The 57,671-nt window shown below is 61.9% G+C and carries 38 protein-coding genes and 1 pseudogene (2 of these 39 running past the window's edge); 31 read left to right on the forward strand and 8 right to left on the reverse strand.

The window, feature by feature from the left end; genetic code table 11:
• The 13 genes from HS101_12125 to HS101_12185 form a co-directional block, all read left to right on the forward strand.
• A protein-coding gene (locus HS101_12125) for a PQQ-binding-like beta-propeller repeat protein (GenBank protein ID MBE7507010.1) crosses the window boundary here: on the forward strand, positions 1-1,449 show its 3' portion. It extends 3,342 nt beyond the left edge of the window; the window shows 1,449 of its 4,791 coding nt (coding positions 3,343-4,791); its start codon lies beyond the left edge, outside the window; the stop codon is at positions 1,447-1,449.
• Positions 1,449-2,519, forward strand: a complete 1,071-nt coding sequence (locus HS101_12130; protein ID MBE7507011.1) for a terpene cyclase/mutase family protein — start codon at positions 1,449-1,451, stop codon at positions 2,517-2,519. The genes HS101_12125 and HS101_12130 overlap by 1 nt, the downstream gene beginning before the upstream one ends.
• Before the next feature lie 69 nt (positions 2,520-2,588).
• The gene (locus tag HS101_12135) at positions 2,589-3,656 is read left to right on the forward strand and encodes a MoxR family ATPase (protein MBE7507012.1); all 1,068 of its coding nucleotides are present in this window, start codon (positions 2,589-2,591) and stop codon (positions 3,654-3,656) included.
• The gene (locus HS101_12140) at positions 3,649-4,584 is read left to right on the forward strand and encodes a DUF58 domain-containing protein (GenBank protein ID MBE7507013.1); all 936 of its coding nucleotides are present in this window, start codon (positions 3,649-3,651) and stop codon (positions 4,582-4,584) included. Before HS101_12135 ends, HS101_12140 begins: the two co-directional genes overlap by 8 nt.
• Positions 4,585-4,656: 72 nt before the next feature.
• On the forward strand, positions 4,657-6,948 hold the full coding sequence (locus HS101_12145; protein MBE7507014.1) for a BatA domain-containing protein: 2,292 nt from the start codon (positions 4,657-4,659) through the stop codon (positions 6,946-6,948).
• Between the two features lie 4 nt (positions 6,949-6,952).
• A complete protein-coding gene (locus HS101_12150) occupies positions 6,953-9,421 on the forward strand; it encodes a VWA domain-containing protein (protein ID MBE7507015.1) in 2,469 nt (822 codons plus the stop codon).
• Positions 9,422-11,617 carry a hypothetical protein gene (locus HS101_12155; GenBank protein MBE7507016.1) on the forward strand — a complete coding sequence of 732 codons (2,196 nt, stop codon included), beginning with the start codon at positions 9,422-9,424 and terminating at the stop codon, positions 11,615-11,617. It abuts the gene before it with no gap.
• Positions 11,614-13,581, forward strand: a complete 1,968-nt coding sequence (locus tag HS101_12160; GenBank protein ID MBE7507017.1) for a hypothetical protein — start codon at positions 11,614-11,616, stop codon at positions 13,579-13,581. The genes HS101_12155 and HS101_12160 overlap by 4 nt, the downstream gene beginning before the upstream one ends.
• Positions 13,582-13,663: 82 nt before the next feature.
• Positions 13,664-14,836, forward strand: a complete 1,173-nt coding sequence (locus HS101_12165) for a hypothetical protein (protein MBE7507018.1) — start codon at positions 13,664-13,666, stop codon at positions 14,834-14,836.
• Complete coding sequence (locus HS101_12170; GenBank protein ID MBE7507019.1) at positions 14,833-16,071, forward strand: NPCBM/NEW2 domain-containing protein; 1,239 nt, start codon at positions 14,833-14,835, stop codon at positions 16,069-16,071. Before HS101_12165 ends, HS101_12170 begins: the two co-directional genes overlap by 4 nt.
• 13 nt (positions 16,072-16,084) lie before the next feature.
• The gene (locus HS101_12175; protein ID MBE7507020.1) at positions 16,085-17,701 is read left to right on the forward strand and encodes a trypsin-like peptidase domain-containing protein; all 1,617 of its coding nucleotides are present in this window, start codon (positions 16,085-16,087) and stop codon (positions 17,699-17,701) included.
• Positions 17,701-18,735 (forward strand): trypsin-like peptidase domain-containing protein, encoded by a 1,035-nt coding sequence (locus HS101_12180; protein ID MBE7507021.1) that lies wholly within the window; start codon positions 17,701-17,703, stop codon positions 18,733-18,735. Before HS101_12175 ends, HS101_12180 begins: the two co-directional genes overlap by 1 nt.
• Entirely contained in the window at positions 18,732-19,916 is a 1,185-nt protein-coding gene (locus HS101_12185) for a serine protease (protein ID MBE7507022.1), read from the forward strand. The genes HS101_12180 and HS101_12185 overlap by 4 nt, the downstream gene beginning before the upstream one ends.
• 10 nt (positions 19,917-19,926) lie before the next feature.
• Here the strand turns inward: HS101_12185 and HS101_12190 are convergent, their stop codons facing one another.
• Positions 19,927-22,092 (reverse strand): tetratricopeptide repeat protein, encoded by a 2,166-nt coding sequence (locus HS101_12190; protein MBE7507023.1) that lies wholly within the window; start codon positions 22,090-22,092, stop codon positions 19,927-19,929.
• A 157-nt stretch (positions 22,093-22,249) separates the two neighbouring features.
• Here HS101_12190 and HS101_12195 point away from each other — a divergent pair, with 157 nt between their 5' ends.
• Positions 22,250-23,536, forward strand: coding sequence for an IS256 family transposase (locus HS101_12195; GenBank protein MBE7507024.1), 1,287 nt, complete (start codon positions 22,250-22,252; stop codon positions 23,534-23,536).
• A gap of 860 nt (positions 23,537-24,396) precedes the next feature.
• Here the strand turns inward: HS101_12195 and HS101_12200 are convergent.
• A pseudogene (locus HS101_12200) lies at positions 24,397-24,594 on the reverse strand (hypothetical protein).
• Positions 24,595-24,804: 210 nt separating this feature from the next.
• On the opposite strand from HS101_12200, the gene HS101_12205 reads away from it, so the two are divergent.
• Positions 24,805-26,091 carry an IS256 family transposase gene (locus HS101_12205; protein ID MBE7507025.1) on the forward strand — a complete coding sequence of 429 codons (1,287 nt, stop codon included), beginning with the start codon at positions 24,805-24,807 and terminating at the stop codon, positions 26,089-26,091.
• 603 nt (positions 26,092-26,694) lie between these two features.
• Here the strand turns inward: HS101_12205 and pruA are convergent.
• Both pruA and HS101_12215 read right to left on the reverse strand, forming a co-directional pair.
• Positions 26,695-28,245 carry an L-glutamate gamma-semialdehyde dehydrogenase gene (gene pruA, locus HS101_12210; protein MBE7507026.1) on the reverse strand — a complete coding sequence of 517 codons (1,551 nt, stop codon included), beginning with the start codon at positions 28,243-28,245 and terminating at the stop codon, positions 26,695-26,697.
• Positions 28,246-28,335: 90 nt separating this feature from the next.
• Positions 28,336-29,253, reverse strand: coding sequence for a hypothetical protein (locus HS101_12215; GenBank protein MBE7507027.1), 918 nt, complete (start codon positions 29,251-29,253; stop codon positions 28,336-28,338).
• A gap of 675 nt (positions 29,254-29,928) precedes the next feature.
• Between HS101_12215 and HS101_12220 the strand changes: the two genes are divergently transcribed.
• Entirely contained in the window at positions 29,929-30,885 is a 957-nt protein-coding gene (locus HS101_12220) for a ribose-phosphate diphosphokinase (protein ID MBE7507028.1), read from the forward strand.
• Positions 30,886-30,935: 50 nt separating this feature from the next.
• On the opposite strand, the gene HS101_12225 is transcribed toward HS101_12220, so the two are convergent.
• Positions 30,936-31,640 carry a tetratricopeptide repeat protein gene (locus tag HS101_12225; GenBank protein ID MBE7507029.1) on the reverse strand — a complete coding sequence of 235 codons (705 nt, stop codon included), beginning with the start codon at positions 31,638-31,640 and terminating at the stop codon, positions 30,936-30,938.
• Between the two features lie 296 nt (positions 31,641-31,936).
• On the opposite strand from HS101_12225, the gene larB reads away from it, so the two are divergent.
• The 8 genes from larB to HS101_12265 all read left to right on the forward strand — a co-directional run bounded on the left by larB (position 31,937) and on the right by HS101_12265 (position 45,019).
• Positions 31,937-32,704: a nickel pincer cofactor biosynthesis protein LarB gene (larB, locus tag HS101_12230; protein ID MBE7507030.1), complete on the forward strand. Its 768-nt coding sequence runs from the start codon at positions 31,937-31,939 to the stop codon at positions 32,702-32,704.
• A 92-nt stretch (positions 32,705-32,796) separates the two neighbouring features.
• Complete coding sequence (locus HS101_12235; GenBank protein MBE7507031.1) at positions 32,797-33,750, forward strand: NAD(P)H-hydrate dehydratase; 954 nt, start codon at positions 32,797-32,799, stop codon at positions 33,748-33,750.
• 151 nt (positions 33,751-33,901) lie between these two features.
• Positions 33,902-34,303 carry a BlaI/MecI/CopY family transcriptional regulator gene (locus tag HS101_12240; protein MBE7507032.1) on the forward strand — a complete coding sequence of 134 codons (402 nt, stop codon included), beginning with the start codon at positions 33,902-33,904 and terminating at the stop codon, positions 34,301-34,303.
• A 739-nt stretch (positions 34,304-35,042) separates the two neighbouring features.
• Positions 35,043-37,439: a M48 family metalloprotease gene (locus HS101_12245; protein ID MBE7507033.1), complete on the forward strand. Its 2,397-nt coding sequence runs from the start codon at positions 35,043-35,045 to the stop codon at positions 37,437-37,439.
• A gap of 206 nt (positions 37,440-37,645) precedes the next feature.
• Positions 37,646-40,795 carry a tetratricopeptide repeat protein gene (locus HS101_12250; protein ID MBE7507034.1) on the forward strand — a complete coding sequence of 1,050 codons (3,150 nt, stop codon included), beginning with the start codon at positions 37,646-37,648 and terminating at the stop codon, positions 40,793-40,795.
• Between the two features lie 14 nt (positions 40,796-40,809).
• On the forward strand, positions 40,810-41,604 hold the full coding sequence (locus HS101_12255) for a MotA/TolQ/ExbB proton channel family protein (protein ID MBE7507035.1): 795 nt from the start codon (positions 40,810-40,812) through the stop codon (positions 41,602-41,604).
• Between the two features lie 7 nt (positions 41,605-41,611).
• On the forward strand, positions 41,612-42,031 hold the full coding sequence (locus tag HS101_12260; GenBank protein ID MBE7507036.1) for a biopolymer transporter ExbD: 420 nt from the start codon (positions 41,612-41,614) through the stop codon (positions 42,029-42,031).
• An 18-nt stretch (positions 42,032-42,049) separates the two neighbouring features.
• A complete protein-coding gene (locus HS101_12265) occupies positions 42,050-45,019 on the forward strand; it encodes a PD40 domain-containing protein (protein MBE7507037.1) in 2,970 nt (989 codons plus the stop codon).
• Here HS101_12265 and HS101_12270 read toward each other — a convergent pair.
• The gene (locus HS101_12270; protein ID MBE7507038.1) at positions 44,962-45,861 is read right to left on the reverse strand and encodes a VanZ family protein; all 900 of its coding nucleotides are present in this window, start codon (positions 45,859-45,861) and stop codon (positions 44,962-44,964) included. The two genes, HS101_12265 and HS101_12270, sit on opposite strands and share 58 nt — an antisense overlap.
• Positions 45,862-46,172: 311 nt before the next feature.
• Here HS101_12270 and HS101_12275 point away from each other — a divergent pair, with 311 nt between their 5' ends.
• The 3 genes from HS101_12275 (at position 46,173) to HS101_12285 (ending at position 51,645) form a co-directional block, all read left to right on the forward strand.
• The gene (locus HS101_12275) at positions 46,173-47,552 is read left to right on the forward strand and encodes a PDZ domain-containing protein (protein MBE7507039.1); all 1,380 of its coding nucleotides are present in this window, start codon (positions 46,173-46,175) and stop codon (positions 47,550-47,552) included.
• Between the two features lie 318 nt (positions 47,553-47,870).
• Positions 47,871-49,652 carry a hypothetical protein gene (locus HS101_12280; protein ID MBE7507040.1) on the forward strand — a complete coding sequence of 594 codons (1,782 nt, stop codon included), beginning with the start codon at positions 47,871-47,873 and terminating at the stop codon, positions 49,650-49,652.
• Positions 49,653-49,797: 145 nt separating this feature from the next.
• A complete protein-coding gene (locus tag HS101_12285; GenBank protein MBE7507041.1) occupies positions 49,798-51,645 on the forward strand; it encodes a hypothetical protein in 1,848 nt (615 codons plus the stop codon).
• A 26-nt stretch (positions 51,646-51,671) separates the two neighbouring features.
• Here the strand turns inward: HS101_12285 and HS101_12290 are convergent, their stop codons facing one another.
• Together HS101_12290 and trpD are read right to left on the reverse strand one after the other, a co-directional pair.
• A complete protein-coding gene (locus tag HS101_12290) occupies positions 51,672-51,983 on the reverse strand; it encodes a hypothetical protein (GenBank protein ID MBE7507042.1) in 312 nt (103 codons plus the stop codon).
• A complete protein-coding gene (trpD, locus tag HS101_12295; protein ID MBE7507043.1) occupies positions 51,980-53,005 on the reverse strand; it encodes an anthranilate phosphoribosyltransferase in 1,026 nt (341 codons plus the stop codon). The genes HS101_12290 and trpD overlap by 4 nt, the downstream gene beginning before the upstream one ends.
• 177 nt (positions 53,006-53,182) lie before the next feature.
• On the opposite strand from trpD, the gene HS101_12300 reads away from it, so the two are divergent.
• The 4 genes from HS101_12300 to HS101_12315 form a co-directional block, all read left to right on the forward strand.
• Positions 53,183-54,118, forward strand: a complete 936-nt coding sequence (locus tag HS101_12300; protein MBE7507044.1) for a nucleoside hydrolase — start codon at positions 53,183-53,185, stop codon at positions 54,116-54,118.
• 23 nt (positions 54,119-54,141) lie between these two features.
• Positions 54,142-54,381, forward strand: a complete 240-nt coding sequence (locus HS101_12305; GenBank protein MBE7507045.1) for a heavy-metal-associated domain-containing protein — start codon at positions 54,142-54,144, stop codon at positions 54,379-54,381.
• A 15-nt stretch (positions 54,382-54,396) separates the two neighbouring features.
• Positions 54,397-56,664, forward strand: a complete 2,268-nt coding sequence (locus HS101_12310) for a cation-translocating P-type ATPase (protein MBE7507046.1) — start codon at positions 54,397-54,399, stop codon at positions 56,662-56,664.
• Between the two features lie 64 nt (positions 56,665-56,728).
• Positions 56,729-57,671 carry the 5' portion of a bifunctional riboflavin kinase/FAD synthetase gene (locus HS101_12315; GenBank protein MBE7507047.1) on the forward strand. 2 nt of this gene lie beyond the right edge of the window, so 943 of the gene's 945 nt are visible here — the first part of the coding sequence; the start codon lies at positions 56,729-56,731; the stop codon is cut by the window's right edge — 1 of its three bases falls inside, at position 57,671.

Consider the following 57,671-nt stretch of genomic DNA (forward strand, 5'->3'; position numbering starts at 1 on the left):
ATGAGCATTGGACTTCGCGATACGGTTTCGTTTCTCGATTTCACCGCGCCGCCCGACGTGTTCGCGGAGGTGATGCCAATCGTCAAGCTCAGCCAGGTTCTGGGTATTCGGACAAGCGGTGATTCACCGGACATGACCGTCTGGAGCAACGACCTCGGGCCGATCGTGGAAGATCAGGGAGCGGTGTTGAGGGATTGGATGATGCTCAACACGCGACCGGCGGCCGTCGCGGGGCGTGTCGGTGTGCTGGCGGCTGGAGCGAGGATATGCGCCATCGGCTTGATGACGGGCCGGATGATGTGGCCCAGCATTTATATTGAGGGCGACGGTGGTGATCTGCCCCAGCCTCCGATGGTTCATGTTGCGGGAATGGTCATCGTCGCGACGCATGCGAATACGCTCGTGGGTATCCCGGCGCGGCAGGGCGCGCATCCGGCATGGCGTCGGCAGTTTCCCGGGAATCCGCTGGGCCGCCTGGATACGGTGGGCAATCGGCTGGTGGTGACGGACGCCTCGGCAGAAAGCATGGTCGTCCTTCATCCGACAAGCGGACGTGTCCAGCGAAAATTCAGCCTGCTCGTACCGTCGACGAAGCGCGTCAAGGAGATTCAGGTCCAGGAAGCGCTGCGAGACATCCTGAAGAACGCGGCGGGGGTGACGGGCGTCGATGAGGGCGCGCTGGATACGGAGGCGAGTTTTAACCACGTGGGCATCACGGGCGGCGTCGTTTGCCGCTCGGGAGAGTCTCGCGTGGTCGGGCGCGACGTTCTCACCGGTCGGACGCTGTGGGAGCTTCCATTCACCGACCTGATTACGGGAATACTGCGTCTCGATGACTCGCATTTTGGAATTTGCCGTGGCCGGCATCGCATTGCGGTTGTCAGCTCGGCGACGGGGAGCATCGTCAAGGATATCCACGTGCCGGGCCTGCAGATTCCCCCGCTCGACGCCGTGCTTGACCCTCCGCCGTCCAGTTTGCCTTCCGGCGGTAACAGATTGCTGATGTATACGCGGACCAGCAACGACCCGGTGCGATACGTATTGACGTCGTATCCGATGAAAGAGGGCGATTTGCCGTGGCAACAGGAACTGGGGCCGCTGGCGACGGTGAGCCACCGCATGATGCGCGCCTCGCCGGATTACATCGCGGCGGTGGCGTATGAGTTCCCGCCAGAACGCGATCGGATGCAGCGGCCGTTCCTGGCGCGCGGCCTGCCGACGCTGGCTTCGGCGAGGCTCTTCATTTTTGATAAGGGCGGCGAGCGGCGGCTGATCGAGAGCCCGTTTGCTTTTCCCATCCTTTCGAAGCCGGATGATCGGTGGTACACCGGTTTGATCGCCGACGTGGCGATCTTCGATAACCGGATCGTTGCGGTCGGACCGGACGGGTACTATGTTCTGGGCGTTGAGGAAGCGCGCACGGCGCTGGATTCGCAGAGGCGTAAGTGATGAAGGATCAATCCAAATTCGGTGCAGGTTGGCTGCGGAGCGCGGCAGTGTGCCTGGTCGTGGTCGTATCCGGCCAGACTGCGCACGGTCAGCTTCCGTCGAAACGCCCGCCGATGATGTCGGAGAAAACGGACGAGGCGATCGAAAACGGGCTCAGGTTTCTGGCCTCGCGGCAAAGCGCCGACGGATCTTTTCGTGAGATGGGCGGCATGGGCAGCTATCCAGTCGCGATGACGGCGCTGGCGGGCCTGAGCCTGATGGCATCGGGCAATACGTCAACGCAGGGTCCCTATTCGCCCCAGGTCAGGAAGGCGACAACATTTATTCTCCGCTCGGCCCAGCGCAACGGGCTCATCTGCCGGGCCGGCGAGGAGGAGTCGCGGTCGATGTATGGGCACGGCTTTTCCATGCTGATGCTCGCAGAGGCGATGGGGATGGAAGAAGACCCCGAGCGCATGTCGCAGATTCGGCAGACGCTTCAGGACGGCGTCAAGATCATCGCCCAGTCGCAGAGTCCATTGGGCGGCTGGCTGTACACGCCGGACATGAACGGCGACGAGGGCTCGGTCACGATTACGCAGGTGCAGGCCCTTCGAGCTTCGCGGAACGCGGGCATCGCCGTGCCTAAGAAGGTCATTGATCATGCGATGAAATATCTTGAGAAGTCGGTGCAGCCGGACGGCGGCATTGCCTATCGCGTGGGGATGACGGGATCGCGTCCTCCGATCACCGCGGCGGCCGTAGCGTGCTGGTTCAACGCTGGAGAGTATGACAACCCATTGGCGCTGAACGCCCTGCGCTTCTGCAAGAAGAACATCGGCATCGGTAATTCGTCGGAGGGCACCTGGGGGCACTGGTACTACGCCCACCTGTACCTCTCGCAGGTGATGTATCTATCCGGCGAGAAGGATTGGGCCGACTATTATCCGAAGATGCGTGATCGATTACTGGCGACGCAGGAGCCGGACGGTTCCTGGCAGGGGGACAGCGTCGGCAAGGTGTATGGCACTGCGATCGCGCTGGTGATCCTGCAACTGCCGCTTAACAATCTGCCCATCATGCAGCGATAGTCGGATACTTGGCGAAATCCGGGGGGATCGCTGTCGCTCCCGCCGAAACATTGAGTAAGGGGATAATGGATGTCAGACATGAACCAGCAACAACCGGACGGCGCGGCAGATCTCGCGGCCGCGGAAAAGCTCCGCGATTGTTACAAGCGAATACGCGCTGAACTCGGCAAAACCATCATCGGGCAGGACGCCGTCGTCGAGGAGCTGCTGATCGCTCTTTTTTCAGGAGGGCATTGCATTCTCGAAGGCGTGCCGGGACTGGCAAAGACGCTGATGATCTCCAGTCTGGCGCGATGCCTGTCGCTGAGCTTCAACCGCATCCAGTTCACGCCGGACCTGATGCCGAGCGATATCACCGGCACGGAAGTCATCGCCGAGGACAAGGCGACCGGACATCGGGCCTTCAAGTTTCTGCCTGGCCCGGTGTTCGCCAACATCATTCTCGCCGATGAGATCAACCGCACACCACCAAAGACACAGGCGGCGATGCTCGAGTCGATGCAGGAGCGTCAAGTGACCGTCGGCGGGGTGCGGCATCTCGTCGAGTCGCCGTTCTTTGTGCTGGCCACGCAGAACCCCATCGAACAGGAAGGAACCTATCCGCTTCCCGAGGCGCAGCAGGATCGGTTCATGTTCAAGATCTACATTGGCTACCCGTCGTATGAGGAGGAATACGAGATTGCCATGCATACGACCGGAGATGAGTCGCCGAAGGTCGAGAAGATTCTCAGTGCCGAAGACATCCTGACTTTGCAGAAACTCGTCCGACGTGTCCCCGCGGCGCCGCCGGTCATCAATCATGCACTCGATCTCGTTCGGCGTACGCGGCCTTCGGACGCCGCCGCGCCGGAGTTCGTTAAGCGACACGTGGCCTGGGGTGCGGGGCCGCGCGCCGTGCAATTCCTGATTCTCGGGGCGAAGGCGCGGGCAGTGCTTCGCGGCAATTATCACGTATCCACGGAGGATCTTCGGGCCCTGGCGCCGGCTGTTTTGCGTCATCGCGTGATTACCAATTTCGCCGCGCAGGCCGAGGGCTACGACTCAGACCGGCTCATCCGCGACCTTCTGGATAAGACCCAGCCTCATGCCGGCGGACTGCTCGCCGATGATCGCGTGAACAAGGCCATCAATGCCTGACCATGCCGCTTCAAGGACAAATTACCTGCGCCCCGAGATTCTCTCGAAGATCGGCGGCCTTGAGCTGCGCGCCCGCAGCGTGGTTGAAGGCATCGTCAGCGGAATGCACCGAAGCCCATACCAGGGTTACTCCGTCGAGTTCGCGCAGCATCGGGAGTATGTGCCCGGAGACGACTTGCGGCACCTCGACTGGCGCGTTTATGGCAAGAGCGATCGGTTCTACGTCAAGCAATACGAAGAGGAGACGAATCTTCGAGCCTACCTGATGCTCGATTGCTCGGCGTCGATGCGCTATCCCGAACACGAACGGTCGTCGGGACGCATGACCAAGTTTGAGTACGCTGCCACGCTTGCGGCATCGCTCGCCTATCTGCTCGTCCACCAACAGGACGCGGTTGGGCTGATGCTTTTCGATAATCAACTCCGGGCGAATCTGCCGGCGATGTCGAATTACGCCCACCTGCACTCGATCCTGGGACGGCTTGAGCTGGCCCGTCTGGATTCGCCGACGGACGCCACCGCGGCGTTCGCGCAGCTCGGTACGCAGCTACATCGGCGCAGCCTGGCGATCCTGATATCCGATCTGCTGGCAGACGGTGATGACGTCATCCGAGGCATCGAGCGCCTGGGGCAGGGCAATCACGAAGTCATTGTGATGCACGTTCTGGATGAGGATGAGCGTACGTTTCCGTTTGTCGATCAGACCCTCTTTGAGGGGCTTGAAGCGCCGGAGGTGCAGCTCACCGCGGACCCGCAGTCGCTGCGCACCGCCTACCTTGAGGCGCTGGAGGCGTTTGTGGAGCGGATTCGCTCAACGTGCGTCAATCAGCGGATCGACTACCTCGGCGTGTCGACCAACGATTCACTCGACGTGGTGATACGAGGATATCTTGCGGCCCGGCTGCGCAGGATCAAATCGAGAGTGTGACGCAGCGAGAGGGATCGCTGCAGGCTTCGAGATCATCGGCGACTGGCCGCCGGCACGGGACGGATTGAATACATGTGGGTTTGGCTTTCCAGCTTTCTTTTGAATCCCGCCATGGCGATCGGCTCGGCTGCCGTTGCCAGTCCGATCCTGATCCATCTGCTTTCGCGCCGACGATTCCGCCGGATTCGCTGGGCGGCGATGAGTTTTCTCCTTGAGGCTCAGAAGAAGAATCGTCGCCGTGTTCGCATCGAGCAGCTCATTCTCCTGGCGCTTCGCTGCCTGGCGCTGCTCCTGCTTGCCTTTGTGATGATGCGGCCGTTTCTCTCGGCGGGGGCGCTGGGGGCCTTGTCGGCTACGGCGCGCAGCGAACGCATCTTTCTGCTCGATGATTCGTTCTCCATGGGCTATGTGAGCCCGACCCCGTCCGCCGCCGGCCAGAGTGTCTTTCGGCGCGCCACGGATTCCGTTGAGACGATTGCCCGGCTCGCGTCCGAGCAGAATCCCGATGACACCCTGACGCTGATCACCACCAGCAAGCCTCGTGAGCCGATTCTGGCGCTGCCGAGTCTGAGCGAGGCCAATCTGCGCCGGCTTACTGATCTGCTCTCCGTCCAATCGCCTACACAAAGCGCCGGCAAACTCTCGGATGCAATTGCGGCACTGGGCGAGATGCTCCGAACCGGACCGCCGCAGGCCAACCGCATTGTCTATGTCATCAGCGATTTCCAGCGCCGCGACTGGCTGAAGGATGGCAAGCCCGTCGGGCCGGAGGCGTCGGGCGTCTTCGCACCGCTGCTCGGGCTCGAGGATCATCAAGGCTCTTTGAGATTCGTCCTGGTGGATGCGGCGATCGATCCTGTCCCGGCGAACATCGCGCTGACGAATATCCGTGGCTTGCAACCCCAGTCCGTCGCGGGCGTGCCAACGCGATTTGAACTGACAATCGCCAATTACTCGGAGCGTGCGCTGCAATCCGTGGAACTGAGCCTGCGCGTCGGCGATCGCACGCTACCTTCGCTCACGATTCCAACGCTCGGCGGAGGGCAAATTGCGCGAGAACCGATTGAGGTCACGTTTCCCGAAGATGGATCGACGTTTGTCGAGGCAAAGCTGGTCGGCGGCGTAGGCGCGAGCGATGGTGTGTCGCTGGACAACGTTCGGACCTGCCCGGTGGAGGTTGTCTCGGCGATCAAGGCGATCGTCGTGGATGGAGAGCCGAGCGGCGATCCTTATCGTGATGAGGTGTATCTGCTAAGAACGGCGCTTCGCCCTGACGGCCGCGCGGCCAGCGGCATCGAGCTCGACGTGCTCGACGAGCAGGAGCTCGAAGCCGCAGACCTGAACAGCTACGCCGTCGTCCTGCTGGCCAACGTGGGCCGCCTGCGCGAGAGCGTCGTTCGCAGCCTGGAAGAATTTGTCCGAGCCGGCGGCGGGCTGGTCATCATGGCCGGAAGTCAGGTGGATCTTAATTCATATAACGAGACGCTCTTCGCGAACGGCCAAGGTTTGCTGCCCATGCGACTGGTCGACATCGCAGAGTCAACGCCATCGGCGCGGCCCGTCACGATTCAGGACTGGGACGTCGCCCATCCGGTGATGCGATCATTTGTCGATGAGTTGGCCGCGGTCCTTCGGCAGGTACATGTGGCGAGTTTCGTTCGCCTTGCCGATCAGCCGGCCGCGACTTCCAGCCCTGCGGAGCCGGCGGCCGGGCGCGCGGGCCCGCGGGTTCTGGTGCGGCTCAACGACCCGGACCAGACGCCGCTGATCGTGGAGCGTGAATTCGGTCGGGGAAAGTGTCTATGGATTGGCACGACCGCCGATCAGGACTGGAATGACTGGGCGGCGAGCTTCAGTTACCTGCCCATGATGCTGGAAATGGTGCAATATGTCTCCCGACCAGCACAGATCGCTCCGCAATCGGTGGTCGGTCGCAGTCTCGTTTGCGAAATCGATCCGGCGGCCATGCGACCCGACGCGATGCTTCGGACGCCGGGCTACCCGGTTGAGCCGGAGGTTGCGCTGGCGGCCGTTGTGAGCGAGAACGGCGCACAGTTTCGATTCGATGACACACGACAATGCGGGCTATATCAGTTTGAGTTGAAAACGACCCGGGGCGACACGCGCCGGCGGCTGGCCGCGGTGAATCCGGACGGCAGCGAGTCCGACCTTTCACGGACAACGCAGCGGGAATTGGCGGCGGTGCTGGGCGATCTGCCGTTCGAGTATGTCGGCGATACGTCGCGTGTCGTTGGCGACTTTGCCGCGGCGCGGACCGAGGTCTGGTGGCCGCTCTTGATTACGGTCATTGTGCTTTTCATGAGCGAGCATGCCCTGGCATGGTGGTTTGGGACGAGAGGATAGTCGATTGAGTCCGGTGGTTTGCCATATTTTGGCCGAGGCGACGCCCAGCGAGCAGGTCGAGCTCAGTCTCGAACTTGCCCGATGGTCGACGGACACGGCATTATTGGTGGGGGGACTGCTCACCATACTGGGTGTGTATGTCATCGCCTGGCTGTACCGGCATGAAGCGCGCGGGCAGGTTGCCCGGCCGCTGCGCTGGACGATGGTGACGTGCCGAGTGGTGTTGTTGCTGCTGCTCGGGCTGATCGGTTTGGAGCCGGTTCTGGTCAAGTATGTCCATCGCAAGGTGGATGCCTATACCGTTGTGCTGGTGGACGCCTCGGCCAGCATGTCGCTCGTCGATTCATATCGCCTTTCCGAGGACGCGGCGCGGGTCCGCAGCTTTCTTGGGTCGGCGAGTGCGTCAAATCTCGATCGAGCTGATCTTGAGGAGTCGCTGCTAACGGGCGACGACGGCCTGCTCGCCAGACTGGCCCAGCGAAACAAGCTCATCGTGATGCAGTTCGCGGATCATGCGAAGGAGATCGGCTCAGTCGCAGATGCGGGGACGTCTCCGGAAGGCGTCGATGATTCGCAGCGCCTTATTCGCCCAAGCGGCTTAACGACCGACATTAGTGAGGGTCTCCGCGCGGCTCTCGATGTCGCAGGCTCGTCGCCAATCGCGGGCGTGGTTGTCTTGTCGGATGGGAACTTCAACCGGGGCGAACCGCCGTCCGTGGCGGCTGAGATCCTTCGTCGTCGCGGCGTACGGCTTCACGCGATCGGCATCGGCGATCCGGCGAGCCCGATCAACGTCGCCGTCACGGAAGTGAGCGGTCCGCGCGCGGCATTCAAGAATGACCCCTTCAGCATCACCGTCCGTCTGGATGCGCGTAACCTGGAACCGCAGCCGCTTGAGGTGACGCTGCTCGAACGCCGCGCCGGCAGCGCGGCGTCCCCGACGATCGTCGATCGCCGCGTCGTTTCGCCGACCGCCGACGGATTGATCGAGCCGCTGGTTTTCGAACGGAAAGTGTCGGAGCCGGGCGCGCTGAGCTATGTCGCTCGCGTCGCAGCGATCGAAAATGAGTCGATCCTGTCCGACAACGAAAAGGAGATACTCCCCGCGGTCTCGGTGTTGGACGACGAGATGCGTGTGCTCCTCGTCGCCGGATCGCCCAACTACGACTATCGGTATCTCACACGGCTTCTGGAACGTGACGCGAGCGTCGACGTCGCGACATGGCTTCAATCTGCTGATGTTCGCGCGGTTCGCGAGGGCGACACGATCATCACTGAATTGCCGTCCGATCCAGAGACGCTCTTTGGTTACGACGCCGTCATTCTGCTCGATCCCGATCCGGATCAACTGGACCCGACGTGGGGTAGTCTGCTGGTGACCTACATCACGGAGCAGGGCGGAGGCGTGCTCTACGAAGCCGGAAATAAGTTTTCGGGTCGCTTCTTCCGATCCGCCAACACGGCGAGCCTCGTTGAGATACTACCGATCGTGCCCGATCCCGACGCGGAGATCATTCTCAACGAACTCGGCCAATACCAGCGCCGGCCCTGGCCGTTGCAATTGACCGATGCGGGGTTGGCGAGCCCCATCCTCCGAATGTCGCAGAACCCGATCGAGAATCGGGAGCTATGGTCGATGCTGGACGGGGCATACTGGCATTTCCCCGTGCGCCGAGAGAAGCCGGTCGCGTCGGCGTTAGTGCGGCACTCGAATCCGCGGATGGCCGGCCCCGACGGCCCGCACGTCCTCATGGCCACGCAGTTCGTCGGCAGCGGGCGAAGCGCCTTTCTCGGCATCAACAGCACATGGCGATGGCGGCGGCACGACGAGAAATACTTCAATCGCTTTTGGATTCAGATGGTGCGATATCTGGCCGAGAGCAAGCAGCTCGGCGGACGCAGCCGGGGCATGATTCTCACGCCGCGTGATCAGTTTGAACTCGGCGAGTCGGTGCCGGTTACCGTTCGGGCGCTGGATACTCGCTACGAGCCGCTGATGGCGCCCGAGTTGGAGCTCGTCGTTTCGCCTACCACGCGCGCGCCGGATAGCATCGATGCGGCAAATTCGCCGATTCGGGTGTCCCTTGTTCCGGTCGTCGGCCGCGAGGGCTATTACGAAGGCCGTTTCACGCCCGTCGCCGCCGGTGCGATGCAGCTTTCGGTCAGGCTGACCGGCGGCACCGGGGAAGTTGCCCGGATTGAGAAAGACATCCTGGTGCAGCAGGCCGAGATCGAGATGCAGCACACCGCGATGAATCGTGCGGCGCTGGAGCAACTCGCCGCGGCGACTTCCGGCCGCTATTTTGGAATCGACAAAGCGCGGGCCGTTGCGGATGTCATTGACGACTCCAGCGAGACCGTCGTCACGCGGGAGCGCCCCCGACCGCTTTGGGACAATGGCTGGGTGCTCACAGCGCTGGTCACGGTTGTCACGATCGAGTGGATTCTTCGCAGAAAGGCGAGGTTGTTGTAAATGCCGACCGGCGCCTTGGCACATGCCGAATTTGACCGGGCGATCCTTTCGTCGCTCGTGGCCGCGGGCCGAACCCTGAAGCGACAAGTCGTGCTTCAGGGCGTTTGCCGCTGCGCGGTCATCGTCGTCCTGCTTGCCGTCGTGCACTTCATTCTGGATTACCTTCTTGTTCTGGGGGTTGGACCTCGCGCGGCGTTGTTGGTCCTGCTGGTGGGTCTCGCGGCGCATCAAGTGTGGAAATGGATCATCCGTCCTGCCGCGCTGCGGGTGAGTCCGCAGCAAGTAGCGGAGCTGCTCGAACGACGTCATCCGGAACTGCGCGACGGCCTCTTAACTTCGGTGTCATTTGCCACATCGACTCCGGGCCGGGCTCGCGCAGATCAGGCATCCTCAGCGATGATCGATGCGACCGTGCGGCAATCGATCGAGCAGATGCAATCGGTCCGGGTGCAGGACCTCTTTCTGCCGAAGCGACATTTGCAATACCTGGGGGCCGGGCTTGCGGCCGTCGTGTTCTGTGCCGGATTCTCGGCGTTGTTTCCCGACATGGCCGCGACCTATGTTGCGCGCGATCTGACGCTTCGGGACGTGCCCTGGCCGTCGGGCGTTGTGCTCGTGCTGGAAGGGTTTGTCAACGACCGACTTCGCTGGCCTATCGGTGACGAGTTAACGCTCGTGGCAACGGCGACGGACGAAGTCCCATCCGGCGTTCGGGCGGAGTTTGAATCTCAAAAGGGCGAGCGCGTCGTTCGCGAGATGGGTCGCCGCGGCGAGGACCGTTTCGTGCTGGACTACGGCCCGCTTCAGGCCTCGCTTCGAGTGCAGTTTTCGATTCGCCGTTTCGGCGCGGACGAGCGTACGCGCTGGTATACGGTGGAAGCCGTTGAGCGGCCGAGCGTGAAGGACATCGCCCTGCGCATCGTGCCGCCGGAATATTCAAAGCTGGAAGACATCGACATGCCGACCGGTCAGACGGCCGCCGATGTCCTCCGTGGATCGTCCGTCATGGTGCGCGCGACGACGAATAAGCCGATTCAGCGAGCGGCCCTGCGAAGCTCCGAGCGTGTCGTGGGCGAGACCATCGTGGAATCGGGGCGAGACATTGTTGCCCGGTTCGATCCGACCGAGAGCGGGGCTTACTTCTTCGACCTGCTTGACGAAGATGGTCTGACCGACAATCGGCCCGTCACGATGACGCTGCGTGTCGTCGCCGATTCACCACCGAAAGTGAAGATGGCCCTTGCGGGCGTCGGCGAGATGGTGGTGCCGGATGCGGTGCTGCCCCTGGAGATTAGCTGCGAGGACAATCTCGGCCTTCGTGCGGCGGAGCTGCAACACGAGATCAGTCATGCCGAGCGGACGACGACGGCTCCGAGCGCGCCGCAAGTTGAGCCGCTTCCGAGGTTCACCGTCGGTCAGATGAAGTACTCGATCAAGGAGTCGTGGCCGCTATTGCCGCTTACGCTGCGGCCGGGTGACCAGCTTACCGTTCAGGCGCGGGCCACCGACGATCAGCCGGTGACCGGCGATCAACCATCCGCGCCGCTCGCGCCGCCGAATCTGGGCCTATCTGGTGCCTATGTCCTGCGAATCGTCACCGCGGAGGACCTGTCAGCCGAGCTGTCGCGACGGGAGAACGAATGGCGGCGGGAATTTGAGCTGGTCATCAAGTCCCAGGAGCAGCTAGAGGCGCGCGTTAAGGAGCTGGTCTCGCTCGATGCCGCCCAGCGGGCTTCGGGGGCAGCGGCAGCAAGATTAAATTCCGAGCGCCGGTCCCAGCGCCAGCAGGCCTCCCGGTTGCGGACTATCGGGCGTCAGTTCGAGCAGATTCTCTCGGAGATGGAAGTCAATCAACTGGCCAATTCGATGGTGCGCCGCCGACTCGACGCTGGGGTGATAGCGCCGATGCGGAAGCTGGCGACGGAAGGCGTTCCGGCGGCGGCGGACCTGCTTGATGCATTTCAGGCCGCGCCGGATGACGAATCGGCCTCACGTGTGCTGGATTCGCAGGCCGGATTGATCCGCGAAATGTACGCCATTCTGGCGAACATGATAAAGTGGGAAGGGTATGAGGAGGCGGTTTCCATCCTGCGCGACATCATCCGCCTACAGAGCGATTTGAACGAGGACACGCAGCGACGGCTCCAGGAAGAGGTGGATCGCTTGTTTGATCAGGAGACGGAGGAAAAGCGATGACCGTTCGTCGGTCCGTCATGGGGTCAATATCGTGGGTCGTGGCGCTGCTGATTCTCGCATGCCCCGCGCCGCTCTCCGGCCAGCAACCGACTTCCGCGCCCGCAACTGGGGACCAAATCGGAATCGTCGAGCAGCAGCGCGTCATTAAGGACCGCGTCGCCCGGCTGGAAGATCGGATGTTTCAACTGAGCCAGGCGCTTCGCAAGAGCGATCCCGAAAAGGGTGCGCAGTTGATGCAGTCGCTCGGCGCCGCCCGTGGGATGCTGCTGCGACAAAGAATGGAAGAAATCGCGAAGAACCTCGAGCAGTCCAAGCTCGCTGATGCGACGGATCAGCAAAAGGAAGTCTCCGCCGATCTTCAAGCTCTCCTGCGGCTGCTCCTCGAAGGGCCGGACAAGCTTGACGAGCGAAAGCAGGAGATCAAGCGTCTCGAAGCGATGCAAGAGCAATTGGAGGCGGTCATCGCTCGCCAGCAGGAGGCGAAACGCAATGCCGACGCGGCGGCCGGCAAGGGCGACGACGCGCTGTTGGAGAAGATCGCACAGATCGGCAAGCTCATCCAGCGTCAACAAGACTTGTCCAGTCGAACGGCCAAGGCGGGCGAAGTGGGTGCGCTGGCCGAGGAGCAGGGCGCGCTGCGACAGGAGGCCGATGAGTTGGCCGAGCAGTTGCAGTCGGGCGAGTCCTCCGGCGTATCGGGCCTGACGCCGGAGTCCGCGCAGGCCGCTGAAGCGATGTCTCAGGCTGCGGGGCAGATGGACGCAGCGCAGGAGCGCATGGCCGAGGAATCGCCTCAACAGGCGGGAGGCCACCAAAAGCAGGCCGAAGAGCAACTCGCTCGCGCGATGGAGTTGCTCCAGAAGAAGGCCAAGGACGACGCGGCGGCCCGCAAGGCGAATGCGCCGCTCGAAAAGCAGTCTGGCGAGCAGAAGGAAATCACCCAGGCGACAAAACAACTTGGGAAGAAGATGCAGGGCGCGGGGGCTGGTCAGCCGGGCGATCCTGAATCGCCGCAGGGTGGACAGCCGGGTGACGGTGAGCAACAAGAGGGCGATGAAGGCGCGAGCAAGGGCCAGAAATCGCAGGGCGGACAATCCGGCGAGAAGAAGGAAGAGCAGGGCGAATCAGGCGAAAGCGGCGACGAAGCGCCGACACCGGGCGGGGAGCAGGTTCAGGAGGCTGTGCCGTTTCAGGAGGAGGCTGAGCAGCAGCTCGACAAGCAGGATCCGTCAAAGGCGGCCAAGTCGCAGGAGAAGGCGCTGGAGAAGCTTGAGCAGGCGAAGGAGGAGTTGAAGAAGACTCTTGAGCAGCTTCGCAAGGAGCAGCAGGAAGAATTGCTGGCTGCCCTTGAGAATCGGCTGCGTTCGATGCTGGCCAAGCAGCTCGAAGTGAACAAGTCCACGATTCGGCTCGACGAATTGGGCGCTGCCAACTGGCGGCGCGCCGACGAGCTTCAGCTTCCGGAGATTTCTCAGAAGCAGGCCTGGGTCGGTGACGAGGCGGATAAGGCGCTCTACATCCTGAAGGAGGAAGGGACGACGGTCATCTTTCCCCAGGTGATTGAGAACTTACGGGATGACGCACGGGAAGTAGCCGAGCGGCTCACGGCTGCGGCGACAGGTTCGGCGGTTCAGTCGGTCCAGGAATCAATCGCCCAGACGCTTCGCGAGCTTATTGAGGCAGTCGAGAAGAAGCAGCAGGAGAACGAGTCCGAGTCGGGCGAGGGGCAGGGCGAGAGTCAGGAACAGGATGAGCCGTTGTTGCCTCCATCCGCCGAGTTGAAGCTCCTTCGGTCGCTCCAGGTCCGCGTTAATGAGGCAACGCTCCAGTTGGAGAAAGACCGGGCCGCGAACCCCGATCAGACCGATGAAATGGAAGCTCGCCGGCAGAAGCTGGTCGATCGGCAGCAGCAGGTGCAGGAGATGGCAAAATCGATGCACGAGGCCCTGCGCAAGGCCCAATAGCCGCTGATTATCGCAGGATATTCAGGCCCGCGTTGCATCCAATGGGAGGCGGGGGTGCTATGATAGTCTTGAGGGAATTCCCATGATGACGCTCGTAATGATGCTGGCGGCGGGGCTCTTTGCTTTTGAAGCAGATGCCGCTCCGACGCCTACGCCTGACCAAACCGAGCCGGCCAAGGTTGCTGAGGTTGAATCGGCCGCGGAGACGGAGATCGAAGACGAATCCGATGCCGGACGATTACACGCCTTCGCCCTCCCCGAAACGCCGCGACCTTCCGTTGATGCGGTGATTCAGGGGTTTCTCGCCGACCTTGCCACGCGGGACGAATTCCCTTCGCAGGCGCGGACGCATCTGGCGGATTCCTTCGCCAAGCTGGAACCGTCCCAGAAAGGCGAGTTTCTGAACTCCGGATTAGCCCTGCTTTCGGATGGTTTTCGGATCGGCCTTGAATCGCTGGAGCGCGACGAGCCGGAGAATGCGGCCGACATCTTCGAGGCGTTGACCATCGACGATAATCCGTATCTTGCAGTTGCTTCCGCATGTCAGGCCGCGACGGCCCTGGTTGATCTGGATCAAATCGATCGTTGCGGCCGGATGCTGGGCGCCGTTATGGAAGCGCACCCGGACATCGAGCAGTATACGCTCGCCCCCGATATCTTCGTGTTCATGCTTGGCTATTGCCAGCTCCACGAGCTCAACTACGAGGCTGCTCCGATCACCCTCAGAACGTTTCTCGCACGATATCCCCAGGCATCGGAGCGATTGCGGACGACGGCAACGCAGATTCTGACCGAGCTTGATCGTCGGGTGCCCGGCAAGCTGGGCGACGTACGCGATCTGATGAACTTTGCCCGGCGGCGCATTCACAACGGCGACACCGGTGAGGTCGTGGCGTCCCGTCAGTCGGCCGCGGTCAAACTTCTCTCAGCGATGATCGACGAGGCGGAGAGCCAGGAGAAGAGCAAGAGCGGTTGCAAGAAATGCGGCGGCGGCAAGTGCAAGGGCGGCCATGGCGCACCGAAGGGCAATACGAATCCCGGCAGCGGCGCCAAGCAGTCCAGTCTACCTGGCGGAGATTCCAGCGTTGGAGAGCTTCGGCGGACGCAGGCCCGGCCCGGCGAAGAGTGGGGGCGGATGCCCGCGCGCGAGCGCGATCAGATTCTTCAGACTCTTCAGCGACAATTCCCCAGTCAGTATCGAGAGCTCCTGGAGCAGTACTACCAGCAGTTGGCGAAGGATGCTCAGCCTCGATGATGATCATCAGTCTTCTCATTCCACTCTTGCTGACAGCCCCGGACAAACCTGTGCCGCGGGCCGCGCAGGCTGCGCCGCCATCTCGATGGTTACTTGAAACGGTCGAGGGCGCGACGCTCGAAGGTGAGATTCTGGCGATCGACAACGCCCGCCGGGTCGTTCTCCGGATCGACGGCGCGGAACGAGCCATCCCGCTTGACGACCTGACGCGCATCGCCCGTACGGCGGATGCCGACTCACCTCAGGGAAATCTCGGCGCGAATTGCACCATCCACCTCTCGGACGGCGGCGTGCTGGAAGCGAAGCTGCTGGAGGGCGCCGCGGGAAAAATCACGGTCGACATCGGCATAAACCGCGCCGTCACGCTGCCGATTTCCGGCCTCGCGGGCATCCGTTTCAACACGGTCTCGCAGGGGACGGCCCTTACGGAGTTCTCCTCTCGACTCAAACAGCCGGAGAAGGGGCGCGATCTGCTCCTTGCGGTTCGTGACGGCGGAACGGTCGTGCTCCCGGGCGTGCTTGAATCGCTTACGTCCGAGTCGTGGAGCTTCCGCATCGGTCGCAAGGTGCAGACCGGAGCGCTCGATCGTGCTTTCGGCGTCATCCTGGGCGGCGTGGCGGTATCGAGCGCTGGCGGCAAGGTGCGCATCCGTCTGGATGGCCGGCGAGAGTTTTCGGCGGACGTCGTCTCGGCCGATCCGGATTCTCTGGAGCTTGATGCAGGCCCGCTCGGGCGATTGTCTGTCCCATGGCGGGCGATTCGCGGCATCGACGTGCGCAGTGAACGAGTCGTTTTTATCTCCGATCTGGAGCCGGTGGATATCGTTCAATACTCGGTCATTGACGCCTCCTGGCCGCCGCAAAAGGATCGAAGCGTCACCGGCTTGCCGCTGATCGTCGATGGCCGATTGTACGAGCGCGGCCTGGGTGTTCACGCCACCACCCGCATGACCTATGCACTTGACGGCGCCTACGCTTCTTTTGTCTCCACCATCGGGATTGACGATGCCGCCGGTCCTCGCGGTCGGGCCGTGTTTCGAGTCATCTGCGATGGTCGCGTTGCTTATGAATCGTCCCCCGTCGGTCCGGGAGCCGCCACGGCCATTCGCGTGCCGACGGACGGCGTGAATCAGTTAATCCTCGAATGTGATCCCGGCCCCGACCTCGACATCTCCGATCATTGCGACTGGGCGGGCGCCAGGTTGATTCGTGCCAAGCGCACGGACATGCGCTGACAACAGGGGTTTCATGTCTTCGGTAATCTCCATCGCGGCGGCCGTGTTCGTCGGCCTGCTTCCCGTGGATCAGGCTGACAGCGCGACCGATCGTGCCCGAGTGATCGCGGCGCAGTCGGCCCGCGTCGAGACGATTCAGCGGCTCGTGCCCAGCGTGGCCTGCCTGTTCAGCAAGGGCGATCAGGCCGGCGGAGGATCGGGTGTTTTGATCGACAAGGACGGCTACGGGCTGACGAACTTTCATGTCGTGGCCGGAATGCTCAAAGATCGTCATGGAGATGTGGGCCTCGCCGGTAAACGGCTCGTGGACATGAAAATTTTGGGGATCGATCCCGGCGGCGACGTCGCCATGTTTCGAATCGACCCGAAGGAAAGATTCAGCGCTGCCCCGCTCGGAGATTCCGACGAACTCGCGGTGGGCGATTACACCCTGGCGATGGGCAATCCCTTCGGCCTCGCCGATGACTACGCCCCGACCGTCACGCACGGCATCATTTCCGGGCTGCATCGCTTTCAGGCGGGCGTTCGCGGCGCGCTGACCTACACCGACTGCATCCAGGTGGATACGTCGATCAACCCGGGCAATTCGGGAGGTCCGCTCTTCGATATGTCGGGCCGGCTGATCGGCATCAACGGGCGCATCGCCGTCGAGGAGCGCAACCGCGTCAACGTCGGCGTCGGCTTTGCCATCTCAATCAACCAGATTAAACGGTTCATGCCCATGCTGCGAGCCGGACTGGTCACGCCGCACGCGACCGCCGGATTCACGGTGCGCGATCAGGCGCTGCGCGTACTGGTTGATAAGATTGAGGACCGCGGCGCGGCCCGAACGGCCGGCCTTCAGCATAGCGATGAGTTGATCCGCTTCGCCGGCCGCGACATTCACAGCGCCAACGATTTTCTCAACGTACTCGGGACGCTGCCGGCGGATTGGCCCGTCGAGGTTGCATTTCGGCGCGAGGGTGAGGTTCGCCGCTTTAACATGCGATTGGCGGCCATGCCGCTTCCCAAGCTGACGCGGGATGCGCCGAATCAGCCAAGGCTCGCGTTTGATCCGTATGGTCCGCATCCCGTGACGACGAAGGCCAATCGCCGCGCGGTGCGCCGGGCTATCGAGCTATTCCAAAAGGCCGCGGGTTCTTCCGGTATATGGCATGACGGCGTCGGCATTGTCGGTAGCGGCACAAGAACGCCGACAGGTGCTCATGAAGAGAAGGGCGAGACTATTTCGTGGCGCGTCAGGGCGAGCAGTGATGATTCAAAGGCTGAGGATGCGATTCCGGACACGGTGGAGGCAACGATCTGGTCCGAACTATTGAGCATGAGCGCGGACAAGCCGGCGAAAGGACTTCGAGTCGTCGCGTCCGACGAGGTTCGCGGTCGCATCTGTGTGGTCATTGAGCGAAAGCTAGAGAAGGGGCAACCGCAGCGGCTGAGCTTCGACGATGAGACAGGCGAGCTTCTCGCGGTCGAGTTCACCCACGCAGGCACGGGGATCGTGTTTCGCTATGAATACGGCTCGGTCCAGAGCGTCGGGACGATGCGCATGCCGCGCGCGCGATGGGTGTATCGCGGCGAGACGCTGTTTGCCGAGGATTCATTCACCGAAATGGCGATCGAGGCGAGATGATGGCTTGTGGCGCAAACATTCTGCGACGCGGCGGGCTGTATGCAGCCTGGTCCTGCATCTGCTGCGCGATGCTGGGCAGCGGTCACGCCGTCGCACAGCAGCGCATCTCCCCAGAGATTCAGCGCGCCGCCGATTGCGTGGTCAAGCTCTATGGGCCTCGTGTCGGGCGCGAGCACGGCTACGGTTCCGGCGTGCTGGTTTCGGCGGATGGCCGCATCCTGACGGCGCTGTCGCTTCTGGTGAACCTTCAGGGCGTCAAAGTCGTGCTGGCCGACGGGCGACACTTCGACGCGACGCTGGAGCGATCCGACGAGCTTCGCCAGTTAGCGTTGCTTCGAATCGATGCGAGGGCGTTGCCGTTCCTGTCGCCGCAGTCCAGCAATGAGCTTCGCCAGGGCGATACGGTCGCGGCGCTGGGCAACTGGTTCAAGATCGCTGACGGCCGCGAGTCGATCTCAGTGTGCAAGGGCATTCTCAGTCTGCGAACGATGATCGATGCCATGCGACTCGCCCAGGAATCGGAGCTGCACGGCGAAGTTCTGGTGATCGACGCCCTCACAGCAAACCCCGGGGCTGCCGGCGGCCCGCTGCTCGACGCGCACGGAAGATTCATCGGTCTCGTCGGAAAAGTCATCGAGTCCGCCGCGACGAACACGCGCATCAACTTCGCGATCCCCGGCGAGGCGCTCGTCGAGTTTCTCCATTCCGACGGCGCTTCAGTTGTTGACCAGCCGCCCCAACCGCCCGTCGCCGAAGGGGAGACTGGTCGTCCCTACCTGGGGATCAAGCTCTCGCGCCTCGGATATCGGCAGGTGTCGGCCTACGTCCAGCGCGTGAGCCCGAACTCTCCCGCGGCCAAGGCGGGCATTCAGCCGGACGATCTGATCCTCGCCATCGACGGCCGGCGTGTGGGGGACGTTGCAACCTTCGACGAGGCCGTCGCTCGGCTGCTTCCCGGCCAGACCGTGCAAGTGGTTGTCAAACGCGGCCCGGACGTCAGAACGTTGTCGCTCCGCGTGGAGGCGATGAAATGAGCCTGCTGGTCGCGCTGCTGTTGCTTCTGCCCTTGAGTCAGACTCCTGACGGGTCGGCTGCGCGAGAGCGTCTGTACGAAGAGGCGACGGCGGCGGTCATTCGCGCTGCCGTGGACGTCGTGTCGCCCTCGATCGTGACCATCGAAACGGTCGGCGGCGCCCAGCCTGTGCGGCGCGGCGCGCGCGGCGCCGTCTCCGAACGATTCAAAATCGCCGACGGTCCGTCGACCGGCATCATCCTCAGCGAAGATGGACTCATCGTCACCAGCAGCTTCAACTTCGTGCGCGAGCCTACAGTGATCACCGTGCGCCTCGCCGACGATCGACGACTGGTGGCGACGCTTCTGGCGCGCGATCACATCCGCCGACTCGCGCTGTTGCGCGTTGAGGCAGGCGATCTGCACGCGGCAACCTGGGCGCCGCGCGATGAGATTGTCCTGGGGCAGTACGCCCTCGCCTGCGGTCACGGGCTGGGCGGCTCGCAGCCGTTTGTCTCCCTGGGGATTGTCAGCGCCCTCGGCCGGCGAAACGGCCTTGCCATTCAGACCGATGCAAAGACCTCGCCGATCAACTACGGCGGAGCGCTGGTCGATATCGACGGCCGCGTGCTGGGGCTCATTGTCCCCATGGCCGGTTCGGGCGGTGGCGCACTGGCGGGAGTGGACTGGTACGACAGCGGCATCGGCTTTGCCATTCCGCGAGATCGCATCGACGAGGTCCTGGATCGACTGCGACGCGGAGAAGACATCGAGCCGGGAAAGATCGGCATCGTGCTCGGCCCACAGGAGTCCGGGCTCCTCGACGACATACTGGACGAACTCCTGCCGCAATCGCGCGGGGCGAGAATCACGGCCGTGGGAGACCCTTCCCCCGCGAAGTCAGCCGGGCTGGAGCCGGAGGACCTGATCGTGGCGCTGGATGCGCGCCCCATCAGTGATCTCGAAGCGCTCCTGCGCGAGTTGAGCGACCGCGCGGCTGGCGAACGCATCACGCTGACGGTCAAACGTCGCTGGCGCAGATTCGAGCGAACGATCACGCTTGCGAAGAGTTCGGACATCGGTCCGGTCAAGGCCGCTATGGATACTCCACTGCCGCAGACCGAAGAGGCCGATCCCGCCGAAAAAGACGATAGCGGCGAGAAACAAGAACTCCCGCCGACGACTCAGCCAGACCCGAACTAACATTCACGCCCTATTGCGACCGCGTGTTCGGCCGCAGGTTCTCCAGTTCCTCCAGTCGATAGCGGGCCCGGTCGTGGTCTGGGGCAATGCGAAGCACTTCGTGATAATGCCGCATCGCGTCTTCGACTCGGTTCTGCGTCGCGAAGACCCCGGCCAGGTTGTAATGCGCGTCGGCGAAATCCGGAGAAAGCCGCAGCGCCGCCTGAAACTGCTGCACCGCCTCATCGAGTCGTCCCAAGGAATCGAGAACAATCCCCAGGTTATTATGCAGAGCGGCATCTTCCAGGCCCTTCGACAGACCTTCGCGCAGAATCGCCTCCGCCTCGGCATGGCGATCCTGCATGGCAAGCAGCACGGCATGATTGTTCCTCGCCGGCAGATGCCCCGCGTCGATCCGCAGCACCTCGCGATACACCTGCTCGGCATCGCGCGTGCGCCCGGCCTTGGAGAGGATCACCGCCGCGTCAAAGAGCGCCGGTACGTCGCCCGGCGACAGACGAACCGCCGCGTCAGCATGCTCCGCGGCTTCGTTCACCTTGCCCACGCGAGAATACAGCCCCGCCAAATTCCGATGCGCCGCCGCATAGTCGGGCAGCAGCCGGAGCGCTTCTTGATACGCCGCGATCGCCTCGTCGGTCCGCCCCAGCGCCGCTAGGGCTACGCCGAGGTTCAGGTGTGTCGCCGCCCGGGTTGGCTCGATCCGAATCGCCTCCCAGTACGCCGCAGTCGCTTCGCCGTGACGGTTCTGAGCCGCCAGCAGATTGCCCAACGCGACATGCGAATCCGCCCGAAGCGGCTCAAGCTGGACCGCGGCGCGAAGATGCATCTCCGCCTCGCCGGGCGACCCCTCACGGGCCAGCGCGATCCCAAGACCCAGGTGAACCAGGTCCGACTTGGGCGCGATCGTGAGCATGTGGGCAAAGAGCGACCGAGTGTCGCGCCAATGACCCAATTGCCGCCGCGTCGCGCTTGTCTCCAGCGCGAGAACAAGCATCATCGGGACGATCAACACCACGGCCGATCGGTGTTTCCCGGCATTGAGTGCATTGATGCCCATCGTCAACCCAAACGCGACGAGCATCACAATCCCCAGCGCGGGAAGATAGACGAACTTGTCCGACGCGATCACTCCGCTGAATCCCACGAACTGCATCGTCGGCAGCAGCCCCACGACAAAGATCGCCAGGCAGCAGGCCGTCGCCCGCGAGCGCCTCAATGAGAGCGCCGCTCCGACCAAGAGCAGTGCCGTCACGATGACCCCCGCAAGCACCATCGGCTGCGATAGGCCCATCGGCTCCGGCACGGGGTAGTGCGGCGACAATTCCATCGGTCGGACGATCTTAAAAAGGTAAAACGCAACGTTATGACAGAACCGCAGCGGGATCTCGATCCACGAGTGCTTACCCGGCAGTTCGACGCCGAAGGTTCGGGCCTGCGACTCATAGGTGACGAAAGCCGAAAGCGCCGCAAAGGCAAAGAGCGGCAGCTTCTCGACGACAGACTGTCGCAATTCGCGCCGCAGCGGCCAATAGTCAACGAGCAGCATGATGACTGGTAGCGGAAGGCTCGTCGGCTTGGAAAGAATCGCCAGCACATAAGCGACAACGACGCCCGCATAGGCCGCTCGGCCCCGCGCCCGGGTGTAACGCACGTAGCACACCAGGCTCGCCAGGGCGAACATCGCCGCCAACAGCGTCTTGCGCTCGCTCACCCACGCGATCGGCTCGACTGTTAGCGGGTGCACCCCGAACGCGACCGCTGCCAGTCCCGCTGCCCACGGGCGTCCAAAAAACTGCAGTAGAAGGGTGAACAGGAGCAGCGAATTGACAACGTGCAGCGCCAGGCTCGTTCGATGAAACGGTCGCAAATTGTCCGCCGACCCGCCCATCGCCGCGTCGAGCATCAGCGAGACCATCGTCAGCGGCTGGTAATAGCCCCGCACGGTCGACGGCTCAAAGACCTCCGCAAAAAACCGCCCGGCCGAGTCAATCCCTGGCGATTTCACCAGTGGGTTGTCGATGAAGTATTCCTGATCGTCAAAGCAGAAAGCCCGCGCTGAAAGGGCCGGCCAATGCGTCCAAAGAATGCAATATGTTGTAAAGAGGGCTACGAAGGCGACGTGGGCGTGAATCCTGTCATTCCACACACGCACTACATTGGTGTAGCCCGAAGCCATAACGCGAACGATACCTTGGGTGCATAGCAGTACAACTTGGACATCAAGGAGAGCTATAACCGAATTTCGTTGATGGTGGCGGGATAAAAAAAGGCGGCGTACTCTCGGGACTTGTTCGAGGTTCCGAGCCGCCCACGATGGGCAGAGGAGTACGCCGATGCAGGAGAGTAACGAGTCGATCGAGACGATTCCAGTCCCCAGCCGAGACGTTTTGACGGAGATTCTGCGGGACGGGGCCCAACGGCTCCTGGGCCAGGCGATCGAGGCGGAGGTCGATGGCTGGATCGAAGGGCACGCCGATCTGCGCGATCCGCAAGGCCGCCGGCAGGTGGTCAAGAACGGCCATCATCCCACCCGGACCCTCGTCACCGGCGTCGGGCCGGTGGAGGTGACGCAGCCGCGGGTGTGGGACCGTCGGATCGTCGGCCGCGGCGAGGCCGGCGAAGCGTTGGATGCAAATGGCCAGGCCGTGGAGCGGTTCTGTTCGTCGATTTTGCCGCCGTACCTGCGGAAGACGAAGGCCATCGAGGAGTTGATCCCCTGGCTGTACCTCAAGGGCATCAGCACCGGAGACTTCAGCGAGGCCCTGCAGGCGCTGGTCGGTCCCCAGGCGGCGGGGCTCAGCGCCACGACGATCACGCGTTTGATGACGAGTTGGCAGGACGAGTACCAGTCATGGAATCGCCGCTCCCTGGAAGGCAAGCACTACGTGTACCTCTGGGCGGATGGGATTCACTTCAACATCCGCCTGGAGGAAGACCGGCAGTGCATTCTGGTGCTGATGGGCGCGAGGGCGGACGGCCGCAAGGAGCTGATCGCGGTGGTCGACGGCCATCGCGAGAGCGAGCAGTCGTGGTATTCGCTGCTGCTGGACTGCCAACAACGGGGCATGACGATCGACCCGAAGCTGGCCACGGCGGACGGAGCGCTGGGCTTCTGGGCGGCGCTGCCGAAGGTCTATTCGACGACCCGGGCGCAGCGCTGCTGGGTGCACAAGACGGCCAACGTGTTGGACAAGATGCCCAAGCGGGTGCAGACCGGCGCGAAGGCCAAGCTGCACGAGATCTGGATGGCGCCGACGCGGGAGAATGCGAACCAGGCGTTCGATCACTTCGTGGCCCACTACGCGGCCAAATACCCCGGCGCGGCCGAGTGCCTGGTGAAGGATCGCGAGGTGCTGCTGACGTTCTACGACTTCCCGGCCGAGCACTGGCGGCACCTGCGGACGACGAATCCGATCGAAAGTACGTTCGCCACGGTGCGGCTGCGTCACCGCCGGACCAAAGGCAACGGCAGTCGGATCGCGTGTCTGGCAATGGTGTTCAAGCTGTGCGAGTCCGCCGCGAACCACTGGCGGCTGCTCAATGGCGCGACGCTGCTTCCCGATGTCATCGCCGGTGTGAAGTTCGTCAATGGAGAAAAGGCCGAGAGAAACGCCGCCTGATTACCGCGTCATCAACGAAATTTGACCATTACTCCATCAAGGATTTGCTAAGAGATTGTTGATCAGGGGACTATGAAATCGACGAATTGTGCGACATCAAGTCCATTTACAACGGTATCGCCGTTGAAGTCTGCCGCGCAACTGCTTACATCATTGAGTACGGCGGCCACAAATCGTGGAAGATCATGCGCAGTGGTTACAACTCCGTCCGCGTCAAAGTCCCCTGTTCCGCAGGGGCCGCTGTATTCCCAAATATCGCTCGCCCGGAGGCCGGTTGTTTGGACATTACCACCGTAGAAAAGGCATACCCCACGATGTCGATCAAATACCATCGCATGTCTCTCTCGGCTGGAGGGACCAGGCACTAACCTTTGACTCCACTCGTTTCCATTCCATTCCCACGAGTCGTTACTCTTATAGGATCCGCTAAATAAAAACGTCGACTTACGAATGCCATTATACGCCATCGCATGACCCGTCCGGGGCGTTGGTCCGCTTGTTGATACAAGCGACCAGTCGGTTCCATTCCATTCCCAAGTTTCGCCATTAGCAGTCGCTCCGACTTGTCCGCCAAAGAGCACAATCAGGCTCCGTTCCGAATCGAAGACCATCGAATGTGCAATGCGAGGTGCTGGACCTTCAGTGCTGCGAAGGCTCCAGGACGTGCCGCTCCACTCCCATGTCTCGTTGCTTGCCGCACCTGAGCCAACATAGCCTCCAAACATTACTGCTACACCCCGTGCTGAATCGAAGGCCAGGGCGGGCAACTCGCGAGCCCAAGGATTGAGTCCGTTTGACTTTAGTGTCCACGTAGTACCATTCCACTCCCAAAGCTCTCGGCTTTGCGAACTCCCTGCGAATCCGCCGAACATGATCACTCTCGAACGAACACTGTCATAGGCCATCGCATGATTGGTTCGCGGCGCGGGTCCTGTGGTTGATTTGAGAGTCCAGCCTTCCCCGTCCCATTCCCAAGTATCTCCAAGATACGGCCCATAGGGTCCTCCGGCGTTGCCTCCGAAAAGAACCGTTCGCTGTCTGGCTGCGTCGTAGGCCATGGCGTGTCGATTCCGAATCGACGGGCCCGAGATAGAGCGGAGGCTCCATGAGCTTCCGTTCCATTCCCAGGTGTCGCCGTTAACGCTTCCAAACATAACGATGGAGCTATAACCGAATTTCGTTGATGGTGGCGGGATAAAAAAAGGCGGCGTACTCTCGGGACTTGTTCGAGGTTCCGAGCCGCCCACGATGGGCAGAGGAGTACGCCGATGCAGGAGAGTAACGAGTCGATCGAGACGATTCCAGTCCCCAGCCGAGACGTTTTGACGGAGATTCTGCGGGACGGGGCCCAACGGCTCCTGGGCCAGGCGATCGAGGCGGAGGTCGATGGCTGGATCGAAGGGCACGCCGATCTGCGCGATCCGCAAGGCCGCCGGCAGGTGGTCAAGAACGGCCATCATCCCACCCGGACCCTCGTCACCGGCGTCGGGCCGGTGGAGGTGACGCAGCCGCGGGTGTGGGACCGTCGGATCGTCGGCCGCGGCGAGGCCGGCGAAGCGTTGGATGCAAATGGCCAGGCCGTGGAGCGGTTCTGTTCGTCGATTTTGCCGCCGTACCTGCGGAAGACGAAGGCCATCGAGGAGTTGATCCCCTGGCTGTACCTCAAGGGCATCAGCACCGGAGACTTCAGCGAGGCCCTGCAGGCGCTGGTCGGTCCCCAGGCGGCGGGGCTCAGCGCCACGACGATCACGCGTTTGATGACGAGTTGGCAGGACGAGTACCAGTCATGGAATCGCCGCTCCCTGGAAGGCAAGCACTACGTGTACCTCTGGGCGGATGGGATTCACTTCAACATCCGCCTGGAGGAAGACCGGCAGTGCATTCTGGTGCTGATGGGCGCGAGGGCGGACGGCCGCAAGGAGCTGATCGCGGTGGTCGACGGCCATCGCGAGAGCGAGCAGTCGTGGTATTCGCTGCTGCTGGACTGCCAACAACGGGGCATGACGATCGACCCGAAGCTGGCCACGGCGGACGGAGCGCTGGGCTTCTGGGCGGCGCTGCCGAAGGTCTATTCGACGACCCGGGCGCAGCGCTGCTGGGTGCACAAGACGGCCAACGTGTTGGACAAGATGCCCAAGCGGGTGCAGACCGGCGCGAAGGCCAAGCTGCACGAGATCTGGATGGCGCCGACGCGGGAGAATGCGAACCAGGCGTTCGATCACTTCGTGGCCCACTACGCGGCCAAATACCCCGGCGCGGCCGAGTGCCTGGTGAAGGATCGCGAGGTGCTGCTGACGTTCTACGACTTCCCGGCCGAGCACTGGCGGCACCTGCGGACGACGAATCCGATCGAAAGTACGTTCGCCACGGTGCGGCTGCGTCACCGCCGGACCAAAGGCAACGGCAGTCGGATCGCGTGTCTGGCAATGGTGTTCAAGCTGTGCGAGTCCGCCGCGAACCACTGGCGGCTGCTCAATGGCGCGACGCTGCTTCCCGATGTCATCGCCGGTGTGAAGTTCGTCAATGGAGAAAAGGCCGAGAGAAACGCCGCCTGATTACCGCGTCATCAACGAAATTTGACCATTACTCATAACGATGACGCCGCGATCACTGTCGTAAGCCATCGAATGACCACTTTGCCCGGTCACGGGAGGCAGTAGCCGCCACTCGGAAGCTTGTGCAAGCGAAGAAAATGTTGATCTGTCGATCGTAAAAAGAATGAAAAGACACATGCCTGATCGAAACAACCTGCTTGCGCAGGTCGCCATTCTCAAGTTAAAGAAATGCCGCATAACATCGCCTATATATGGAATACTGTTGTAACCAACCATTTTGGCTCGCCGAAACCTAGTTGACAGATCAGATGACCCATTCTAGCTGCAGCCGGCGCGGGCATCATCGTGATTGCGCGATGCGTTACGTGCTTCCCGCCGCAATCAATTGGCCCTTACTTAGGTAGGAGTCTTTCGGGTTGGCCCTCAGATACCCTTGCTCAGCATCCGTCCCAATGGGTCGCATACTTATGGTAACTCAACAAACCCCTAATGTTCAAGGCCCCGGCGAATCGTCATCGCTATTCGGCAAGAGATCGAATCTGTTAAGGATTCCTTGAATCTCAGTCTAATTGAGTTCTACTTAACTCGACTTGTTTAGCTCGGCTACAGCCTCTCCGTAATACTCTTCCCCTGCATGAACAACTGCAGATAGTCCCGCCCGCCGGCCTTGCTGTCGGTCCCGCTCATGTTGAAGCCGCCGAACGGCTGGACATCCACCAGGGCTCCGGTGCACTTTCGATTGAGGTACAAGTTGCCCACGTGGAATTCGTGCCGGGCACGTTCCAGTTCCATGCGATCATTGGAGTAGATCGCCCCGGTCAGGCCGTAGTCGGTGCCGTTGGCGATGGCCAGAAGTTCGTCGAAGCCGCGGCCCTTAATGATCGCGAGGACCGGGCCGAAGATTTCCTCCTGTGCGAGCCGGGCACTCGGCTTGATGTCGTCAAAGATCGTCGGCGGAATGAAGAACCCGCCGGTCGGCGCCTTGGCGTCACCGAGCAGCATCTTGCCTTCTTTGTTTCCGATCTCGATGTAACTTTTGATCTTGTCAAACGCGGACTTGTCGATGACCGCGCCCATGTGGAAGTTTTCCGGCTTCGTCGGGTTGCCGATGGTCAGCTTTGACGCTCGATCGACGACCATGCGCACCAGTTCGTCGTGAACCTTTTCATCGACGATCAGCCGGCTGCACGCCGAGCACTTCTGACCCTGGAAACCGAATGCCGCCGCGACGACACCCTCCGCGGCCTCGTCGATGTTGGCCTTGTCAGTGACGACGATGCAGTCCTTGCCGCCCATCTCCAGAATCGTGCGCTTCAGCCAAAGCTGGCCGGGGTGCACTTTCGCGGCGCGCTCGAAGATGCGCGTGCCGACTTCGCGCGATCCGGTGAAGGCGATGAATCTCGTCTTCGGCGAATCGACCAGCGCGTCGCCCATCGCGCCGCCGCTGCCGGGGCAGAAGTTGACCACGCCCGGTGGCAGCATGATCTCTCCGAGCACTTCAAAGAACTTGGCTGCGATCACGGGGGCGGCGCTGGCAGGCTTGAGGACGACGGTGTTGCCGGTGACAAGGGCCGCGGAAGTCATTCCGGCCATGATCGCCAGCGGGAAGTTCCACGGAGGGATCACGACGCCAACGCCCAGCGGCATGTAGCGCAGCTCATTCTCTTCGCCGCAATACGGCGAGACCGGCTGCGCCGGGCCGAGTCGCATCATCTCGCGGCCATAAAACTCCAGGAAATCTATGCACTCGCAGGTGTCGGCGAAAGCCTCGATCCACGACTTGGACTCCTCATAGACCATCCACGCGGAGAATTCATAGACGCGGCGACGAATCGCGGCGGCGGCGCGAAGCAGATATCGGGCGCGCACCTCAGGAGCGACGCGCGACCACGACTTGAACGCCTCCTCGGCTGCCGCCAGCGCGGCGTTGGCCTCGTCGAGGCCGGCCTTGCTGACCAAGCCGATGATCTGATCGTTCTTGGCGGGGTTGATCGACTCGATTTTCGCGCTCGTCTCCACTCTCTTGCCGCCGATGCGCAGCGGATAGCTGCGGCCAAGCTGCGACTCGACGAGCTTCAAAGCGTCGAGCATCGCCTGGCGCGGCTCGGGCCGGCTGAAATCGACGTATTCTTCCGGATAGTACGGCGTAAGCATCTGTCACCTCATAGACTCATGGCAGTCTGGTCCTGCCAACATGGGTAGGATAGCACAGGATTTAGATCGCCACGAGTCGTATCTCTCCGCTTATGGCGCTGCGGGGGCATCCTGACCGGTACGACCGGCTGGTTTTAGGAGTTTTTCGGAGATGATAAAACGTGCCAACTCCTCGGCAATGATGCGCGAACCCTCCGGGCTCGGATGAACCTCGTCGTTGAAGAGCGTTTCGGCCGGCGTCTTCGTCCTGTCGGCCCATTCGACAAATGCCTCGGTGACGTCCAGGTGCGGCACGCCTTTCGAGGCCGCCCATCCGTTCAATCGGGCGATGATCCTCTTGGCGCCCGCATCCGGCGGCATTTTTATTCGAATCGGCAATGAGAGAAGCACCCACGGCACGCCGGCCCGTTTGCAGGCCTTATCAAAGTCACTCAGATCTTCGAAGATTCGGTTCCATGCCGTGACGATGCGCGGGGGAAGAGTCTCCTCAAAAAACGTTTCAAACCCAATATGCTCATTAGGCGGCGCGCCAAAGACATTCTCATTCGTCCATAATCCGTGTTCCCGAATCTGTTTCGCTCGATAGCGATCCCAGTAATGGGCAGCCATTCGTGCCAGACCGCTGATATGATTCAGCGGAGGATATTCCCGGATCCACGGTCGTCCGCGAACCAATCTGCCTTCCGTATTGAGGACGTCGAGCAAGTCATTCAGACAAAAATTGAGCACCACCAGATCGGGCGAGAGCTTCAGACCTTCATTCTCAAGATAGTCCGCCTCTTGCCACGTTGTGTACCCCGTGCAGCCGGCGTTTACCATCCGCACTGAGTAAGTCGGCAAGGCCGTCGCAAGAAGCGGATGGATAAGCCGGACATACGTCTTGTCTTCCGCTAACCCCAGCCCGAGCGTGATCGAATCTCCGACGAATAGAACGCGAAATTCCCCCTGGGGCTTTTTGATTGGAAACTCTTCGCCGCGAAGTCCTAGCGAGTTAATTCGCGTTGGCATTCCGAAATAATCGCCGGTTGCCATCGGCCGATGGCTCCATCCGCGTGTGGGATGAGGTTGAAGGACCGTATCCCGGTCATCCGGTGGGGGGAAGAAAACCCCGGCAATTACATCCAGCGATATCGGCATGAATAAGATGCAGGTGATCAAGAGAATTCGCGGGCCCTTCAATGTGACATTTCGCCGGCGTCGAATAAAGAGAAAACCCGCCAATGCCACCGAGGCTGTAACGGCATGCACGCACATCGCAACGTACAGCGGAATAACCTGCGTAGGAATAAACCCATCCGTCGTTGGTAGAATTCGAAACAATGCGTTTGTGATGAAGGTCACGGCGGCCGCGTAGCACGCGAGTACCAACAGAATAGCCCGGCACAGTCGAGCGTGATCCTTTTCCGGTCCAGGCTCAAGAGCTCGATCGTCAGGTATCTCGCATCGCGTCATGACCGGGACTCGTTGGATAATCTGGGGTTGTCTTGCCGTTGGGCATGATCCGCTCGTGCGTCCTGCGGCAGGCTCATTGTACATGCCGCTCGAAGTTGGGGACATGCCGGCGACGCAGACGGAATGAGCCGCTCTTACATGCCGCCGGGCAGGCAACGCCTGTTGCATTGCTTGTGGGCTGCATCGGCGTCGCTATGATGGCTCGCTCCTTGAGGCAAGAAAGGCTGATTCATGTCAACGCACGGGAAATTGCTCGTCTTCGCAGGCTCAGGCAGCGGAAAATTTACGTCCGCCATTTGCAAGAACCTCAAGGTTCGACCGGGCCGCTGCGAGACGACCTTTTTCTCCGAGGGCAATACCTTTGTCCGTGTCGGCGAAAACGTGCGCGGCCGGGACGTCTATTTCGTCCAATCGCTCAGCTATCCGGTTAACGATCACTTCATGGAGATACTCTTCTTCATCGATGCCTTCAAACGCGCTTCCGCCAACAGTGTCACGGCGGTGATCCCGTTCTTTGGATATGGCAAGGGCGACAAGAAAGACGAACCTCGCGTGTCCATTCGGGCCCGCGTATGCGCCGACTGCCTGGAGGCGGCGGGCGTGGATCGCATCGTCACCATGGACCTCCACGCACCGCAGATCCAGGGATTCTTTCGCGTCCCGGTGGATCATCTCTATGCGCTGCCGGTGATCGCGGCGCACTACAAGCGTAAAATGCGACAGCCCGACGATTGGGTGGTGGTGGCCCCCGACGTGGGTGCGGCCGGCATGGCCAACGCCTATGCAAAATTCTTCGGGGCCAAGACGGTGATCGCCGAAAAGACGCGCGAGGGCCATCGCGAGAAAGCCTTCGTCAATCGCATCATCGGGCACGTGAAAGGAAAGCACGCCCTGATCGTGGACGACTTCACCATCACCGGCGGGACGCTCATCGCGACGGCGGAGCGTCTCAAGAAGGAAGGGGCCCGCGATATCTTCGCGGCCGTTGCACACGGCGTGATGAGCGAGGGGTCGACGGCGAAAGTGGACGCCAGCCCCATCAAGGAACTCGTCATCACCGACACCCTTGAATATAGATTCGAGCCGTTGTCAAAACGCGTAAAAGTGATTTCGGCGGCCCCGCTCTTTGCCCGGGCCATTCGAAACATTCACCAGCAGACGAGTGTTTCGGGATTATTCGAACAATAGTGGTCGGTTGGGGTTTCGCCCGGCGGCCGGCGCTGGATCACTCCCGCGAATCAGTCCTGCTCGGTTACGAGCGACAAGGAAGTCCGCTTCGTTCGTCCGTTCGATAGCATCCGGGATATTTGATCAATCGCCTGATCGATGTCGGGCATGTGCGGATGCAGTTTCATCACCGCTTCATATTGCCCAAGAGCCTCGTCATAGCGACCTAACGCGACGAGGCAGTTGGCCATATTCGCCAGCGCGCCAAAATGGGCTGGGTTCAAGTCGATTGCGCGCTTCGCGTCGCGCATAGCCGCCTGATAGCGCCCCAGAAGCGAGTACGCCTGGCTCCGCTGGTGATAGGCCTCGGCGAAATGTGGAAAGGTCTTGATCAGGGATGTAAGCAGGGGAATGACGCTATCGCTTTCCTTGTCGTGAATGAGCGGAGCGATTTTCGTAAGTACGCCCTGTGCGACCGGGCCCGCGGCACGAAACCAAATCGACCACAGCGCGTCCTCGGCCAGCGAAATGAGTCGCGGGTCATCGCGATGCAGCAACTCTAGCAGCGCCGGACAAGCAGACATGTCCCCCACAAGGCCCAGTGCGATCGTCACCACCTGAATCGTCTCTGCGTCGTGTGATTCGAGAAACAAGGCAAGGCAATCCGCCGACCACGAACCGTCGAGGTCTCGGGCAAGTCCCGCAAGGTCATCCCTTAATAAATAAGGGCGTGCGAACTCCACGAGCTTTCGCGCGGCGATGTCTTGTTCGTCCATGTGTCCTGATCCCCAGACGACTGGTACATCGACCATATCAGAATTCCTGCCGCCAAGGCAAGGGAGCAGCGACCGATTTCGATGAGATAGTTTCCAAACAAGAAAGGACCAACGACTACCATCCGTGGGTCGCGTAAAACCAAGTATACGCCGCTCAAAACGCGGGTCAAACGGGCCTCCCTTTGCGACCGGCGAAAACCGCGATAGCATGGCTGAAAACCGTGATGCGCCGTGAGAAATTATCTGACTGTTTGACCCGGCGCAGGAAGATTTGACGCACCCCCAGTTGCAAGCCCATGAACTCAGAATTCCTCAAAGACCTTTTCGAATCCGTTCGCTCCGGAAAAACATCGGTGGAGCACGCCGTCGCAAGGCTGCGTGACCTGCCCTACGAGTCCATCGGTTTTGCCAATGTCGATCATCACCGGGCAATCCGCTGTGGCTTTCCGGAGGTGATCTTCTGCCCCGGCAAGACCGCCGAGCAGGTAGCCTCCATCTTCGAGAAGCTCGCTGGCGCCGGGGGAAATGTCCTCGCGACGCGCGCCACCGCCGGCCAGTACGAAGCCGTGCGAAAGGCATCGCCAAATGCCGAGTTCCACGAGACCGCGCGCTGTATCACGCTCCGCCAGCAAACCGCGGCGCTGTCGACGGGCATCATCGCCCTGGTCACCGGCGGGACAAGTGATATGCCGGTCATTGAAGAAGCCCGGGTGACATGCGAAATCATGGATCAGCGCACGCAGCCGTTTTATGACGTCGGCGTCGCGGGGATTCATCGCCTGCTCAGTCAGTCAAAAGAACTGCGGGCCGCGCGGGTGGTCATCGTCGCCGCCGGCATGGAAGGGGCGCTGGCCAGTGTAGTCGGCGGCCTCGTTGCGGCGCCGGTCATCGCTGTGCCGACCAGCGTGGGATATGGAGCAAGCTTTGAGGGGCTCGCCGCCCTGCTCGCCATGCTCAACTCCTGCGCGACGGGAGTGGCCGTCATGAACATCGACAACGGTTTCGGCGCCGCTGCCCTGGCGGCAAAGATCAATCGCCTCGGCGAACCATCGACCGGCTCCTAGGCGAGCGAAGCAGCCTATCCATCGCGCCGAACGTGCTCCGAGGCCGGCTCGATGAGTGCCGATAAACCACGGTCTAATGGGACTTCGCGCGTATGTATCAATCAAAGCCTCGACTCCGCCGGATTTCGGCCCTTCCCAGGCTTTCATCCCGCGCCAAAGACGCCCACAAGGGCTCTTTCGGTCGCGTCCTGGTGATCGGCGGTTCGCGCGGCATGATCGGCGCGCCGGCTCTGGTGGCGAATGCCGCGCTGCGCAGCGGAGCGGGCCTTGTCACCGTGGCATGTCCCCGCTCCATTCAACTGGCCGTCGCCGCGCTCTGCCCCTGCGCCACCTCACTCCCGCTCCCCGAAGACGCGCAGGGCACCCTCGACCCGCGGCAGGCGATGGAAAACCTTCACGATCACGGCTTGCTGAATGAGCCCACCGCGCCCTCCGTCGTCGCCATCGGACCGGGCATCGGCCGTGGTGACAGTGCGTTTGACGCCGCAATGACACAATTGATCAATTCCTTCGGCGACGATGCGAGGACGCCCGTCGTCCTGGATGCTGACGCACTGAATGTCATGCACAAGTCCGTCGGCGACGGCGCAGGCTGGGATCGCGCTCTGCACTTCCGCACCGTGATCACGCCGCATCCCGGCGAGCTTGCGCGGATGCATGGCGTCTCGACGGCCGAGATTCAGGCGGATCGTCAGGAATACGCCGTCAAGACGGCGCGAGAAATGTCCGGCGGCAAAGACCACCCGGATTATCGCGCTGTGGTCGTCCTCAAGGGCGCCGGCACCATCGTCACCGACGGCGTAAACCTCTACGTCAATAAAACCGGCAACCCCGGGATGGCTACCGGCGGTAGCGGCGACGTGCTGACCGGCATCATCGCCGGATTCATTGCACAGCGGATGTCAGGCTTTCATTCCGCGATTCTGGGCGTTCACCTTCACGGTTTGGCCGGCGACCTTGCCGCAAGGTCACTCGGCAAGGTGTCAGTGATCGCAACAGACCTGATCGATCACCTGCCCGACGCATTCAAAAAGCTTCAGCGATAAACACTTGCCGCCTCGATCCTTCAAGAAAATCCTGATGCCGCGAAAATTTTCGCGTGAGCGTTGAAACCCTTCGACGTTTGTAGTAGGATGACGACACTTGTAGTAGGTTGGACCCCTTCGAGGGGGCCGCGCAGGTGTAAGGGAATATCCCATGACCGACCGACAATACGATTTGGGTGATGCCGAGCTGGAGGTCCTCAAGGTCTTGTGGGACCAGGGGCCGGCCACCGTTCGCGATGTCATGAACGTCCTGCACGACCGCGGCAAGAAGGTGGCCTACACCACCGTCCTGACTTTCCTGTCGCGGTTGGAGCAGAAGGAGCTTGTGGCCAGCGACAAGTCGGGCCTGGCCTACGTCTATAAGCCACTGGTCTCGCGCGACAAGATCACTCGAAATCGGCTAAAGACACTGGTCAAACAGCTCTACAACGGTGCGGCGGGGCCATTGGTCTTGCAGTTGATCAAGACCCAGCGCTTTACGCCGGATGAGATTGACGCACTCCAGGATTTGATAAATCGATTGGACGCGGGAGACAACCGCTCGGACTCGTGATCGATCACCGCCGTGATATGGACACGGCCTTGATAGGGGAGCGACGCTGATGGGGTCCTGGACCTCATTCCTAATCGACGCACTTTGGCGAAATGCACTGGCGGTGATCCCGCTGGTGCTCATCGTCGCGGCGGCTTGCCGATGGCTGCCATGTCGACCGCCCACCAGACACGCCCTGTGGTTGTTCATCTTGGCATGGCTGGTCGTGCCGCCGATGCTGCCGTCGTTTGTACCGAGCAGGGGGCCTGATCTCGCCAGCGATCCGATTGTTCGCGCTCCAACAGATGTGCAAAGCGCCGCCCCGAACTCAGAATCATTGCCCTCCATCGCCGATCGGCGATCTCAAAGGCATCAACAAGCTCCCACTCCACCCTGGACAGAAGACTCGGCTCCGCTCCATCAGCCGGCGAGGCTCGCCTCGGCTGCGGACGTGGTCGGGTCTCTGTCCGCCCAGGGGTCCGAGCCTTCCATTTCCCATCCGTTACCGACGGACATACAGGAATTGCTGACGTGCTTGCCCCGGGTCGATGACTTGAAAGGTCGTCTACCTAAATCTGAGAATTGCTCTCAAAGCTGTGATCTCCCGTCTTCGTGTTCATCGCCCTCAAAGACCCGATCGGCGCTGGGTGATCTATCCCTCGCAACCCGAATTCCCCCGCATCGCGTCGAATACACGCTTCCGCCCTGCGATGAACTCCCCGTCGCCGCATGCTTACCGGCCGCGCAGATCTCACCGCGCTTGGAGCCTCGCATTTCCGACGAACAGCTTCGCGCCCGGGCCGGCATACTCGATGCCTCTGACGGTGCGCTGACCGCGACTCCCATCGAGCGCTCGACGTTTTCGGGCTACACCCCGCGCCGTCTATTCGCGGAATTGATCGAAAGCGCCGAGCCGTGGCTGATTTCCCTTATTAATGTTCGCGACGCGGTCGGTCGTCTGCCCGCCGTCCCGGCGGTGGTCTGGTTCACCGGCATCGCGTTGATCATCTCGTGTCGCATTCTTCGAATTCTACGCGTACGAGGCATCCTCGCTCGCGGTAAGCGCGCCCCTGCGGAAGTACGGGCCATGGTGTCCCGCGTTGCCGACGAGATCGGCCTTCGTCAGCCGCCGGTTACGCTCGTCGTTCCCGATCGCGTGTCACCGATGGTCTGGTGCGGTCTGACGCCGCGCCTGATTCTCCCGAGGGAGCTCTGGGGTCAACTCGACGACATCGGGCGACGGGCCGTCCTCCTGCATGAATTGGCTCACGTGCGCCGACGAGATCACTGGATTACCTGGATCGAGACAATCGTCGGGAGCCTCTATTGGTGGCATCCCGTCGTGTGGTGGGTTCGTGGGCGTCTTCGCGAGGAAGCGGAGAACTGCTGTGATGCCTGGGTGACTTGGTTATTCCCGCGCGGACGCAGGGCGTTCGCCGAGGCACTCCTGGTAACGCGGCAATACGTTGCGGAAGGTGGAGCTTCCGCACCGGTGAACGGTATTGGTGTCATTAGTGGGCGAGCCGGACAATTTGCAAGGAGACTGACCATGGTCATGACGCAGCGATCCTCCCCCAGCCTTTCATTTTCGGGCATCGCGCTCATTTTCTCTCTGGCATCGGCCGGCTGGCTGGCGACGCCCGCGTCGTCGTGTCCACCCTCATCCGAAGGCAGCGCCCCAAAGGCGGTGACATGCGCATCGGTTGAGACGACGGCCCCATGTGTATCTGTCGCTGGCGTCCCATCGGCCTTGCCGGCGCCGCAGCCCAGCGGCACTCGCGCCGTGGTGGTCGTCGGCACTCCGGCGCCGCCGGTCGCAGCGTTCGCACCGCTGCCCGGAGTCGCAACTGTTGAAGCTTCGGCACCTGCAATTCCGGCGATTGTGACCTATTCGCCGCCGGCAGCGCCGTCACTGTCCGGCAAGTTGATGCTGGCCGGACCGACCGCACCTCCGGCGAGGCGTGGAGGCAATGTCGACGATCGCCTTGACCGGCTCGAACGCCAATTGGAACGACTCGCCGATCAACTCGAGCGAATGGGTGGCGGGCACAACCGCGCACGGACGCAGGAGCGACAGGCTGCGCCGCGTCAGCCCCTTTCGACCGTCGCGCCGACCGAGTCCGGCGAAGAGAAAGCTCGGCGTTACCAGCTCTCCGGCGAAAAACTCGAAAAGCTCATGGCCCTGATGGTCCGCGATGACGTTCCGATCAAGGTCCGCGCTTCCGGCGACGGAATCGAGGTCATTGCTTCCCACGAACAGCAGATGATCTTCGAAGCCTTCGTCAACATGATCCAGCAGCCCGACGACACGGTCTATTACCAGCTCTCTCCCGGAAAGCTGTCGGCCCTGACAGAGCTCATGGTCCTCAATGACGTGCCGGTCATGGTCCACCCGGGCGAGGAGAAGATCGGCGTCAACGGCGGCGGGGCGATTCAGACGATCTTCGGCGCCTTTGTCCGAATGATTGATCCGGATGCGTCCGTCGCGGAGCTCACGAAGCGCCGCATCAACAAAGACGTGCAATGGAAGCGGCAACTCGAAAAGGAATTGCACGAAGCGCACAAGGCCCACGAGGCCGCAACAGGCGCACAGAATCGTGAATTTACCAAGCGCCTCACTACAGAAGCCCGTGCGGAAGTCGAACGCGCCCTCGCCGAGGCCAGGCGAGTCCAAGGTCAGGTCTCCGCCGAAACAAGGATGGCACTGAAAGAGGCCGCCAAGGCACTTAAGCACTCCAAGGGCGAATTGAAGCGAAAACTCCGAACCGAGCTTCAGATCAAGTCCGGTGGCGCCCTGGATCGGGCTCGCGAGCTTGAACATCAGGCCGACGAGCTTGAGCGAAAGGCCGACCAGCTCCGCGACCAGGCGGACAGCATTCGCGATCGTGCCGAATCGACTCAGAACGATGGCGAAGCGGCGAGGTTCCTGGCCATGGCCGACGAATTGGACGCTCAGGCATCGGAAATCGAGACACAGAGTGAGGTGCTTCTGGCGCAGGCGGATGAGATCGAAGAGATCGCCGAGTCGATCGACCAGACGATCGAACAAGGCGATGCCCACAAGGAGGCGGATGCCGAGGACGCGGACATTGACGAAGATGTGGACGCAGACGACGACGCAAATGACGACGCGGACGACGACGGCAACGAAGAGTAGTCCAACAGGACTTTACATTTGAGGTGGCGCGGAGAAGCGGCTCCGCTTGTCAGCGTGGTCGCTTTGCGCACCATCTACGTCCGCCGTCCGACCGAAAAACTCTCACAAAAAAAATGATCCTCGCCCATGTTTGATTCGTATCAGACTCACGGCGCGGCGATGACTTCAGTTCATTCCGTCAACTCAAGCGATTCGGAGGCGTCCCGATGATCGCGCGTATTCATCGACTCCCGCTGCGTCTTGGCGTGGCTCTGTTCCTGCTCGCAATGGCGCCGGCCGCAGCCGAAGAGGGGGCGAGCGACGCGGCGGCATTGCGCAACTATCACGGCGGCAACGGTTTCCTTCAACGCGGCATGTTCGACTTGGCCGCCGACGAATACCGCGCCTTCCTAAAAGCACACAGTGAGCATCCCAAGGCGCCCATGGCGCGATACGGCCTGGCGGTTTGCGAGTTTCGCCGCGGCAATGCCGAAGCCGCGCTCGAACAGCTTCAGCAACTGCCGGACGCCGATGATTTTGCCTTCGACGCGGAGGCTCGACTCATGCGCGGCCAGTGCCTGCTGCTCGTGAAGCGGCCCGGAGAGGCTGCTGAGGTCCTGCAGGGTGTGCTTAAGCATCATGCAGACCACAAGCTGGCCCCGGATGCGGCGGCCCTGCTCGTCGAGAGCCTGTTTCGCGCAAAAGATTTCGACGAAGCAATCCGCGCCGCCAAGTCCGCGGCCGAAAACTGGCCCGATCATCCCACACACGAGCGCGTCCAGTTCTTCGAGGCCATGGCCTTCAGCGCAATCGGCAAACACGACGATGCGGCCCAAAGTTGCGAGGCCGTCCTGCGTGAGTTTCCAGCCGGCGCACTGGCGGAAAGCGCCCGCCTCCTATCAGCGCAATCCCTTCATCGCTGCGGAAGGCTCGCCGATGCCCGCCGCCGCTTTGAGGAAATCGTGGCCCGTGGAAAGTCAAAGCAGCAAGGTGACGCGCTCATGGGCCTTGCCGCCGTCCTCCTGGCGTCAGGAGAGTTCGACGACGCCGGGGCTCGATTGGATGAATTCATCAAGACCTTCCCGAATCACCCCAGCCTGCCAACGGCCTCGCTGCAAAGGGCCCGCGTCTGGTTCGAGCGCGGTGAACACGATCGGTCCGCTGCCCTTCTGAAAGAAGCGGCGAAGGCTGACCGGACACTCGCCGATGAGGCGGAATACTGGCTGGCGAAGTGCGAATCCCGTAAGGGCGAATTCGCATCGGCTGCGAAGAGACTGAGGGCGGCAGCCAAAAAGTACCCCAAGAGCCGGCTTCACGCCGAGCTCTTATACGATTACGGCGTTGCCCTATACCGCGCGGCGGAATACGCAGATGCGGCGAAGGTCCTTTCGCGGTTTGTAAAGGAGCAGCCGGATCACGCCCTCGCGGCGGAAGCGCTTCACCTGTCCGCATTGGCCCTGCATCAGCAGACAGAGTACGCCGCCAGCGCCGAGCTGTGCGAGGATTTCATCAAGCGGTATCCGAAGCACCGCCAGGTGCCGGAGGTTGACTTTCTCGCGGCGGAGAATCTATTCCTCTCCGGCGAGTTCGCCGATGCGATCAAGCGATATCGCACTTTTCTTGAGGCTTACCCGAAGAGTCCCGACGCCGATCGCGCATCCTATCGAATGGGCCTCGCCTATCACCGCCTGGGGCAGTTCGACGAGGCCGTTCCCCTGCTTGAGAAAAGCCTGGAGAGCAAGGATGCCGCGAGCTTCGCATCAGCGATGCCGGCGCTGGGCGATGCCTTCTTTGAGCTCGGCCGCTGGCAGCAGGCTGACGGAATACTGACCGATTACGTCAAAGACCATGCAAAAGCCGACGGCGAGGATTCCGCGATGCTCAAGTGTGCCCTCGCCCGGCAGCGAATGGAGAAGTTCGACGCTGCGCTGGACATGCTGAGTCGCCTGACCAGTGAGCATCCCGAAAGTCCGCATACCCTTCAGGCGATCTTCGAGACAGGGCAGTGCCTTGCGGCGCTCGGCCGCAGCGACGATGCGGAGAAGCGTTTCACGCAGGTACTGGACCTCGATGAGAACTCCCGCTTTGCCTCGCACGCCCTCCGCCATCTCGGGCAAATTGCCCAGGCCCGGGGCGATCATGACAAAGCGGCCGAGTACCTCGCCAAAGCAGATGAGGGCCTTCCGAAAGACCTCGCCGATGATGCGCGCTACAGCCGTGCCCAATCGCTCATGGCGGCAAAGAAGTACGCCGACGCGGAAAAGCTTCTGCGCGGTCTTGCGAAGAAAGCAAAAGACCCTTCCCGAAGGCTCGCCGTCAACGCCAGCCTGTCCATCGCGGTCTCGCGACAGGACCGGAGCGACGAAGCCCTGAGGCTGATCGCCGATCTTGACGTGTCCGAGTTGCCGCCGGCGATGCGCGATGCGATTCGCTATGAGCGGGCATGGTGCCTAAAGCAGCTCGGCAGGACCGACGACGCAATGACCGCCTACCGCGATTTGATCGACGGCGACTCAGCAAATCCCGCCAACCCGCACGCTCTTCTCGAACTCGCCGTCATGGAGGACGCGGCCGGTCATCGCAAAAAGGCAGCGGAGCTTTACCGGCGTGCGCAGGATGCCGCGACTCATGCTGGTGATGCTGCGGCTTCGGACGTTGCCGAGCAGGCCGCCTATCGACTGGGCGTGTGCGAATTCGAGCAGGGCAACTTCGCCGAAGCGGCCTCGCAGCTCGACAAATTCACCAAGGAGCACTCAGGCAGCACCATGGCCCTCTCGGCCCACGCCCTTTGCGGAGAGTCCCTGTTCAAGCTCAATCGCCACGCGGCCGCCGTCGAGCATTTTCAAGTCGTCATCGACAAGGGCTCCGCCGACTCGGGCTTTGCCGGCGCGCTCTTGCGAATTGCCGAGTGCCAGTCCGCCCTTCAGCGCTGGGCGATTGGCGAAAAGCACTTCGCCGATTACCTCAAGCAATTCCCCGAAGCCGAGAATGCGTACCAGGCCGCGTTCGGCCTTGCCTGGTGTCAGGAAAACCAGGGCCGGCTCGATGAGGCCGTCAAAGGCTATCGGCGCGTCATCGAGATCCATCAGGGCCCGACCGCTGCCCGGGCACAATTCCAGATTGGTGAATGCCTGTTTGCCGGTAAGAAGTATGAAGACGCGGCCCGCGAGCTGATGAAGGTGGACATTCTCTACGCATACCCCGAGTGGAGCGCGGCAGCGCTCTACGAGGCGGGCCGGTGCTTTGCAAAGCTGTCGAGGCACGTGGAAGCCCGACGTCAATTTGAGCAGGTATCAAAGAAGTACGCCAACACCCGTTGGGCCGCGTTGGCAGCCGAGCAGTTGCGCGAAGCAGTGGCCGGCGTGCCCGGGCACTAACTGCGGGAGGAGCCATGAACGTGACACAACTATGCGGTCTCTTAAGTGCAGGACTTTTGGCCCAGTCTTCAGCCACGCCGCCCATTGGTGGTGACGCGCACATGTCGGCTCAATCGGTGTGGGAGTTTGTCATCAAAGGCGGGCCGATGATGATCCCCATCGGCCTCTGCTCGTTGGTCGCGCTGGCGGTGTTCACGGAGCGGATGGCCAGCCTCCGCCGATCGCGCATCATTCCCGCGGGCTTCATGAACGGCCTCAAGGGCCTTCTGCGCGATGTCGACGAGGACCGCGAACAGGCACTCTCGTATTGCGAAAAAGATGCCAGCCCACTGGCGGCGATCGTCAGCGCAGGCATCAAGCGGCTGGGTCGATCGGTGGATGTGGTGGAGAAGTACGTCCGGGATGCCGGCGAGCGCGAAGTGTTCAAGCTGCGCAAGCACATGCGCATCCTCGCCGTCATTGCCTCGATCTCCACCCTGCTCGGCCTGCTCGGCACCATCACCGGAATGATCACCGCTTTCCAGACCGTCGCCGCTTCCGCCGACGCCATGGGCAAGACGGAACTCCTCGCCAAAGGCATCTACCAGGCGATGATCACTACCGCCGCCGGTCTCATGGTCGCCATTCCCGTCGTGCTGGCCTACAACTGGCTCGCCTCGCGAATCGACGGTCTCGTCAATGAAATGGACGCGATTGCCGTCGAGTTCGTCGAGGAATTCGCCGAGTTGCCCGAGACGCGCAGGGCCGCAGCCGATGAGCCGGAGGACATTCGGTTCAATCCCAAGGCCGCCGCCGCGGTGGGAGGTTAGGTCGCCGATGCTCATCAAGGCCAAAGACGCCGCCGCCGAAGCCACGCTCGATCTCACCCCCATGATCGACATGATGTTTCTCCTTCTCATTTTCTTTCTGGTGGCCACGACCTTCCACAAGGAAGAGCGAGAGCTTCAGGTCGCTCTTCCGTTCGCGGACGCCGCCGGTCCGATCAGCACGACCCTGCGCGAAATCATCATCAACGTGGACGAGTCCGGCCGCATCATCATGGCCGGCCGGGCCGTTGAGTCACAAGAGCTTCGCCGCGTGGTCGAGGACGCAGTCCGCGTGAATCCGGGGCAAAAGGTCAGTGTGCGCGGCGATCGACGATCGAACTACGGGGCTGTCGTGAAGGTGCTCGACATCTGCAAGGCGGCCGGCATACAGGAACCCTACCTCGACACCATGCTCGAGGGGGGTTCGTAATTGATTCAGAGGCGGCGCGTGAAGCGAGTGCTCATCATCATCGGCGTCGTCCTGCTGGCCGGCGCGACCGGCGCTGCCGCGTGGGTGCTATGGCCGCGGCACCAAACCTATTACAGTGATGCCGGGGACATTCGCGAGCCCGCCGAGTCCGCGCGGCTGCGCGAGATTCTCTGGCAGCCGCCCGCGCCGATGTCCGCCGAGTTCAATTCCTCCGCCGACGAGTACGAGCCGCGCGTCTTGGCCGACGGTCGCATGATGTTCTTCGTGCGCGGCAAGCCCGGCCGGCAGGCGGACATTTTCTACTCTCTGCGGACCAGCGATGGCTGGCAGCCCGCCGAGCCGCTCGCGGCGATCAACACCGAATACGATGACCTGGGCCCTGAAATCTCCCCGGACGGTCGGACGCTCTATTTCTACAGCGATCGTCCCGGCGGCGTCGGCGGCTACGACCTCTGGAAGTCGCAGCACGCCGACTCAGGCTGGCAGCCGCCGATCAACCTGGGGACATGGGTCAACTCCGAATTCAACGAATACGGCCCCGCGGTCTCGCCCGACGGCAACTCAATCGTCTTCGCCTCGAACCGCCCGCGCGAGGAACCAGACAACCAGTCACCAAAAGGCGCCTGGCAGGCCACGATCCGCGAAGACCCCTATCGCCATGATTACGACATCTACCAATGCGCAATGACCGACGCGGGACTTTCCGCGCCGCAGCGGCTTGATCAGCTCAACTCAAACGGCAACGAAGGCGCCCCGGCCTTCAGCCCGGCCGGTGACTTTCTCTACTTCTCCTCGGATAGAACCGGTGGCTTCGGCGGGTTCGATCTTTATCGTGCCCGGCTGGTGCGCGGCGAAATCGAACCACCGACGAATCTCGGCGCAGCCGTCAACTCCAGCGCAAACGAACTCGATCCCTCATTGGAGATGGGTGGCTACGCGCTTCACTTCAGTTCCGATCGCCCGGTCGTAACCGTACTTAAGGACACAGCAAGGTCAGACAGCGCCTCAGCCGATTACAATCTCTACCGCACCGTATCGCGCGAAGTATTCCGCGAAGTAGAAACGCGTCACGCCTCAATCGACTGGGCGGGCATCTGGCGACTGATTGGCCCCAATCTCCTGATGGCCATCCTGGCCCTGTTGCTCTCGCTGCTTCTGCTGGCGCTGCTCCGCGACATGAAGCAGCGTCGATTGAGTCTGCTCGCCAGATGCCTGCTCACATCCCTACTGGTGCACCTGCTTCTGATGATGCTTCTCAACGTGGTCGAAGTAACGACCTCCATCGCCTCGGCATTCCGCAAGTCCGATCGAATTCAGATCTCCCTGGCATCCACCGCACAGGCCGGCGAAATCGCCATGCAGCTCCGAGGCGACTTGACCGATGCCGCTGTCCCCCAGCCGATCCGTCCGTCGCCGAGCCGAGCCGAAGTAGCCGTTCAGTTGCCCACCGCCGAACCAATCGCAACCGTCTCGATGGAATCGGTCCCGCATACGCCGGATAGCTCGTCCGTCAGCGAGCCCGACATCCGCGAGGCGGTTCCGTCTGATTCACCGCTCGACGCCCCATCGCCGCGCGTTCCGGACATCTCTCCCAGTGAGGTCGTACTCGACGCGCCGCGCGAGGCGTCGCCGATCGACGCTCGCGAAGCGCCCGCTGATTTTATTCCCCGCCCGGCTGACCTCGGCGAAGTGCGTCGCGCCGAGACGCCCTGGCCGACGAGCCAGCCGGCGATGGACCAGAGTGTCGTCGCCATCGCGCCCGAAATCTCGCGCGCCCAGCAGCCGCCCATTAACGAGACGATCTTCGCGGCTTCGCGCGCTCCCTCCGAGTCGTCAGCCCCGCCTGCCCGCGCAGCCGAGGCAATCCCGACCGAGTTCAATCTTCCCGTCGAAATGAATCAATTCGTGGAGCTCAGCGCGCCCTCGGAAATGACCCCGCAGCAATCGCCGCCGGACTCCGATCAATCGGACTCGGTCAATTTCGCGGCCCAGTCGTCACTGCTCGGCCCGGAAATCCGGGCAGCCGCGTCCCTACCACCGGCATCCCCGACACATTCAATCGTACCGACGCCGATCTCGCCGCAAGCGTTGAACGACTCGCTCGTAATCGATGGGCCGCTCGTCCAATTGACGACACCTGTCCCCGATTCGGCGATAGCGATTAACACCGAGGAATCCGTCGATGTCCTCGCTGTCGATACGCTGGCGCTCTCATCGCTCAACGTCGAACTCGCCTTGCCGACCGAAGTCGCCTCGCCGACCAAACCGGAATCAGGCGCGATCGGAACCATTCGCGGAACGGCGACCGACGTGCAGACACTCCACCCGCTGTCCGCCGTCAAGATTCAACTCGACCTGCCGGGCCACTCCGGCGTGACGGCGACAACCGCGCCCAACGGCGAGTACATCATGCTCGCGCCAAACGTCCCCGAGCACTTCGCCCTTTCCGCATCCGCACCGGGGTACCTTCCTCGCACCGTCAACGTCGCCGCGGCCGACCTCATCGGGCAAACGCTTGTCCTGGACTTTCCGCTGCGGCGAATTCAGGAAGATGTGATCGCCATTGAGTCCGATCCCGAGGTGCATCATCTTGGCAACGACCGCTTCGAGGGACGCATCAACAGCCAGTTTCAGCGTCAAAGCGAGGGGGAGCGATTCCGCGCGACATTCACGCTCACCAAGGAGCAACTCGCCCAACCGATGCAAAGCGCCGCGGTGGAAATGCTGATCAAAGGCGTCCAGTGCCCGCATCAGATTCGCATCAACGGCCGCAGACTGGATCGGCGTCTCTCTGGTTCGCCCCTTGACGGGAGCTTCGGCGCATTTGTCGCCCCATTTGATCCTGACTTGCTCCGTGCCGGTCGCAACACGCTGGTCATCCGCAACGTCATCTGCCGCGACGACATCGACGACTTCGAGTTCGTCAACATTCAGTTGCGACTCGTGCCGGCCGCCGTCCCTTCGTCGCCCGCCGGTTCCAGCGATTGATCTCGACCGATGAAGTCAAGCGAACCGTAAAACACGATCAGTAGCACCGCCAAGCCGCCCGCCTCAAACGGCGAAAGTTCGTGATAGCGCTTTCCCCAACCTGTTCGTTCCCAATATTCAGTTGAGGGGCCGTGCCGGCGAACGACGAATCGCGGCTTGGACCCGTCCGGCAGCGGATCAAGACTCATCTGCCCTGATTGCCAAAGTAGCCCGCATGTCATGCAGATCAGCAGCACAGTCCATAACGGCATCGCTCGCCGAAGATGTCCGCGATGAGGCGGCCTGCGCGCCGAGAGCCTTCGTTCAACAGCAAGATAAATCATGGTGCACCCGAAACCCGCGCCGATCGTGTTGTACATCATGTCATTAAAGTCGAGGTTAATAGACCAGTTCGGGTGGGATACGTAAAACTGAAAGCATTCGTCCGCCGCGCCAATCAGCGATGCGTAAAACATCGATCGCCCGAACCGCCGTGTCACGGCGTAAAGTAGCACGCTGAGAATGGCGTACTGCGGGAAATGAACGACCTCAATATCCGTATAGAACAACCACGGCCAACTCGCCGCGATCAATCCGAGCGTAACGATCAGAAAAACGATCTTCGTCCACCGTCCGTCCGGCCGAGACAGGTGCCGGGCGACGTGCACGACAAACGCCAGGGCAATACCGACCCCGCACGCGCGAACGACCATATTGACCGATTCGCGCGAGAATCGGTCATAGCAGGCAATCACGCTCCGCTGAATGAACTCGTGCGACCCAACGACCAGCAGCACATAGGCAGCCGTAAGCAACTTCGTCGTGCCGGGCCGCGCGGACAGCCAAAGTAGAATTCTTTCCATCAATCACACCGGTCTATCCTTGCCGGGCCGGAAGGTCGTCGCGTCGCGATGCTCACTCGCGCTGCGACCGACGCCCGAGCAAAGTGAGCAGGCACATCGCCGCTGGACCTATCGAGCCTAATTTCCGTTCGCCGGAATCGCAATTCACAAGAACTCGACCTGCATGGATTGGCGAAAGGCCTCCCGCGGCGTATCGTTATCTGAATTAAGACTTCCCTATGTTTCTATCGGCCGCTGGGCGATTGAGCGCAGGTTGCCGAAACGCTTCGAGATTAGTGTCAACCGCTTCTCCTGTGAAAGTGAGGATTGACGTGCCTTCTCCACGCCGGCTCAAAATCGTTGGTTGCTTACTCGTTTCTGCCTTTGGCCTCAGTGCCGTCGCCACCGCATCCGCCGCCGAGTTAAAACGCCGGGGCATGGTCGGTGTTCAGCTTGCTCCGGTTCCCCCGAGCGAAGGGTCGACCGAGCCCGGCGCCGGCGCACTGATCCAGGGAATCGTCCCGGGTGGGGCCGCCGAAGCCGCAGGCCTGAAGGCAAACGACATTATCATCAAGATCGGCGATAGCGAAGTGGCGAATCTGCCCGGCTTCATGACCGCTGTCCGCGCTTTCGGCGCCGGCGATAGGGCCCCGTTCACCGTGCGCCGCGGCGAGGAAACGTTGACCGTAGATGTCGCGCTCGCCGATCGACCGCGCGAAACGTCGGACAAGTACGAAGTAATTTATGACAGCGTCGACGTAAGCGGGGTGCGGCTGCGGTCGTACATCACCAGGCCCAAGAGCGACAAAAAGCTCCCCGCACTGCTCATCCTCCCCAGCCCGAGTCCCCAGCCGATGGAGATGCTGCCCCAGATGGCGGACCATCCCTACAAAAAGCTGGTCGACGCGTTGACTCTTGCCGGTTTCGTCACCATGCGAATCGACCGCTTCGGTGTCGGTGACAGCGAAGGCGGCGATCCGACGAAGACGACGATCCAGATGGATGCCGACGCCTACCGCGCGGCGGCCCGACAGTTGGGCAAGCTCGCCTTCGTCGATCCGAATCAGGTATTCATCCTTAGCCAGGGAATGGGAAGCGCGGTTGCCCCGTTTGCGGCAAAGGACTCCGGCATTCGGGGATTGGCGCTCTACGGCTCGACGATCTTTCGTCCGGCTCAGTCGGGCATGGCCGAGGCGGTCCGGCGCATGCTCCTCCTCAACGATCCCGATGACAAGCGAATCGACAAGACAACCTCACAGTTGGAGCAGTTCTTCACTCTCGTTGCTGACGGCGCCAAGCCGAGCGAGGCCTTTGCCAAGATCGAAGGACTCGCCGAGGCGCTGGAGTCCGTCGGCGGGGCCCAGGGCGGCGATGCTTACGTCATGGGTGTTCCATACGACTACTTCATGCAGATGGAAAAGACCGACTACGCCAAGGCCTGGGCCGGCGTCGGCGCCAAAGTCCTCGTCCTCTGGGGAGAGGCCGATTATCAGGCGAATCGAAAGGACTCAGAGCTGATCGTCGCCTCCATCAATAAGTCCAAGCCCGGCACGGCGGAGTTCAGGGCATTGCCCGAAATTGACCACGTTGGCAACCTCGCCACCGACCAGGAAGACAGCTTCCTCTCAGGCTACTCCGCCAGCGATATGAATCCGATTCTCGTAAAGACCTTGTCGGACTGGGTTGAAAAGACCAGCAACGGTAACGTCTGAAATGCCCGGACCTCGTTTAACAATTCACAGCACCCGAGGGACGAGGAATCCCGTCTCAGACGCCTTGAAGGCCGGTCTCGTGGAGCCTGTCGCCCGGCAATGACCGACGTGGCCCAATGCTGAGTCCGGAAAACCCCATCTCCTCCCTGCTTCTCCGTACCCGCTCCCAAGCGTGAAGCTGGGTAAACCCCATCGTTTCTATTCCTTGTGCCCTTCGTCCTCGCATGGTTCCGCCAGTTTGCCAAGCGGCCGGGCGGCCACTAGATTCGGCCCAGGGTGGGGGCCCCATAAGCCCTGTCAGAGACCTTGATTAACGAAATGACGATACCAAAACCAGGGGAACAGTGGCGGCGGGCAGTCATTTGTCTGTTCGCCATGGTCATGCTCGTCCCAATGCTGAACCAGCGTTTGTTCGCCGGCAGCGTGCTCGAAATGCTGCCCGCCGATGTACCTGGCTTTCTGATCTTCCCGCATATCACCGACAGCAACGATCGACTGACGGCCATCGCCAGCCGAATATCCGGCGACTATCGTCCGCGCGAAATCAACGACCTGACCGAGGAATTCGGCATACCCGATGGGAGTTGCGACGCCTCCAAGCCCATTGTCCTCATCTTCACTCGGCCGACCTTTGATCGCTCGGACTGCGTCGTGGCCTTTCACCCCGCCGATCCGGGCGCTTTTAAGCTTGCCCACGGGCTAAACGGTTCGCGGTCCAAGCGCGTCGAGGTCGACGGAAAGAAAGTTCGCATCCTGATGCGTAAGGACATCGCCTTTGTTTCGAGGCGACTCCTTCCGCTGCGGGTCCTCAGAAACGTCAATCCAAGCTCCACCGCCATGACCGCGATGGATGACGCGGACAGGGCCCATCTGTCCGACGGCGATGTCGTCGTTCACCTGAACCTCAAGCGATGGCGCGAGCGACTCGCGCCGATACTCGCGCTGGCAACGAACATGATGCAGTTGGGCATCGCCGCCGAGGGAGATGCTCAAAAGGCCGCCGCGGCGCGCGAAGTCCTTCAATGGTTCGGATCAGGCATCACCGAACTGGTCGCCCAGATGGACTCGGTGACCCTCGCGGTCCGGTTGAGCGACGATGCAATTCAGATCGAGCATCGACATCGATTCTCATCGGGCGGCGGTGTTTGCCGCTATCTGGGCGGCGTTACCCGCGAGTCCTCAAACCTGCTCAAGACCCTGCCCGACCGCGCCTTCTGGTTGGCCGGTATTTCGAACTGGCGTTGCCCGCCCGGCGAAGATTTGACCACGCGGCTCACCGAATTCGTCATGAAAAAAGAGATTGTGGGCTCAAAGCTATCCGGCGAAAAGGTCAAGCAGATCGTCTCAGATGTTCGTTGCTGTTACGGCCAGATGAAGGGCAGTTCCTTCATGCTCTCCTCCCAAAAGGGACTGGTCTTCCCGATGGAAATGATCGGCTCCTATATTTTGGAAGATGCGGTCAAGGGCGTAAAGCAGATTTGCTTCATTCAGGAAAATGCCAACGAAGCGATGAGCTTCCTGATGCCGACCGGCGATCTGGGCAGCAAATTCGAACACCATGAGAAGGACGGCCTGAAGTACGCCGAGATGAAGCTGAACTTGGATTCCATGAAGCCCGCTCTCAGGCAAAAGCTGGAACAAACCTACGGCCCCAGGGCCCGGTTCCAGAATGCCCTATTCAGCCCGACCGAAGTGATCTTCTGCATGGCCGAGCCGCCCCTCAGCGTGATCACATTGGCCCAGGCGCGCAAGGCCGGCATGCCGACCCTCGATCAGAACGAGGAGGTCAAGCGCATCACCAGCTTCCTGCAACCCGAGCCCAACATCATCGTTCTGCTCGATCTGGATCGGCTGATCGCCGCGGCGCCCGAGTTGGCGACGCAGTCCAGCGTCAAAATGGTGATCAGGGACGATCACAAGTCCGGTCCCGCCGATACGCCCCCATACGAAGTCCTCACCCATTCAAAGTCACTCCTGGGCTGGTCCTGCGTTGTCCGCCGCGGAGAGCTGACCGGCCGACTGGCCATTGACGTCGAAGACGCCGTGTCCGCCGCCAAGGGAATTCGGCGTATTGCAAAGATCATGGGTGGCCGCCATTAGCACGCCGCAAATGACGTTCCGGGCGACCTGTCGGTGGTCGATTACTTGACGCCCGGTGTTCCCGACAAGAAGATGTCCGATTGAATTGTGCTGGTTTCCTACGGAAACAACTACCTCGAATTGTATCCCCTAAGGAGTCATGATGATGCGAATGAGAAAAAATCCGATGTTCTTTGCCGCCGTTGCGGCGCTGGGCGCCGTCCTCAGCGGCCAGACGGCCCGTGCCGTCACGCCGAAGGACATGCTCGACCTGATCCCGGAAGATGCCTGGGGTTTCGTGATTGCATCGTCTCTCGACAACGTCGACGCAAAGGCGACCAAATTCGGCGCTGCGTTTGGTCTGCCGGTTCCCGAAGGCGTTTCAACGATGGCCCTGGCACCGCTGAATCTGGCCGATCAGGTTGACCGCAAGAGTCCCATCTGCGCCGTCTTGATGGACGCCCAGAAGTATGCCGGACCGGATAAGGCCGCCGTTCTCCTCATCGCCTCCGAAGACCCCAAGGCCCTGCTCGAGAAGCTCGGGGCCGAAGAGGCCACCGACGGCATTTCCAAGTGCATGGTCATGGGAGATGTAGCCTACGCCGCCGTCCGAAAAAAGATCATCATCCTCGGTCCCAGCCAGGACTGCGTCACCAAGGTGGCAAAGGCGACGAAGTCCATCGGCGACTCCGCGGCCAAGGCTCGCCTGGCCGTGCTCGACAAAAGCGATATCTACCTGAGCATTTCCCTGGCCTCCATCGTCAACGCCTACAAAGACCAGTTCCTTCCCATGGTCCAGATGATGACCGCCGCGACCGACCCCGAGGGCAAAGGCCTCAAGCGTATGGTCAAGATGCTGACCGAGGTCTCCGCCTTCGACCTGGCCGTCACCTTCGACGACGGTGGACTCAGCCTGCGGATGCTGGTGAATCCCGTGTCCGACAGCGACATGCAGAAAATGATGGCCGACTCCAAGAGCACCTCCGACCCGCTCCTGGCAGGTCTGCCGAAGGAAAACTTCCTCTTCAGCATGGGCAGCACCGGCAACCAAAGCGAACACGCCGCGAAGTTTGCCAGCGAGTCGCCCATCGGCGACCTACTCAAGATGACCCAGATGGCAGGCATGGACGCCGATTCCGTCAAGGCCCTCGATGCCGAGCTGGTCAAGCTGCAGAAGTCAATTGAGCGGTACGCCGCCAGCATCAGCGCGCTGCCCGACGGAGACGATGGCATGTTCGGCGTGACCCTGATCGCCGAAACCGCGGACTCCGGAAAATTCATCGAGAGCATTCGCAAGGCCTACGAGTCCGCATGGAAAGTGACCTCGGACGAGGAAGTCGCCGAGTTCAAGAAGTGCGTCACCCACAAGGCCGACGCCGAGACCGTCGCCGGCAACAAGGTCGATACCATCACGGTTGACCTCGTTAAGTTCGGTGAGTCGCAGGACTCCGACCCGGCCGAGTTGAAGCAGGCCGAGGTGCTCTTCGGCAAGGAAATCGTGATTCGCTTCGGAGCCGGCGACGATCGCCGCGCCATCATCGCCTTCGGAGGCGGCAAGGAACGCTATGAGCGCGTCTGCAAATCGCTCACTTCATCGGCGGATTCGCTCGCCGGCGATTCGGGCATCGGCGCGGTCAGCGGTCAGTTACCCTCGCCGAGGTCTGGTGAGATGTACATCGCCGTCGACAGCGTCCTACAGGTCGTCAACAAGATTGCCAAGGCTGTGGGCGAAGACCCGATGCCCTTCGAAGTGCCGGCCGTCAACATGCCGCTGGCCGGCTCCAGCACCGTCCAGGGTGACGTCATGCGGTTGGACTTCGTGATTCCCATGAAGCTGATCAAGGCCGGCAAGGACGCCTACGACAAGTACGCCGCAACCATGCAAAGCGACGATTTCGATGAGGAAGACGACGCCGCGGAGGCCGATGAAAGCGCCGAGTCGGACGAAGATTCTGACGATTCCGCCGAAGATGCCGACGAGGATGCCGACCAGGAAGACGGCGGCGACGAGTAATCGTCCATATGCGACGTCGATACACGCTAATCGCGAACGTTGCCTCTAACGGAAGCGGCGCCCAGCGCAGCCAGCGGCGATATTAAAAACTGCCGGTGGCACACCGGGCACAGGTCGAATCGCATGTTTCGATACACCTGGTCTTCCAACTCGTCCGGCGAGCGCTTCTCCAGTTCGGCGATGAGCCGCTTCATCTCCGCCTCGTGGTCGCGCTCAACTTCCTCGCGCGAAAAATCCAGCCTCCCCGCCGCCGCGTACGCCTCCATCTTGAGGATGTAGTGATTGGAGCCGTCGCGCTCCAGGTCCAGCCCGCAACCGTCGCAGCGATATCTGATCATTCCGCGCTTCCTGAGATTTCCACCAGTCGCCTCAGCTTCTCGCGTGCCGTGCCGGTGTCAATGGCCCGTCCCGCTGACTTTACACCCTCGCTTAGATCACCTGCGATGCCCGCGACAACGAGCGCAAGCCCCGCGTTGAGCAGCGCGTGATCTCGGCGCGGGCCGGTTTGGCCATCAAGTACTTCACCGATGGTGGCTGCGCTATTGGCCGGGCTGGTGACGCGAAGTTCGTCGAGTCCTCCCCGGCCAAGTTTTGCGTCCTCAGGGCAGATCGTCCGCAAAGTAACCCGACCGTCGCGAACTTCCGCCACCGTGCTCGCCTCGCAAATGGTCAGGTCGCATAGCCCGTCGTGACCGTGCACGACAAAAGCGCGCTCCGCGCCCAGCGCTGCCAGTGCGGCCGCCACTTTCTCGACCAACTCGACACGCGGCACGCCGATGATCTGCCGTCGCACAATCGCCGGATTCGTCAACGGGCCCAGCAGGTTGAAGATCGTCGGCGTGCCGATCTTTCGCCGAACGTCCTTCACGATCGCCATCGCCGGATGAAGCTGCGCGGCGAAGAGAAAGCCGATGCCGATCTCGCGTATGCAGCGCTCGACAACCGCCGGCGAGGCTTCGATACGCACGCCCAGCGCCGTCAACACCTCCGCCGATCCGCTGGCTCGCGAGTTCGTTCGGTTGCCGTGCTTGGCGACGACCGCCCCCGCCGCCGATGCGATGATCGCCGCGGCCGTGGACACGTTAAAGGTGCTGATGCCGTCGCCCCCCGTGCCGCAGGTGTCGATGGCATTCGGGGCCTCGCATCGGATCGACGTGACATGACGCCGCATGACGCCCGCCGCGCCCACAATCTCTTCCACTGTCTCGCCGCGCTTCGCCAGTCCTCTGAGAAACTGCTCGACGTCATCCGGCGGAATCCGCCCGGTCATCAGGGCGTCGAAAACCTGCGCGGACTCAGCGCGCGAAAGCTCACCGCCGTTCGCGCCGCGACTCACAAGCTCTTCCCACGACTCACTCACGATCACTCACGCTTTCACGGGCCCGGCCGCTTTCTACTCCGGTCCTGATGCTGCAACCATCAATTGACCCACGCGCTCGCTCACCCGATAATGACAGTCACTTATCTTATCGCACCCAGGCGCAGACTGCTCGTGCAAGGGCAGACTGCAAACGCGCACGCGACGGCGGAGCCGCTCATGGCCGAGACCGTACCCATCCTGATCGACACCGACATGGGCGTTGACGACGCCGCGGCAATCTGCCTGGCACTGGCCTCACCGGGGCTAAACGTGCGCGCCATCGTAAGCGTTGGCGGAAACGTGGACGCCAATCAGGCGACGATCAACATCGGTCGTCTTCTTGCGGCGATGAAGCCCCCGGTCATGCCGGTAATCGGTAGGGGGATGGATCAGCCCGCCGGCGGTCCGAAGGATCGTCGGGCCCTTTTCGGCGAAGATGGTCTGGGCGGTTGCGATCTCCCATCGCCGGATCAATCAAAGGTCGCCGATTTTTCCGCCGTCTATCAGGACGCGATTGACGACGCCAAGGGCGAGTTGATCGTCGTCGCCCTCGGGCCCCTCACCAACATCGCCGCCATGCTCGATCGTTCGCCCGAGTTAATGCGCCGCATCAAGCACCTGCATCTGACCGGCGGCGCCGTCTGGGCCCAGGGCGATGCATCCCCCGCATCAGAGTTTAACTTCCACAAAGACCCCTCGGCCGCTGCCAGAGTTCTGTCATCGCGCCTGCCCATCACGGTCACACCGCTCGATGTGACGCGCCTGGTCTGCTTCGACGAGTCGCACGCCGCGCACCTCGCCGCCAGCGGCTATCGCACCGGCGAAGTCCTTTCCCGCCTGATGCGATATCCGATCGAGCAGGACGTCGATCCCAGCTACGGAAAGTGCCATCTCGCCGACGCAGTAACCGTCGGCAGCCTCCTCTGGCCGGGCCTCTTCCTCAAGACACGCATGCGACTGGAGATCGTCACCGAAGGCCCGCAGGCAGGGCGGAGCAAGCCCGCGCTCGGCGGCGCTGCCGAAGAGCGGATTGACCTCCTCACCGCGATCAACGCCGTCGATTTCCAGGAGAACCTGCTAGAATCCCTCTGCCACGAGGCGTTCGTGGTCTAATTTTCCAAGGCAGGTGACTCGGCGTGAATCGCTATACGATCGACATCAACGGCATGACCTGCGAGCATTGCGTGGGCACGGTTCAAAAGGCACTCGTCACTGTTCCCGGCGTCGTTTCGGCGGCAGTCGAGCTGAATCCAGGCCGCGCCCTTGTCGAGTTGGATGACGTGACATCGGGTATCGCGTCACTTGTGCGGGCAATCGCCGGCGCGGGCTATTCAGTGGCGGGATATCGAGAAGCGCCCCCGCAATCTCATCCATAGGCGTCAGAGTCCGTCGTGCCTCAATCCATCCAGTTGCGAATCTCGGGAATGACCTGCGGCGCCTGCGTCCGCCGCGTGGAGGACGCCCTGCGCAGCGTGACCGGCGTGGCGGACGCCGGCGTGCAGCTCATGTCCGAGTCGGCCATCGTCGCGACGGGCGGCGCTGCCGTATCAAAAGACGCGCTCGTACAGGCCGTGCGCGCAATCGGCTACGACGCGGAGGTCATGAGCGGCGCTGATACGGCCATCCCCGGCGCCGATGAATCTGCCCACCGCGAGCGGCAGCGCAGGGATCGGCAGGCGTTGATCCAGGCGATCGGCCTCGTTCTGCCCATTCTCGCCGTTGACCACTTCCGCCACGTCCTGTGGAGCCACAACACCGGCAGCCAGACCGCGGCCATCCTCTTGGAACTCGTCCTGCTGCTCATGCTCGCATTCAGCCCGGCCGGCGCGCCCATCCTGGTCGGCGGCCTTCGAGCACTGTTCTTCCGCACGCCGAACATGGACTTGCTCATCACAATGGGCTTCTCCGTCGCCACGCTCAGCAGTGTCTACGGCGCGTTCATCGCCCGCGATGAAGCCTTCGTGCACGTACACGCTGCGGCGATGATCCTCGGTCTCGTTTGCGTAGGCCGGTACTTGGAAACGCGCGCCCGTGGTCGCGCCGCTTCCGCCATGAAGGCCCTCGCCCGCCACGCGCCCAGGACCGCGCTCGTCAAGCGCGACGGCCAGGTGGTTTCCACTCGCGTGGAAGACATTGCGATCGACGACATCATCGTCGTGCCTGTGCATAACGCGATCCCCGCCGACGGCGTGATCGTCGAAGGCGGCGCGGCCGTCGACGAAGCCCTCATGACCGGCGAGCCGTTTCCAGTCAACCGCACCCAGGGCGACACGGTGCTCGGCGGCACGTTGGTCGTTGAGGGACAGATTTCCTTCCGCGTCACCGCGACCGGAGCCCAGGCCGCCGTCGGTCGAATCGCGCAACTCGTCGCCCGCGCACAGGGAAGCAAGACAAAGATGCAGCGGACCGCCGATCGCGTGGCGGCCGTCTTCACGCCGATCGTCATAGCTGCGGCAACGATTACCTTTGTAGGCTGGCTTTCGCTCTACGGTCGTGACTCGATGGCCGCCGCGGCCCGCGCGGCCATCGCCGTACTGGTCGTCGCATGCCCCTGTGCCCTCGGATTAGCGACCCCGGTCGTCATCAGCGTCGCATCGAGCATGGCGGCCCTTCGCGGCATCCTCGTCCGCGACGCCGGCATGCTCGAGGCGATGGCGGGAATCGATCTCGTCATCTGGGACAAGACGGGCACGCTCACCTCCGGCAAACACAGCGTCCACTGGATCAAACCGCTGGCCTCCTACAACGAGGCCCAACTCCTGGCCCTCGCCGCCGCGGCTGAGCAGTTCTCCACGCATCCGATCGCCCGGGCCATCGAGACCCGCGCTCGCCGCGACTCGATGGACCTCGCTATCCCCTCAGCCTTCAACATCGTTCTCGGCGGCGGCGTCACGGCGCGCGTGGAAGAGCACGATCTCGTCATCGGCAGTCTTGCTTTCCTGGAAGGCCAGGGCATCGCGGATGCACGCATCGTCGTAAAGCACGGTACCGACGCTGGGCCGAGGGACACTCTGGTCGGTGTCGCTGTTGACGGGATGATGGCAGGCCTGATCTCCCTTTCCGACGCGACGCGCCCATCGTCGGCCCAGGCCGTCAAGACTTTGAAATCGTTGGGCATCGAAAGCGAACTGCTCACCGGCGACGTCGCGGACGTGGCAGGCGTCGTGGCAGCCGAGGTCGGCATCAAGCGCGTCAGCGCGGCATGCAGTCCCGCGGACAAGGTCGCCCGAATCGCAAAGGCCAGGCAGGAGGGGCGGCGCGTGGCCATGGTCGGCGATGGCGTCAACGATGCCGCGGCCCTGGCGGCCGCCGACGTCGGAATCGCCTTTGGCTCGGGCACCGATGTCGCCTCCGTAGCGGCCGGGATCAATCTCATCGGCTCCGCGCCCGGCGCTGTCCCAGACGCCGTGAAGCTCTCTCGCGCAAGCCTGCGACTGATCCGCGAGAACCTCTTTTGGGCCTTCGCATACAATGTGATTATGATTCCATTCGCGGCGATGGGGCGCTTACCCCCGTCGCTGGCTGCCGGAGCGATGATGCTCAGTTCGCTCACCGTGGTGCTCAACGCGCTGCGATTGGGTCGCCTTTGGCGTAAACAATCGAGGACCACCCAGCGCCCGGAAGCGAACCGCACAGAGCCACGAGTCGAAGCCCAGTGAGCCTTGCGATTCAATCGTCGCTTGGCATGGGCTTGAATCTCACGCGTTCTTTTTCAGGTGACCAATGCGAGTTTACCGGGGCGTAGCCTCCATAGACGACCACCTTCGCGGAGCGGTGCTCACCGTCGGAAACTTCGACGGCGTGCACCTCGGCCACCAGCGCATCCTCCGTACCGCCCACGCCCTGGCCAAAGTCTCGAACTCGGCGGTCGTCGCCATGACCTTCGAGCCCCACCCCGTCGCGGTACTCCGACCGGATCACGCGCCGCCGCGACTGACCCTCTGGGAGGAGAAACTCCACCAGCTTGAGCTCGCCGGCGCCGATGCCGTCATTCGCCTCGATACCGATTGGCCGCTTCTCTCCCTGTCCGCGGATGATTTTGTCCGCGAGGTCCTCGTCAAACGGATACATCCGTCGTACATCGTCGAGGGCCCTGATTTCGCCTTTGGCCGTGGTCGAACCGGCGATGTCCATACGCTCGAACTTCTTTCCCCCAAAGGCGGCTATCAGGTTCGTATCGTCGATCCATATCGCCTGCACCTGGAAAGCGGCGAGCTGATCGCGGTCTCCAGCACGCAAATCCGCAAACTCCTCTCAACGGGAAAAGTCGAGGAAGCGGCGCGTTGTCTCGGTCGTCCTTATGCACTCATCGGCCCTGTCATTCATGGGGCCGGCGCGGGACACAAGCTCGGTTTTCCGACCATCAACCTCGACGTCGGCGAGCAGCTCGTTCCGGCGGAGGGCGTCTATGCAGGCATCGCCGCAATCGCCGGTCTTCGCGCGCCGGCGGCCATCAGCATCGGCACACGTCCCACCCTCGGCGGTCGTGAACTCGCCGTGGAGGCATTCGTCCTGGACGAAAGCGGAGACTGGTACGCCGAGCACGCCCGAATCGAGATTTCAAGTCGTCTTCGCGACCAGCGCAAGTTCAACAGCCCCCAAGCGCTGGCAGAGCAAATCGCCGAGGACGTCAAGCGAACCCGCGACATCATTTCAGTGATCAAGT

Source organism: Planctomycetia bacterium (assembly GCA_015075745.1).
Taxonomy (GTDB): Bacteria; Planctomycetota; Phycisphaerae; order UBA1845; family UTPLA1; genus UTPLA1.

Coding starts and splice junctions, on each gene's coding strand:
- HS101_12130 (MBE7507011.1), top strand. CDS start 1,449: ATGAAGGATCAATCCAAATTCGGTGCAGGTTGGCTGCGGAGCGCGGCA.
- HS101_12135 (MBE7507012.1), top strand. CDS start 2,589: ATGTCAGACATGAACCAGCAACAACCGGACGGCGCGGCAGATCTCGCG.
- HS101_12140 (MBE7507013.1), top strand. CDS start 3,649: ATGCCTGACCATGCCGCTTCAAGGACAAATTACCTGCGCCCCGAGATT.
- HS101_12145 (MBE7507014.1), top strand. CDS start 4,657: ATGTGGGTTTGGCTTTCCAGCTTTCTTTTGAATCCCGCCATGGCGATC.
- HS101_12155 (MBE7507016.1), top strand. CDS start 9,422: ATGCCGACCGGCGCCTTGGCACATGCCGAATTTGACCGGGCGATCCTT.
- HS101_12160 (MBE7507017.1), top strand. CDS start 11,614: ATGACCGTTCGTCGGTCCGTCATGGGGTCAATATCGTGGGTCGTGGCG.
- HS101_12165 (MBE7507018.1), top strand. CDS start 13,664: ATGATGACGCTCGTAATGATGCTGGCGGCGGGGCTCTTTGCTTTTGAA.
- HS101_12170 (MBE7507019.1), top strand. CDS start 14,833: ATGATGATCATCAGTCTTCTCATTCCACTCTTGCTGACAGCCCCGGAC.
- HS101_12175 (MBE7507020.1), top strand. CDS start 16,085: ATGTCTTCGGTAATCTCCATCGCGGCGGCCGTGTTCGTCGGCCTGCTT.
- HS101_12180 (MBE7507021.1), top strand. CDS start 17,701: ATGGCTTGTGGCGCAAACATTCTGCGACGCGGCGGGCTGTATGCAGCC.
- HS101_12185 (MBE7507022.1), top strand. CDS start 18,732: ATGAGCCTGCTGGTCGCGCTGCTGTTGCTTCTGCCCTTGAGTCAGACT.
- HS101_12190 (MBE7507023.1), bottom strand. CDS start 22,092: ATGGCTTCGGGCTACACCAATGTAGTGCGTGTGTGGAATGACAGGATT.
- HS101_12195 (MBE7507024.1), top strand. CDS start 22,250: ATGCAGGAGAGTAACGAGTCGATCGAGACGATTCCAGTCCCCAGCCGA.
- HS101_12205 (MBE7507025.1), top strand. CDS start 24,805: ATGCAGGAGAGTAACGAGTCGATCGAGACGATTCCAGTCCCCAGCCGA.
- pruA (MBE7507026.1), bottom strand. CDS start 28,245: ATGCTTACGCCGTACTATCCGGAAGAATACGTCGATTTCAGCCGGCCC.
- HS101_12215 (MBE7507027.1), bottom strand. CDS start 29,253: ATGCCAACGCGAATTAACTCGCTAGGACTTCGCGGCGAAGAGTTTCCA.
- HS101_12220 (MBE7507028.1), top strand. CDS start 29,929: ATGTCAACGCACGGGAAATTGCTCGTCTTCGCAGGCTCAGGCAGCGGA.
- HS101_12225 (MBE7507029.1), bottom strand. CDS start 31,640: ATGGACGAACAAGACATCGCCGCGCGAAAGCTCGTGGAGTTCGCACGC.
- larB (MBE7507030.1), top strand. CDS start 31,937: ATGAACTCAGAATTCCTCAAAGACCTTTTCGAATCCGTTCGCTCCGGA.
- HS101_12235 (MBE7507031.1), top strand. CDS start 32,797: ATGTATCAATCAAAGCCTCGACTCCGCCGGATTTCGGCCCTTCCCAGG.
- HS101_12240 (MBE7507032.1), top strand. CDS start 33,902: ATGACCGACCGACAATACGATTTGGGTGATGCCGAGCTGGAGGTCCTC.
- HS101_12250 (MBE7507034.1), top strand. CDS start 37,646: ATGATCGCGCGTATTCATCGACTCCCGCTGCGTCTTGGCGTGGCTCTG.
- HS101_12255 (MBE7507035.1), top strand. CDS start 40,810: ATGAACGTGACACAACTATGCGGTCTCTTAAGTGCAGGACTTTTGGCC.
- HS101_12260 (MBE7507036.1), top strand. CDS start 41,612: ATGCTCATCAAGGCCAAAGACGCCGCCGCCGAAGCCACGCTCGATCTC.
- HS101_12270 (MBE7507038.1), bottom strand. CDS start 45,861: ATGGAAAGAATTCTACTTTGGCTGTCCGCGCGGCCCGGCACGACGAAG.
- HS101_12280 (MBE7507040.1), top strand. CDS start 47,871: ATGACGATACCAAAACCAGGGGAACAGTGGCGGCGGGCAGTCATTTGT.
- HS101_12285 (MBE7507041.1), top strand. CDS start 49,798: ATGCGAATGAGAAAAAATCCGATGTTCTTTGCCGCCGTTGCGGCGCTG.
- HS101_12290 (MBE7507042.1), bottom strand. CDS start 51,983: ATGATCAGATATCGCTGCGACGGTTGCGGGCTGGACCTGGAGCGCGAC.
- HS101_12300 (MBE7507044.1), top strand. CDS start 53,183: ATGGCCGAGACCGTACCCATCCTGATCGACACCGACATGGGCGTTGAC.